The organism is Pseudomonas sp. HUK17 (genome assembly GCF_001566765.1).
The window spans coordinates 395,917-452,993 of record NZ_LSMW01000012.1 but is presented as its reverse complement, the minus strand read 5'-3'; the positions used below and the strand labels follow the sequence as shown (position 1 = coordinate 452,993).

At 65.5% G+C, this 57,077-nt stretch carries 48 protein-coding genes, 1 other RNA gene and 1 pseudogene (1 of these 50 running past the window's edge); 26 read left to right on the top strand and 24 right to left on the bottom strand.

Annotated elements, in window-relative coordinates; all coding sequences use genetic code 11:
• From metK to AX284_RS08965, 4 genes are all read left to right on the top strand, one after another.
• Positions 1-846, top strand: partial view of a methionine adenosyltransferase gene (gene metK, locus AX284_RS08980; protein ID WP_068384733.1) — the 3' portion only. 345 nt of this gene lie to the left of the window's left edge; the window shows 846 of its 1,191 coding nt (coding positions 346-1,191); its start codon lies off the left edge, out of view; it ends in the stop codon at positions 844-846.
• A gap of 170 nt (positions 847-1,016) precedes the next feature.
• Positions 1,017-1,646, top strand: a complete 630-nt coding sequence (locus tag AX284_RS08975) for a phosphatase PAP2 family protein (protein ID WP_068384730.1) — start codon at positions 1,017-1,019, stop codon at positions 1,644-1,646.
• Between the two features lie 153 nt (positions 1,647-1,799).
• On the top strand, positions 1,800-2,846 hold the full coding sequence (locus AX284_RS08970; protein ID WP_068384726.1) for a polyamine ABC transporter substrate-binding protein: 1,047 nt from the start codon (positions 1,800-1,802) through the stop codon (positions 2,844-2,846).
• On the top strand, positions 2,833-5,157 hold the full coding sequence (locus AX284_RS08965) for a putative bifunctional diguanylate cyclase/phosphodiesterase (protein WP_068384723.1): 2,325 nt from the start codon (positions 2,833-2,835) through the stop codon (positions 5,155-5,157). Before AX284_RS08970 ends, AX284_RS08965 begins: the two co-directional genes overlap by 14 nt.
• A 51-nt stretch (positions 5,158-5,208) precedes the next feature.
• On the opposite strand, the gene AX284_RS08960 is transcribed toward AX284_RS08965, so the two are convergent.
• The 4 genes from AX284_RS08960 to thiI form a co-directional block, all read right to left on the bottom strand.
• Positions 5,209-7,146 carry an autotransporter domain-containing SGNH/GDSL hydrolase family protein gene (locus AX284_RS08960; RefSeq protein WP_068384721.1) on the bottom strand — a complete coding sequence of 646 codons (1,938 nt, stop codon included), beginning with the start codon at positions 7,144-7,146 and terminating at the stop codon, positions 5,209-5,211.
• Positions 7,147-7,459: 313 nt separating this feature from the next.
• Positions 7,460-7,849, bottom strand: a complete 390-nt coding sequence (locus tag AX284_RS08955; protein ID WP_064307816.1) for a lysozyme inhibitor LprI family protein — start codon at positions 7,847-7,849, stop codon at positions 7,460-7,462.
• A gap of 146 nt (positions 7,850-7,995) precedes the next feature.
• A complete protein-coding gene (gene typA, locus AX284_RS08950) occupies positions 7,996-9,813 on the bottom strand; it encodes a translational GTPase TypA (protein ID WP_017639451.1) in 1,818 nt (605 codons plus the stop codon).
• Positions 9,814-9,970: 157 nt separating this feature from the next.
• Positions 9,971-11,425, bottom strand: coding sequence for a tRNA uracil 4-sulfurtransferase ThiI (gene thiI, locus AX284_RS08945; protein ID WP_068384718.1), 1,455 nt, complete (start codon positions 11,423-11,425; stop codon positions 9,971-9,973).
• Positions 11,426-11,810: 385 nt separating this feature from the next.
• On the opposite strand from thiI, the gene glnA reads away from it, so the two are divergent.
• The 5 genes from glnA to ntrC all read left to right on the top strand — a co-directional run bounded on the left by glnA (position 11,811) and on the right by ntrC (position 17,227).
• Positions 11,811-13,217: a glutamate--ammonia ligase gene (gene glnA / locus AX284_RS08940; protein ID WP_059316521.1), complete on the top strand. Its 1,407-nt coding sequence runs from the start codon at positions 11,811-11,813 to the stop codon at positions 13,215-13,217.
• A gap of 174 nt (positions 13,218-13,391) precedes the next feature.
• Entirely contained in the window at positions 13,392-13,910 is a 519-nt protein-coding gene (locus AX284_RS08935; RefSeq protein WP_017639448.1) for a DUF4124 domain-containing protein, read from the top strand.
• Positions 13,910-14,548, top strand: coding sequence for a DUF4124 domain-containing protein (locus AX284_RS08930; RefSeq protein WP_017639447.1), 639 nt, complete (start codon positions 13,910-13,912; stop codon positions 14,546-14,548). Before AX284_RS08935 ends, AX284_RS08930 begins: the two co-directional genes overlap by 1 nt.
• A gap of 171 nt (positions 14,549-14,719) precedes the next feature.
• Entirely contained in the window at positions 14,720-15,784 is a 1,065-nt protein-coding gene (gene glnL / locus AX284_RS08925) for a nitrogen regulation protein NR(II) (RefSeq protein ID WP_017639446.1), read from the top strand.
• A gap of 12 nt (positions 15,785-15,796) precedes the next feature.
• A complete protein-coding gene (gene ntrC, locus AX284_RS08920; protein WP_017639445.1) occupies positions 15,797-17,227 on the top strand; it encodes a nitrogen regulation protein NR(I) in 1,431 nt (476 codons plus the stop codon).
• Positions 17,228-18,414: 1,187 nt separating this feature from the next.
• Here the strand turns inward: ntrC and AX284_RS08915 are convergent.
• Complete coding sequence (locus AX284_RS08915) at positions 18,415-18,972, bottom strand: hypothetical protein (protein ID WP_068384714.1); 558 nt, start codon at positions 18,970-18,972, stop codon at positions 18,415-18,417.
• Positions 18,973-19,044: 72 nt separating this feature from the next.
• Here AX284_RS08915 and AX284_RS08910 point away from each other — a divergent pair, with 72 nt between their 5' ends.
• Together AX284_RS08910 and AX284_RS08905 are read left to right on the top strand one after the other, a co-directional pair.
• Complete coding sequence (locus AX284_RS08910) at positions 19,045-19,512, top strand: tRNA (cytidine(34)-2'-O)-methyltransferase (RefSeq protein ID WP_017639443.1); 468 nt, start codon at positions 19,045-19,047, stop codon at positions 19,510-19,512.
• Between the two features lie 76 nt (positions 19,513-19,588).
• Positions 19,589-21,937, top strand: a complete 2,349-nt coding sequence (locus tag AX284_RS08905) for an FdhF/YdeP family oxidoreductase (RefSeq protein ID WP_236712153.1) — start codon at positions 19,589-19,591, stop codon at positions 21,935-21,937.
• A 316-nt stretch (positions 21,938-22,253) separates the two neighbouring features.
• On the opposite strand, the gene putA is transcribed toward AX284_RS08905, so the two are convergent.
• On the bottom strand, positions 22,254-26,222 hold the full coding sequence (gene putA, locus AX284_RS08900; protein ID WP_068384711.1) for a trifunctional transcriptional regulator/proline dehydrogenase/L-glutamate gamma-semialdehyde dehydrogenase: 3,969 nt from the start codon (positions 26,220-26,222) through the stop codon (positions 22,254-22,256).
• Between the two features lie 269 nt (positions 26,223-26,491).
• Positions 26,492-27,481 carry an LLM class oxidoreductase gene (locus AX284_RS08895; protein WP_017639440.1) on the bottom strand — a complete coding sequence of 330 codons (990 nt, stop codon included), beginning with the start codon at positions 27,479-27,481 and terminating at the stop codon, positions 26,492-26,494.
• Between the two features lie 540 nt (positions 27,482-28,021).
• Here AX284_RS08895 and AX284_RS12345 point away from each other — a divergent pair.
• A pseudogene (locus tag AX284_RS12345) lies at positions 28,022-29,056 on the top strand (methyl-accepting chemotaxis protein); the annotation flags it as partial.
• A complete protein-coding gene (locus AX284_RS12340) occupies positions 29,039-29,911 on the top strand; it encodes a methyl-accepting chemotaxis protein (protein WP_371913874.1) in 873 nt (290 codons plus the stop codon). The pseudogene AX284_RS12345 and the gene AX284_RS12340, both read left to right, overlap by 18 nt.
• Before the next feature lie 43 nt (positions 29,912-29,954).
• Here the strand turns inward: AX284_RS12340 and AX284_RS08885 are convergent, their stop codons facing one another.
• The 5 genes from AX284_RS08885 to yrfG all read right to left on the bottom strand — a co-directional run bounded on the left by AX284_RS08885 (position 29,955) and on the right by yrfG (position 35,573).
• On the bottom strand, positions 29,955-30,515 hold the full coding sequence (locus AX284_RS08885) for a nucleotidyltransferase family protein (RefSeq protein ID WP_017639438.1): 561 nt from the start codon (positions 30,513-30,515) through the stop codon (positions 29,955-29,957).
• A 176-nt stretch (positions 30,516-30,691) separates the two neighbouring features.
• Complete coding sequence (locus tag AX284_RS08880; protein ID WP_068384708.1) at positions 30,692-33,016, bottom strand: FdhF/YdeP family oxidoreductase; 2,325 nt, start codon at positions 33,014-33,016, stop codon at positions 30,692-30,694.
• Between the two features lie 16 nt (positions 33,017-33,032).
• Positions 33,033-33,848 carry a formate dehydrogenase accessory sulfurtransferase FdhD gene (gene fdhD, locus AX284_RS08875; RefSeq protein WP_064307807.1) on the bottom strand — a complete coding sequence of 272 codons (816 nt, stop codon included), beginning with the start codon at positions 33,846-33,848 and terminating at the stop codon, positions 33,033-33,035.
• A 94-nt stretch (positions 33,849-33,942) separates the two neighbouring features.
• Positions 33,943-34,836: a LysR family transcriptional regulator gene (locus AX284_RS08870; RefSeq protein WP_017639436.1), complete on the bottom strand. Its 894-nt coding sequence runs from the start codon at positions 34,834-34,836 to the stop codon at positions 33,943-33,945.
• 77 nt (positions 34,837-34,913) lie between these two features.
• Positions 34,914-35,573, bottom strand: coding sequence for a GMP/IMP nucleotidase (yrfG, locus tag AX284_RS08865; RefSeq protein ID WP_068384705.1), 660 nt, complete (start codon positions 35,571-35,573; stop codon positions 34,914-34,916).
• A gap of 63 nt (positions 35,574-35,636) precedes the next feature.
• Here yrfG and nudE point away from each other — a divergent pair, with 63 nt between their 5' ends.
• Positions 35,637-36,203, top strand: coding sequence for an ADP compounds hydrolase NudE (gene nudE / locus AX284_RS08860; protein ID WP_059316538.1), 567 nt, complete (start codon positions 35,637-35,639; stop codon positions 36,201-36,203).
• Entirely contained in the window at positions 36,200-37,042 is an 843-nt protein-coding gene (gene cysQ, locus AX284_RS08855) for a 3'(2'),5'-bisphosphate nucleotidase CysQ (RefSeq protein ID WP_068384701.1), read from the top strand. The genes nudE and cysQ overlap by 4 nt, the downstream gene beginning before the upstream one ends.
• Before the next feature lie 4 nt (positions 37,043-37,046).
• On the opposite strand, the gene AX284_RS08850 is transcribed toward cysQ, so the two are convergent.
• The 4 genes from AX284_RS08850 to AX284_RS08835 are packed head-to-tail and all read right to left on the bottom strand — an operon-like array spanning position 37,047 to position 41,374.
• Positions 37,047-38,276, bottom strand: a complete 1,230-nt coding sequence (locus AX284_RS08850; protein WP_068384698.1) for a 2-octaprenyl-3-methyl-6-methoxy-1,4-benzoquinol hydroxylase — start codon at positions 38,274-38,276, stop codon at positions 37,047-37,049.
• Between the two features lie 19 nt (positions 38,277-38,295).
• Positions 38,296-39,477 carry a 2-octaprenyl-6-methoxyphenyl hydroxylase gene (gene ubiH, locus AX284_RS08845; RefSeq protein WP_068384694.1) on the bottom strand — a complete coding sequence of 394 codons (1,182 nt, stop codon included), beginning with the start codon at positions 39,475-39,477 and terminating at the stop codon, positions 38,296-38,298.
• Positions 39,464-40,813, bottom strand: a complete 1,350-nt coding sequence (gene pepP / locus AX284_RS08840; protein ID WP_068384691.1) for a Xaa-Pro aminopeptidase — start codon at positions 40,811-40,813, stop codon at positions 39,464-39,466. Before pepP ends, ubiH begins: the two co-directional genes overlap by 14 nt.
• Positions 40,814-40,819: 6 nt before the next feature.
• Entirely contained in the window at positions 40,820-41,374 is a 555-nt protein-coding gene (locus tag AX284_RS08835; RefSeq protein WP_068384688.1) for a UPF0149 family protein, read from the bottom strand.
• 98 nt (positions 41,375-41,472) lie between these two features.
• Between AX284_RS08835 and AX284_RS08830 the strand changes: the two genes are divergently transcribed.
• The 4 genes from AX284_RS08830 (at position 41,473) to AX284_RS08815 (ending at position 42,890) form a co-directional block, all read left to right on the top strand.
• Positions 41,473-41,703, top strand: coding sequence for a TIGR02449 family protein (locus AX284_RS08830; RefSeq protein ID WP_017639428.1), 231 nt, complete (start codon positions 41,473-41,475; stop codon positions 41,701-41,703).
• Complete coding sequence (locus tag AX284_RS08825) at positions 41,700-42,008, top strand: cell division protein ZapA (protein WP_017639427.1); 309 nt, start codon at positions 41,700-41,702, stop codon at positions 42,006-42,008. The genes AX284_RS08830 and AX284_RS08825 overlap by 4 nt, the downstream gene beginning before the upstream one ends.
• A gap of 59 nt (positions 42,009-42,067) precedes the next feature.
• A non-coding RNA gene (ssrS, locus tag AX284_RS08820) (6S RNA) lies at positions 42,068-42,245 on the top strand.
• 9 nt (positions 42,246-42,254) lie between these two features.
• Entirely contained in the window at positions 42,255-42,890 is a 636-nt protein-coding gene (locus AX284_RS08815) for a 5-formyltetrahydrofolate cyclo-ligase (protein ID WP_068384686.1), read from the top strand.
• Here the strand turns inward: AX284_RS08815 and AX284_RS11970 are convergent.
• Positions 42,857-43,024: a hypothetical protein gene (locus tag AX284_RS11970; protein WP_017639425.1), complete on the bottom strand. Its 168-nt coding sequence runs from the start codon at positions 43,022-43,024 to the stop codon at positions 42,857-42,859. The genes AX284_RS08815 and AX284_RS11970 overlap by 34 nt on opposite strands.
• Positions 43,025-43,206: 182 nt before the next feature.
• Between AX284_RS11970 and AX284_RS08810 the strand changes: the two genes are divergently transcribed.
• Positions 43,207-43,662 carry an EVE domain-containing protein gene (locus tag AX284_RS08810; RefSeq protein ID WP_068384683.1) on the top strand — a complete coding sequence of 152 codons (456 nt, stop codon included), beginning with the start codon at positions 43,207-43,209 and terminating at the stop codon, positions 43,660-43,662.
• A 6-nt stretch (positions 43,663-43,668) separates the two neighbouring features.
• Here AX284_RS08810 and AX284_RS08805 read toward each other — a convergent pair whose 3' ends face one another.
• A complete protein-coding gene (locus tag AX284_RS08805) occupies positions 43,669-44,076 on the bottom strand; it encodes a flagellar basal body-associated protein FliL (RefSeq protein ID WP_017639423.1) in 408 nt (135 codons plus the stop codon).
• 45 nt (positions 44,077-44,121) lie between these two features.
• Positions 44,122-45,147: a DUF5924 family protein gene (locus tag AX284_RS08800; RefSeq protein ID WP_017639422.1), complete on the bottom strand. Its 1,026-nt coding sequence runs from the start codon at positions 45,145-45,147 to the stop codon at positions 44,122-44,124.
• Positions 45,148-45,337: 190 nt separating this feature from the next.
• Between AX284_RS08800 and glpT the strand changes: the two genes are divergently transcribed.
• On the top strand, positions 45,338-46,678 hold the full coding sequence (gene glpT, locus AX284_RS08795; protein ID WP_068384681.1) for a glycerol-3-phosphate transporter: 1,341 nt from the start codon (positions 45,338-45,340) through the stop codon (positions 46,676-46,678).
• 147 nt (positions 46,679-46,825) lie between these two features.
• On the opposite strand, the gene AX284_RS08790 is transcribed toward glpT, so the two are convergent.
• The 5 genes from AX284_RS08790 to AX284_RS08770 all read right to left on the bottom strand — a co-directional run bounded on the left by AX284_RS08790 (position 46,826) and on the right by AX284_RS08770 (position 52,096).
• A complete protein-coding gene (locus AX284_RS08790; protein WP_068384679.1) occupies positions 46,826-47,794 on the bottom strand; it encodes a CDP-6-deoxy-delta-3,4-glucoseen reductase in 969 nt (322 codons plus the stop codon).
• Positions 47,795-47,805: 11 nt separating this feature from the next.
• Complete coding sequence (ubiD, locus tag AX284_RS08785) at positions 47,806-49,272, bottom strand: 4-hydroxy-3-polyprenylbenzoate decarboxylase (RefSeq protein ID WP_017639419.1); 1,467 nt, start codon at positions 49,270-49,272, stop codon at positions 47,806-47,808.
• A 118-nt stretch (positions 49,273-49,390) separates the two neighbouring features.
• The gene (gene rho, locus AX284_RS08780) at positions 49,391-50,653 is read right to left on the bottom strand and encodes a transcription termination factor Rho (protein ID WP_017639418.1); all 1,263 of its coding nucleotides are present in this window, start codon (positions 50,651-50,653) and stop codon (positions 49,391-49,393) included.
• Positions 50,654-50,880: 227 nt separating this feature from the next.
• Positions 50,881-51,207: a thioredoxin TrxA gene (trxA, locus tag AX284_RS08775; protein WP_017639417.1), complete on the bottom strand. Its 327-nt coding sequence runs from the start codon at positions 51,205-51,207 to the stop codon at positions 50,881-50,883.
• Positions 51,208-51,400: 193 nt separating this feature from the next.
• Positions 51,401-52,096 carry a FadR/GntR family transcriptional regulator gene (locus AX284_RS08770; RefSeq protein ID WP_017639416.1) on the bottom strand — a complete coding sequence of 232 codons (696 nt, stop codon included), beginning with the start codon at positions 52,094-52,096 and terminating at the stop codon, positions 51,401-51,403.
• A gap of 266 nt (positions 52,097-52,362) precedes the next feature.
• Here AX284_RS08770 and AX284_RS08765 point away from each other — a divergent pair, with 266 nt between their 5' ends.
• The 5 genes from AX284_RS08765 (at position 52,363) to ppx (ending at position 56,790) form a co-directional block, all read left to right on the top strand.
• A complete protein-coding gene (locus tag AX284_RS08765) occupies positions 52,363-53,145 on the top strand; it encodes a transporter substrate-binding domain-containing protein (protein ID WP_017639415.1) in 783 nt (260 codons plus the stop codon).
• Between the two features lie 3 nt (positions 53,146-53,148).
• A complete protein-coding gene (locus AX284_RS08760; protein ID WP_064307796.1) occupies positions 53,149-53,814 on the top strand; it encodes an amino acid ABC transporter permease in 666 nt (221 codons plus the stop codon).
• Positions 53,811-54,461, top strand: a complete 651-nt coding sequence (locus AX284_RS08755; protein WP_173148739.1) for an amino acid ABC transporter permease — start codon at positions 53,811-53,813, stop codon at positions 54,459-54,461. The genes AX284_RS08760 and AX284_RS08755 overlap by 4 nt, the downstream gene beginning before the upstream one ends.
• Positions 54,448-55,179, top strand: coding sequence for an amino acid ABC transporter ATP-binding protein (locus AX284_RS08750; protein WP_064307795.1), 732 nt, complete (start codon positions 54,448-54,450; stop codon positions 55,177-55,179). The genes AX284_RS08755 and AX284_RS08750 overlap by 14 nt, the downstream gene beginning before the upstream one ends.
• Before the next feature lie 111 nt (positions 55,180-55,290).
• Positions 55,291-56,790: an exopolyphosphatase gene (gene ppx, locus AX284_RS08745; protein ID WP_026083659.1), complete on the top strand. Its 1,500-nt coding sequence runs from the start codon at positions 55,291-55,293 to the stop codon at positions 56,788-56,790.
• The last annotated feature ends 287 nt before the right edge of the window (positions 56,791-57,077 follow it).

Sequence of the window (57,077 nt, the reverse complement as noted above, 5' to 3'; positions counted from 1 at the left end):
CAGGGCGCCGGTGACCAGGGCCTGATGTTCGGCTACGCCTGCAACGAGACCGATGTGCTGATGCCTGCACCCATCACCTTCTCCCACCGCCTGGTGGAGCGTCAGGCCGAGGCGCGCAAGTCGGGCCTGCTGCCCTGGCTGCGTCCGGACGCCAAGTCCCAGGTGACCTGCCGCTACGAAGGCGGCAAGGTGGTCGGCATCGACGCCATCGTGCTGTCCACCCAGCACAATCCCGAGGTCAAGTACGCCGACCTGCGCGAAGCCGTGATGGAGCTGATCGTCAAGCACGTCATCCCCGCCGAGCTGCTGCACAAGGACACCCAGTTCCACATCAACCCGACCGGCCAGTTCATCATTGGCGGGCCGGTGGGTGACTGCGGTCTGACCGGCCGCAAGATCATCGTCGACAGCTACGGCGGCATGGCCCGTCACGGCGGTGGCGCCTTCTCCGGCAAGGACCCGTCCAAGGTCGACCGCAGCGCCGCCTATGCCGGTCGCTACGTGGCCAAGAACATCGTCGCCGCCGGTCTGGCCGAGCGTTGCGAGATCCAGGTGTCCTACGCCATCGGCGTGGCCCAGCCCACCTCCATCTCGATCAACACCTTCGGCACCGCCAAGATCAGCGACGAGCGGATCGTGCAGCTGGTGCGCGAGCATTTCGACCTGCGCCCCTACGCCATCACCACCATGCTCGACCTGCTCCATCCAATGTACCGGGCCACCGCGGCCTACGGTCACTTCGGTCGCCATCCCCAGGAAATCACCGTGGGCGATGACACCTTCACCACCTTCACCTGGGAACGTACTGATCGCGCCGCCGCCCTGCGCGCCGCTGCCGGTCTGTAAGACGCCTCCCGGCAAACAGCCCCGCCACCGTCGGTGCCGGGGCTTTTTTCTGGGTCTGCAACCGGGATCCCAGCGCTTTCTTGCGCCAGTCCACAGGCTGGCACGCGCGATGCAACCTCTGGGCGTCCGGTGGTCAGAATGCCTCGTCTTCTCCAGGAGTCTGCTTATCCATGTGGCTGTTCATCACCAACTTCGGCGATTCCTCGGTGATGCTTCCCTGCGCCGTACTGATCGCGCTCTGGCTGCTGGCCGGCCTGTCCGCGCGGGCGGCGCTGCTCTGGTTGCTGCTGTTTGGTGCTGCCAGCCTCAGCGTTGCCCTGTCCAAGATCGCCTTCTTCGGCTGGGGCCTGGGCATTCCGCGTCTGGATTTCACCGGATTCAGCGGCCACTCCATGCTGGTGGGCAGCGTGCTGCCAGTGCTGGGCTGGCTGCTGGCCAGTCGGGCGCGACCGTCGCTACGGCTGACCGCGGCCGCCCTGGGCGCACTGTGCGCCCTGCTCATCGCCGTCTCGCGGGTGGTGCTGGGCTATCACTCGATCTCGGAAGTGGTAACCGGCCTGCCCATCGGCTATGCCGCCAGCGGCACTCTGCTCTGGCTGCTGCGTGGCCAGGAGGTCAATCTCAAGCCACGCCAGGCCGCCCTGGGCGCCAGTCTGCTACTCCTGCCGCTGCTGTTGCTGCATGGCACCAACGCGCCGACGCAACGGGTGCTGGAACGCCTGGCGGTGAAATTCGCCGACGAGCAGAAGCCCTGGACCCGCGCCCATCAGCGCGCCGGGGTGGCGCCCTTGCAGAATTGAGGAACATCGCCAAGCGCATGCAATAGACGACGCCGCGACTGGCGAATACGGGCAAGCCTCCTAGACTGGCAGAAGCCCTGAATTTCCTGGGGTGAACGTGCGGGCTCTTCGGCCCCTCCTATAGAAGTCAGCCCTTGCCGCCGAGTCGTCCGCATGCGCTACTGCCTTTTCCTCTGCAGCCTGGTGCTTACCGGTCTGCCCGCGTCACCCGTGGCGGCTGCCGAGCCCTTGCGGCTCTATACCTGGGAAGGCTATTTCAGCGACACCCTGCTGCAGCGCTGGGCCAAGGCCCATCCCCCCGTGCAGGAAATCCACTTCGACAGCAGCGACGTGCGCGACGCCACCCTGGCGCGCGGCGATGCCGATCTCGACCTGGTGGTGATCAACGAGGTCAGCGCCACGCGTCTCGGCCAGGACGGCCTGCTGACGCGCATCGATCCCCGGCGCCTGCCCCATCTGAACGAACTCGATCCGCGCTGGCGCCATAGTTGTGGCGACTACGCGGTGCCCTATGTCTGGGGCACCCTGGGTCTGCTCTATCGCAGCGACCGCCTGGCCCAGGCGCCCACGTCCTGGCTGCCGCTGCTGCAGCCGGCGCCGGCGCTGCACGGCCGCATCGCCATGCTCGAAGACCATGACGACCTGCTGGTCGCGCCGCTGATCATCCTGGGCGCCGCCATCAACAGCGACGATCCCGAGTTGCTCAGACGCAGCTTCGCCCTGCTCAAGGCCCAGGCACCGGCGGTGCTGACCTATCAGTACGTGGTCAGCGCCCTGCGCAATCCGGCCTACAGCGACCGCATCGATCTGGCCCTGGGCTACAGCGGCGACCAGCACCTGCTCAATGCCGCGACGCCCGGGCAGCCCTGGCATTTCACCACGCCCCGCGAAGGCAGCCTGCTGTGGATGGACTGCGTGGCGGTGCTCAGCAGCTCCCCGCACCAGGCCGCCGCCTGGCGCTTCATCGACTTTCTCAACGAGCCGCGCAATGCCGTGCTGGCCACCGAGGAGCTGCACCTGGCGACCCCCAATGCCGGTGCCGTGCGCCTGCTGCCGGCCGACCTGCGCGAGGATCCCAGCCTGTTCCCCCCCGACGACGTCATCGCCCGCAGCCAGGTCTTCCGTGAAGGTCCGCCCGACGCCTTCCAGACCCGGCAGCGCATCGGCAGCGCTTTGGTAGGTCACCATGAATCTCAATAGGCGCGCCCTGCTGCTGATCCTGCCAGTCGCCCTGCTCTGCAGCCTGACCCTGGTCGGACTGGGCTACACGGTGCAGCGCGAGGCGGTGATCGGCCTCGAGCGCTCGCGGGTCAACCACGATCTGGCGGCGTTGGAGACCACCTATCGCGAGTACGATCACTTCAGCCGCAATCTGCTCTATGCCCTGTCCAACAGCGCGGCCCTGGGCAACTTCCTGCGGCAGACCGAGGTGCCCTATCGCAACGAGGCCCTGGGCACCCAGTTGCAACTGGCGGTGCGCCAGCTGGCTGGCGACGACGCTCCCACGCGCATCTCCCTGGCCATCGCCCGCCCCGATCTCAGCCTGGCCTACTATTACGAGCGTAGTGGCGATCCCTTCGCCCAGCTGAGCAGCGTCCAGCGCCAGCTACTCGAGCGCCTGGCGCGGGAAGCGAACGGGCCGCTGGAGCGGCGCGATTATCTGCTAGACGAACAGGGCCACTCGCTGCTGGTGGCGACCACCTCGTTGTTGCCGAGCACGGCCGGACCGCCCCTGCCAGGTCAACGCGGCCTGGCGATGACGCTGCAGCTGGCGGTCAGTCCGGACCGAATGGAGGCCATGCGCCGTACCCTGGAACAGAGCTATGGCGCGCCCCTGGAATTCAGCCGGACGCTGCCCGTACGCACCAGCGATTTCACCGCTGTCGTGCGCCTGTCACCCGATCTCTATGTGCGCCTGACCCCGAACCCAGAACATCTGCATGGGGAACTGCGCCGTCTGGCGATCGCCTATTTCAGTGGTGGCCTGCTGGTGACCCTGGCCTGCATCCTGGTGTTGATCGTGCTGATCCGGCGCTACATCACCCGGCCCATCGCCCGCCTGGACAGCCAGCTCACCGAGGTGCTGGAGGGTCAGCGCCAGGCCCTCGAAACCGGCGACGAGCCCGGCGAGATCGGTCATTTGGGCGCCAACATGAAACGCCTGCACGACAACAACCTGGCCATTCTGGCGCAACTGCGCACGGCCCTGCGCACCGACGTCCTCACCCAGATCGGCAACCGCCGCTACTTCCAGCTCATGGGCGAATCCTGGCTGGCGGGCAAGCCTGATGGCCGCCGCATCGCCCTGCTCTATTTCGGCCTCGACCATTTCAAGTCGGTCAACGACCGCTTCGGCCACGAGGTGGGCGATGAACTGCTGCAGGCCGTGGCGCGCCAGACCCAGCAGTTGCTGGAGGCCTATCAAGCAGGCAACGAACTGGTGTTCACGCGCCTGGCGGGCGATGAATTCGCCGTCCTGCTGCGCGGTCCGGCAGCAGCGACCGAGGCCCTCGCCCTGGGCCAGCAACTGCAGCAGAACTACGCCAACGGCACCCTGGTCGGCGAACGCCGCTATGCCGTGACCCTGAGCATCGGCCTGGCGACCCCCGAGGCGCCGCTGGACCTGGCCGACCTGCTGGCCCAGGCCGATCTGGCCATGGAACGAGCCAAGAACGAAGGCGGCAATCACCTGGTGCACTTCACCCCGGAACTGGCTGCGCGCCAGTGCCGCCAGGATCTCCTGGACGAGCACCTGCGGCGAATGAATCCGGACGAGGAATTCCACCTCGTCTACATGCCGGCGGTCGACAGCAGCGGCCAGGTACGCTCTGCCGAAACCCTGCTGCGCTGGAATTCACCGCGCCTGGGTTCGGTATCGCCGGCGGAATTCATCCCCATCGCCGAACGCCAGGGGCATTTCCGCTGGATCGATCGCTGGGTCGTGGACCAGGCCTGCCGCGAGTACCTGGCACTGCAGGAGGTACTGGGCAGCGACCTGGTGCTGTCCGTCAACCTGTCATCCGCGCAGCTGGATCAGGCCGACATCGTGCCCTATCTGCGCGAGCGGGTGCGCCACCACGGCGTCGATCCGGGCCATCTGGAACTGGAATTCACCGAGACCTTCGCCGCCGAGCTGAACGAGCGCACCCTGGGGCTGCTGCACGAATTGCGCGCCGAGGGATTTCGCGTGGCCATCGACGACTTCGGCGTCGGCTACACCTCCATCCAGCAGGTCACCGACTATCCTGCCGACACCATCAAGTTCGACCGGCTCATCGTCGAGCGCCTCAGCCAGCCCGGTAACCAGGCCAGCCTGAATGCGCTCATCGCCTTCTGCCATGCCCGCGACGCCCAGGTCATCGCCGAGGGCGTGGATACCGAGCTCAAGCAACTGTGCCTGCAGCAGGCCGGTTGCGATCTGCTGCAGGGCTTTCTGGTCTGCCCGCCGCGGCGTCTGGACGAGTTGCGCGACTGGCAGCGCCAACGGCTGGGTGATCCCAGCCGGGTCTAGGGATAACGGGCGCTGACAAGGTCAGCGCCCGTTATCCAGGTCGAGCGACGCTTAGAAATCCAGCGACAGGCCCAGCCCCACGCCCTGCTGCTGGGTATCGCCCGCGCCAGCATAGCTGTAGCCGCCGCGCAGGGTCAGTTCCGGGGTCACCCGCTGGACCACGCCCAGACTCAGGCGGGTACGGTCGCGGTCGGGCTGGTAGCCGTCCAGGGTGTAATCCAGACCCGGCACGCTGTTCAGGCGCATGGTCAGATCGTGAGTGCCGTCGGCGAATTCCCGCTCGCGACCCAGGTCGGCGAACAGCGCCGTAGCCGGTGCCAGTTGCCAGCGGCCCTGCAGGCCCAGCCCCAGCCGTCGCGAGGTGCTCGACTGGTCGTCGAACTCCAGCGCCGTGGCGTCGTTGCCGCGCTCCCGATAACCGTCCACCTGGACGCGGGCATAGTCGGCGCTGAGATAGGGACTCAGGTGCCAGGGGCTGCCAGCCGCCGCCAGGTCATAGCCCAGGCGCGCCGAGAGGGCACGCAGATCACCATCGGTATCGCCCTGCTCGCTGCGCGTGGTCGAGCCGAGGGCGAAGCGCCGGCTCAGATCGTCATAGTCCAGGCGGCCACCGGTGGCGGTGAGATCGCCCCAGAGGCGCTCGCCCTGGTACTGGGCGAAGGCGCTGAGCAGATAGCTGTTGAGGCGATAGCTGGAATCGGCCGCACCGGGTTCCAGGTGTTGCCGCGCGACCCCGGCGGCGACGCCGAAGCGCCATTCCTCGCTGAGCCGATAGCTGCCGCCCAGGTCCAGGCTGTAGCCGTTGCCATCGCCGCCAGCGGTGCTGCGCTGGTCGTCGACGTCCAGGCGTCGCGCGCTGGTATCCACATAGCCCTGCCAGCGCCCCACCGGCTGCCAGGCATGCCAATCGCCCAGCCAGCGCTGGTGCAGGCCATCCTGATGGGCTCTGAGGGTGGACTGGGCCATCTCCGGCAGCAGGGTGACCTCCCAGGGCGCCGCCAGCAGCGAATAGGCGTAGTCGGCGATCAGTCGTTGACCGGTGATGGTCGGGTGGACGCGATCATTGAACAGCAACTGGCTGGGATCGGCCGCCGCCGCGCCCAGGCCGTAGGTAGCGTTGCGGGTGCAGTTGTCGCCGCTGAAGCAGGTGCCGGTGAGATTCTGTCCGCTGGCCAGCCCATAGCGCCCCGCCTCGGCCACCACCTCGGCGAGCAGCTGGGGCACGTTGAGGCCGATGATCTCGGCGTCGATGCCGGCCAGCCGCGCCACCAGGGCCTGGTTGTAGACCCGACTCAGGGCCGAGCTGGCCGCCTGTTGCGGCGAACCGGCCAGGGCCGGGGTCTGGCCGATGTCCGGCAGCAGCCAGACCACCATATAGCGCGCGCCGGCCTGCTGCAGGGCAGCGACACCGTCGCCCAGGCGATTGGCCGCGGCTGCCGCGGTGGCCGGCGAGGTGACCAGTCCTTGGAGGAAGTCGTTACCCCCGCCGCTGATGTAGAACAGGGTATTGGGATCCAGACTCAGGCCCTGGCTGGCAAGTGCCGGCAGGTAGCCGTCGCGGCTGCGCAGGGTCAGCCCACCTACCGCCACCACCGAGCCATTGCGGGCGGTGATGGAGTCGCGGATCTGCGCCGTGGTGTAGCCGCCCGTGGCCCAGTTGTCGCCATCGCTCAGGCCGATCCGCTGATTGATCAGCGAGGTCGAGGCGTCCAGGGTCCGGACGTCGAAGCCCAGTTGCTGGCCGAGCAGGATCGAGGACACCGGTCCGGTCACCGCGCCGCTCGCCGGGCTGTAGCCGGGGCCGACACGATTGGTGAATCTGAGGCTGGCGCCGTTGACCCCGGTGTCGGGAAATTGCCCGGCATCGAGCAGGCTGTCGCCGAACACGGTGAAGCCGCTGTAGGGATTGGGAGCCGCCTGGGCGGTTGCCGCGAGCGCCGTCGCCAGGGCGATGGCCAGCGGCAGGCGTTGCCTGAGGAAAGATGTCATGCCTGCATCCTTGATTGTTGTTATCGGAGCACGCGTCAGGGCGTGTCGCCTCACGCTAGACGGTTTTTGTGTCCTTGTATCCGGATGTGAACAAAAAAGTACGAGACGTTCGTTGCAGTGCTGAAAGGCAGGCGCCAGAGCGGTCGCCCAGGTGATGGGCAGCAGGAGGCTGATGCGGTTGCGCTCGCACCTCAAGCCCTGCCCAGGGCCGCAACACCTTTGGATGATAGGGGTGTTGGGCTGCTTTTCCCCCTCTCCCTCCGGGAGAGGGTTGGGGAGAGGGAACCGCCGGATCACTCTCCCGCGGCTCACCTCACTGCCCCAGCTTGCCCGCCTCGCAGCCGGTACTGGCGCACTCGCGCAGGCGCTCCTTGAGGGTCTCCAGGCGGCTTTCGGTCAGGCTGACGGCGCAGTCCAGATTGACGAAGTAGCCATCGGCTTCCTCGCGGGCGCACTGGCTGTCACGCTGCTTGATCCAGGCCAGCTGGCGCTGCTTGAGCACGGCCTGCTGATCGGCCGGCAGCTGCTTGCGCAGTTCGCCATAGGTCTGGTTCAGCGACTTGTCGCTCTGGGCGAACAGGTTGCTGGCGCAGTAGACGGTATCGAAGGCGTTGCGTGGCGTGCCGCAACCGGCGGCCTGGGCCGTGGCGAGACCGAAGAGACCGGTCAGGGTCAGGGCGGCGGCGAGGGTGTTCTTGAGCATGGCAGCATCCTGCAGAAGGGGCCGTTCCGGGTGGCGCGACCGTGAGACAAACGCTAGCAGAGCCGCCAGTCCCGCGCGCGGCACCTGCTGAAAAACAGCCAACAAAAAAGCGCCCGAAGGCGCTTTCCTGTACTACCCGGGCGGGATCAGACCTTGGAACGCTCGAAGCGCTTGCGGTCGTTCTCGTTCAGGTACTTCTTGCGCAGACGGATGGACTTGGGCGTCACTTCCACCAGCTCGTCGTCGGCGATGAATTCCAGCGCCTGCTCGAGGGTGAACTTGATCGGCGGCACCAGGGCGATGACTTCGTCCTTGCCCGAGGCGCGCATGTTGTCCAGTTTCTTGCCCTTGGTGGGGTTGAGTACCAGGTCGTTGTCACGGCTGTTGATGCCGCACAGCTGGCCTTCGTAGATCTCGTCGCCCGGCGCCAGGAACAGCTTGCCGCGGCTCTGCAGGGTTTCCAGCGAGTAGGTCAGCGCAGTACCGGTGGCCATGGACACCAGCACGCCGTTCTGACGGTTGCTCACTTCGCCGGCCTTGATCGGGCCGTAGTGGCTGAAGGTCGAGGTCAGGATGCCGCTGCCCGAGGTCAGGGTCAGGAAGTTGTTACGGAAGCCGATCAGGCCACGCGCTGGGATGGTGTATTCCAGGCGGATACGGCCCTTGCCGTCGGGGATCATGTTGGTCAGATCGCCCTTGCGCAGACCCATCTGCTCCATCACCGAGCCCTGGTGCTGCTCTTCGATGTCGATGGTGACGTTCTCGTAGGGCTCCTGCTTCTCGCCGTCCTTCTCGATGATCACCACTTCCGGACGGCCCACGGCCATCTCGAAGCCTTCGCGGCGCATGTTCTCGATCAGTACCGACAGGTGCAGCTCGCCACGCCCGGAAACCTTGAACTTCTCGGCCGACTCGCCCGGCTCGACGCGCAGGGCCACGTTGTGCAGCAGTTCCTTCTCCAGACGGTCCTTGATGTTGCGGCTGGTGACGAACTTGCCTTCACGACCGGCGAAGGGCGAGTCGTTGACCTGGAAGGTCATGCTCACGGTGGGCTGGTCGACGGTCAGCGGCGGGCGCGCTTCGACGTTCTGCGGATCGCACAGGGTGTCGGAGATGAACAGCTCGTCCATGCCCGAGACGCAGACGATGTCGCCGGCTTCGGCTTCGGCCACTTCCACGCGCTGCAGGCCGGAGTGGCCCATGATCTTGAGGATACGACCGTTGCGTTTGCTGCCGTCGTCGCTGATGGCGACGACCGGGGTGTTGGCCTTGATGCGGCCACGGGCGATGCGGCCGATACCGATCACGCCGAGGAAGCTGTTGTAGTCCAGCTGGGAGATCTGCATCTGGAACGGGCCGTCCAGATCGACCTGGGGAGCCGGGACGTGGTCGACGATGGCCTGGAACAGGGCATCCATGTTGTCGTCCATCTTCTCGTGGTCCAGACCGGCGATGCCGTTCAGGGCGCTGGCGTAGACGATCGGGAAGTCCAGCTGCTCATCGGTGGCGCCGAGGTTGTCGAACAGGTCGAAGATCTGGTCGATGACCCAGTCCGGACGCGCGCCGGGACGGTCGATCTTGTTGACCACCACGATCGGACGCAGACCAGCCTTGAAGGCCTTCTGGGTCACGAAGCGGGTCTGCGGCATGGGGCCGTCCTGGGCGTCGACCACCAGCAGCACAGAGTCGACCATGGACATCACACGCTCCACCTCGCCACCGAAGTCGGCGTGGCCGGGGGTGTCGACGATGTTGATGTTGTAGTCGCCCCACTTCAGCGCGGTGTTCTTGGCCAGGATGGTGATGCCACGTTCCTTTTCCTGGTCGTTGCTGTCCATCACCCGCTCGTTTTCCGCTTCTTTGCGGTCCAGGGTGCCGGACAGGCGCAGCAGCTTGTCGACGAGGGTGGTCTTGCCATGGTCGACGTGCGCGATGATGGCGATGTTGCGTAGATTCTCGATCACAGTGGTGTTCTCGGTATAGAAATGAAGGAGCTTCAGCCAGCAGGCTGACAGCCGGAGATTGCAAAGGCGCGAAACGCGGCCGACCGGTATGTGGCCGGCAGGCTAGAAGAGGTCGGGAGGGCGGTGGCGGATACTGCCACCCAGCAGGCCCGGCTGCTTAGGCCGGACGATAAACGCGCACATTGGCGTGCCCTTCGGTGAGCAGGTGATGGGCGTGCAGCCGGCTCATCACCCCGCGGTCGCAATAGAGAAGGTACTGGCGATTCTCGTCCAGTTCCTTGAAACGGCTGTTGAGCGCGAAGAACGGCATGGTCTGCACCTCGATGCCAGGCAGCTCCAGCGGCAGGTCTTCCTGGGCGTCGGGATGGCGAATGTCCACCACGATCTGCCCGGGCAGCGGCTGGTCCACCTCTTCCACCTGCACGTCCTTGCCCAGCTCCTCGATCACCTTGTCGACGGTGATGAAGCGTGCGCGTTCCAGGGCGGCGTCGAGCACCGCCATGTCGAACTTGCCTTCCTCGTGCTCCACCCGCAGGGCCTTGGCCTTGGTGGTGGGATTCACCGAGATGATGCCGCAGTACTCGGGCATGTGCTTGGCGAAGTCGGCGGTGCCGATGCGCTGGGCGGTGTCGATGATGTCCTGCTTGTGGCTGGCCAGCAGCGGGCGCAGCACCAGGGTATCGGTGGCCTTGTCGATCACCGCCAGATTGGTCAGGGTCTGGCTGGAAACCTGGGAGACGGCTTCGCCGGTCACCAGCGCCTCGATCTGCAGCTGCTCGGCGATGCGACTGGCCGCGCGCAGCATCATGCGCTTGAGGATGACGCCCATGTGGCTGTCGTCGCACTGGGTGAGGATCTGCCCCACCACTTCCTCGAAGGGCACGCTGATGAACAGCACGCGCTGGGAGCGCCCGTACTTCTCCCAGAGATAGTGGGCCACTTCCATCACGCCCAGTTCGTGGGCCCGCCCGCCGAGATTGAAGAAGCAGAAATGGCTGACCATCCCGCGTCTCATCATCTGGTAGGCGGCCACGGTGGAGTCGAAGCCACCGGACATCAGCACCAGCACCTGCTCCAGGGCGCCCAGCGGATAACCGCCCAGCCCTTCGTGGTGCTCGTCGATGATGAACAGCTGCTGGTCACGGATCTCCAGGCGGACGTTCACCTCGGGATTCTTCAGGGCGATGCCGGCGCCGCCGCAGCGTTCGCGCAGGCCACCGCCGACATGGCGCTCCACGTCCATCGAGGAGAAGTCATGGCGGCCGGCACGCTTGCAGCGCACCGAGAATACCTTGCCGCGCACCCGCTCACCGAAGTGGCGCACGCAGAGTTCCAGGATGGTCTCGAAGTCACCCAGCGGATACTCGTGCACCTCGAGGAACTGGCCGATGCCCGGGGTGCAGGCCAGGCGCTGCTTCATGTCCGCCAGCAGCCGCGGCTCGCTTAGCGCGGTCTCCAGAGTGATGTTGTCCCAGACCCCTTCCACGCGGACATCCGGATCCAGATCGCGCAGCACGACACGAATGTTCTTCACCAGCTGGCGAATGAAATTCTTGCGCACCGGGCGACTCTTGATGGTGATTTCCGGAAAGACCTTGATGATGAGCTTCATGAGCGGGAAACGGGGGGCGGGTAACGCGAAAGAAAAGGGCCAATATCATACCTGAAAACCATCGAGCACTCGAATTCAACCGACAAAATCACCTCTGGCGCCATTTGAGTGCAGGGACGGATTTCGATGCACTATTTTGGTGCACATATACGGCCTCGACTGGCCTGAAAACGGCACGACAGGCGTCAGGAAGGGCCTCCAGCCCATTTGAGGGCACTGGCATACAACTTGCTCTCTTGTGAGGCAGCCGCCCCTGGGCCAGCATAGGGCGCTTTTCGTGGAACGCCGGTCATGGACCAGGCAGTACGGAAGCGCCCCTCAAGGGCACAGCTGATACCGGGAGTACCGCCAACCGCTCCCGGCCGAAATTCCTCTGGAGGAAACCATGTCGAAGGCTGTTCAACTGATCAAAGAAAACGACGTGAAGTGGGTAGACCTGCGCTTCACCGACACCAAAGGCAAGCAGCAACACGTCACCATGCCGGCGCGTGACGCGCTGGACGAAGACTTCTTCGCCCACGGCAAGATGTTCGACGGCTCCTCCATCGCCGGCTGGAAAGGCATCGAAGCCTCCGACATGATCCTGCTGCCCGACGACAGCACCGCCGTTCTGGATCCCTTCACCGAAGAGCCGACCCTGATCCTGGTCTGCGACATCATCGAACCCTCCACCATGCAGCCCTACGAGCGCGACCCCCGTGGTATCGCCCGTGCTGCCGAGGAGTACCTGAAGTCCACCGGCATCGGCGACACCGTGTTCGTCGGCCCGGAGCCCGAGTTCTTCATCTTCGACGAAGTGAAGTTCAAGTCGGACATCTCCGGCTCCATGTTCAAGATCTTCTCCGAGCAGGCCTCCTGGAACACCGACGCCGACTTCGAGTCCGGCAACAAGGGCCACCGCCCGGGCGTCAAGGGCGGCTACTTCCCCCTGCCGCCGGTCGACCATGACCACGAAATCCGTACCGCCATGTGCAACGCCCTGGAAGAGATGGGCCTGGTCGTGGAAGTCCACCACCACGAAGTGGCGACCGCTGGCCAGAACGAGATCGGTGTGCAGTTCAACACCCTGGTCAAGAAGGCCGACGAGACCCAGACCCTGAAGTACGTCGTGCACAACGTGGCCGATGCCTACGGCAAGACCGCCACCTTCATGCCCAAGCCCCTGTACGGCGACAACGGCTCCGGCATGCACGTGCACATGTCCATCTCCAAGGATGGCAAGAACACCTTCGCTGGCGAAGGCTATGCCGGCCTGTCCGACACCGCCCTGTACTTCATCGGCGGCATCATCAAGCACGGCAAGGCGCTGAACGGCTTCACCAACCCGTCCACCAACAGCTACAAGCGTCTGGTGCCCGGCTTCGAAGCACCGGTCATGCTGGCCTACTCGGCCCGTAACCGTTCCGCCTCCATCCGTATCCCCTATGTGTCGAGCCCGAAAGCCCGCCGCATCGAAGCCCGCTTCCCGGATCCGGCTGCCAACCCCTACCTGTGCTTCGCCGCCCTGCTGATGGCCGGCCTGGACGGTATCCAGAACAAGATCCACCCCGGCGATGCCGCCGACAAGAACCTGTACGATCTGCCGCCGGAAGAAGGCAAGAAGATCCCGCAGGTCTGCGGCAGCCTGAAGGAAGCCCTGGAAGCCCTGGACGCCGGTCGTGCGTTCCTGACCAAGGGCGGCGTCTTCACCGACGAGTTCATCGATGCCTACATCGAGCTGAAGTCCGAGGAAGAGATCAAGGTGCGTACCTTCGTGCACCCGCTGGAATACGATCTGTACTACAGCGTCTGATCCCGCTGCAGTAACTGAAAGAGGCCTCCTTCGGGAGGCCTTTTCTTTGCGCGGGTTTTCTTTGCGTAGGAATAGCAGCCGCGACCGGCGCCAGCGCGGAGCGGCCGAGCTGCCTACCTGACCACACGACGCGCCTGCTACCCTTGATCTCCATCGCCCGGCCGAGATTCCGCCATGCCTCGCCTGCTTGCCTGCTGTCTGCTCTGCCTCGCCTGCTCCGCCCAGGCCGCGATCTACAAGTCGGTGGATGCCGAAGGCAACACGGTATTCAGCGATCAGCCCTCGGCCAATGCCAAGCCGGTGCAGGTGGCGCCCACCAACACCGTGGACAATCCACGACCGGCGCCGCCCATCCCCAGTGCGCCTGCGGCGGCGACCCCTGCCGGCCCGGCCTTCAGCCGTCTGGAAGTCAATGTGCCCGACGACGAGGCCATCCGCGCCAACAACGGCACCTTCTCTGTGGGGGTCTCAGTGGAACCGGCCCTGGGCCCGGGGCAGTCGCTGCAACTGCTGGTGGACGGCGCGCCCTATGGCAGCCCAGGTCAGAGCACCCGTTTCGGCGTGGCCAACCTGGAGCGCGGTGAGCACCGCTTCGCCGCCCAGGTGCTGTCCGGCACTGGCGAGGTGATCCAGACCAGTGCCGAGAAGACCGTTACCGTGCAGCGCATCAGCGTCAACAGCCCGGCTCGCTGATGCGCACGCTCCTGGCACTGGTTCTGCTCTGCCTGCTGCTGCCCGCCCAGGCGGCGGTCTACAGCTATGTCGACAAGGACGGCAATCGGGTCTACACCGACCAGCCACCCAAGGGCGTCAAGGCGACCCAGGTGCCGATCACGGTGCCCAACAACCTCAATCAGCAGGGCCAGCCGACCCGCAAGCTGAGTCCGACACCGGCCGCACCGGCGGCCAGGACGCCCAAGGCCGCGCCCTTCCGCTACCAGATGCTGCGCATCCTGGTACCCGAGCCCGATGCTACGGTGATCGATCAGCAAGGGCAGCTCATCGTCAGCCTGGTCAGCGAACCGGAGCTGCAGCCGGGTCACAGCTACCGGCTGCTGCTGGATGACAAGGAAGCCGGCGTCGGTCGCAGTCCAGTGTTTCCCCTGGACAACCTGAATCGTGGCACCCATAGCCTGGTGGCGGAGATCCTCGCCGCCGACGGCAACGTACTGGAGCGTACCCCGGCCCAGCCCTTCCATCTGCGCCGCCCCTCGCTGGAGCAGAAGCGCCGTGCCCATCCCTGCAGTGACAAGGACTGGGGCAAGCGGCCGGAATGCCCATTGGACATGAAACCGCCCGAACCCAGGAAATCCTGGCTACCCTTCCTCTAGCGCACCTATTTGGTGCGCTTTTTCATTGTGCACCATCTTGATACAAATCCAGTTTCGTTCCGCCCGTCGCGCGGCGGCTGTTAGTGCACGTTTCAGCCATCTGCCCTAACTCGGGGCGTCTTGGTTTGCTTCTTGCATTTTCCTATCGTCCCTATAGCGCTGTGGCCTCTCATGCCTACCGACGTCATTCACCGACTCCTGCTCGACAACCTCACCACCGCAGTCATTCTGCTCGATGCGGAGTTGCGCCTGGAGTACATGAACCCGGCGGCCGAGATGCTCCTGGCCATCAGTGGCCAGCGCAGCCATGGCCAGTTCATCAGCGAGCTGTTCACCGAATCGCCCGAGGCCCTGCAGGCGCTGCGGCAGGCGGTCGATCATGCCCATCCCTTCACCAAGCGCGAGGCGCTGCTGATCTCCACCTCGGGCAACAGCCTCACGGTGGACTATGCGGTGACCCCGATCCTGGATCGCCACAACACCCTGCTGCTGCTGGAAGTCCATCCGCGCGACCGGCTGCTGCGCATCACCAAGGAAGAGGCGCAGCTCTCCAAGCAGGAGACCACCAAGCTGCTGGTGCGCGGCCTGGCCCACGAGATCAAGAATCCTCTCGGTGGCATCCGCGGCGCGGCCCAGCTGCTGGCCCGCGAGCTGCCGGAAGAGGCGCTCAAGGACTACACCAACGTCATCATCGAGGAAGCGGATCGGCTGCGGAATCTGGTCGACCGCATGCTCGGCTCCAACAAGCTGCCCAAGCTGGCCGTCACCAATGTGCACGAGGTTCTCGAACGGGTCTGCAGCCTGGTGGAAGCGGAAAGCCAGGGACTGATCAACCTGGTGCGCGACTACGATCCGAGCATTCCCGATCTGATGATTGACCGCGAGCAGATGATCCAGGCGGTGCTTAACATCGTGCGCAACGCCATGCAGGCCATCTCCCAGCAGAACGAATTGCGCCTGGGCCGGGTCACCCTGAGAACCCGCACCCTGCGCCAGTTCACCATCGGCCACCACCGCCATCGTCTGGTGTGCAAGGTGGAGATCACCGACAACGGCCCGGGCATCCCCCCGGACCTGCAGGAAACCATCTTCTATCCCATGGTCAGCGGTCGCCCCGACGGCACCGGCCTCGGGCTCGCCATCACCCAGAACATCATCACCCAGCACCAGGGGCTGATCGAGTGTGAAAGCCATCCTGGCCACACCGCCTTCAGCATCTTCCTGCCGCTGGAATAACGAGGAGTACGCATGAGCCGTCAGGAGACCGTCTGGATCGTCGACGACGACCGTTCCATCCGCTGGGTCCTGGAAAAAGCCCTGCAACAGGAAGGCATGACCACCGTCGCCTTCGACAGCGCCGACAGCGTCATGACCCGCCTCGGTCGCCAGCAACCGGACGTGGTGATCTCGGACATCCGCATGCCGGGGACCAGTGGCCTGGACCTGCTGTCACGCATCCGCGAGATGCACCCGCGCCTGCCGGTCATCATCATGACCGCCCATTCCGACCTGGACAGCGCCGTGGCCTCCTACCAGGGCGGCGCCTTCGAGTACCTGCCCAAGCCCTTCGATGTCGACGAGGCCGTGGCCCTGGTCAAGCGCGCCGGGCAGCATGCCCAGGAGCAGCAGGGTTTCGCCGAGCCGGCGCACCTGACCCGCACCCCCGAGATCATCGGCGAGGCGCCGGCGATGCAGGAGGTGTTCCGCGCCATCGGCCGCCTCTCGCACTCCAACATCACGGTGCTGATCAACGGCGAATCCGGCACCGGCAAGGAGCTGGTCGCCCACGCCCTGCACCGCCACAGCCCGCGCGCCGCCGCGCCCTTCATCGCCCTGAACATGGCCGCCATCCCCAAGGACCTGATGGAGTCCGAGCTGTTCGGCCACGAGAAAGGCGCCTTCACCGGCGCCGCCGCCCAGCGCCGCGGCCGCTTCGAGCAGGCCGATGGCGGCACCCTGTTCCTCGACGAGATCGGCGACATGCCGGCCGACACCCAGACCCGCCTGCTGCGCGTGCTGGCCGATGGCGAGTTCTATCGCGTCGGTGGCCATACCCCGGTCAAGGTGGACGTGCGCATCATCGCCGCCACCCACCAGAACCTTGAAGGCCTGGTGCGCGAGGGCAAGTTCCGCGAAGACCTCTTCCACCGCCTCAATGTCATCCGCATCCACATTCCACGCCTGGCCGACCGCCGCGAGGACATCCCCGCCCTCGCCCGCCACTTCCTCGCCCGCGCCGCCCAGGAGCTGGCCGTGGAGCCCAAGACCCTGCGCAGCGAGACCGAGGAGTACATGAAAGGCCTGCCCTGGCAGGGCAACGTGCGCCAGCTGGAGAACACCTGCCGCTGGATCACGGTAATGGCCTCCAGCCGCGAGGTGCTGATCGACGACCTGCCGCCGGAGCTGCTCAACCAGCCCCAGGACGCCGCCCCCGCCGCGAACTGGGAACAGGCGCTGCGCCAATGGGCCGACCAGGCCCTTACCCGCGGCCAGTCCAGCCTGCTGGACAACGCCGTGCCGGCCTTCGAGCGCATCATGATCGAGACCGCCCTCAAGCACACCGCCGGCCGGCGCCGCGACGCCGCCGTCCTGCTGGGCTGGGGCCGCAACACCCTGACCCGCAAGATCAAGGAGCTGGGCATGAAGGTGGACGGGCCGGATGAGGAGGGGGAGGACTGAGGGTTCTCTACGGTGCCGTAGGTTGGGCTGAGCGTAAGCGAAGTCCAACATTGCCAGGCTTGAACTTCATATCGGTGCCTTAGCTGCTTATCGTGTTTTGCTGGTAGCTCTTTTTTCGCCCACTCGGGCGACTCACTTTTTTCAGTCGCGAAAAAAGTAAGCAAAAACGCTTGCCCCGACCATCCGGCCCTCCGCTGCGCTCCGGGTTCGCTCACACCAACGCCGTTCCGGGGTCGGTCCAGATGGGCCGTCCGTGGCCCACTGGACCTCTCGCCGCATCCCTGCGGCTCGACCCACTCCACGACACTGGCGTTCGCCCTTCTGAACGGGGCGATTCGCTAGCCTGAAAGTATTGGTTGAAGAACACGTCACCAGTAGCCCGTAGCGTGGACAACGGCGAAGCCTTGTCCACAGGGATCGGCGTTACGCGCCAGTGGAAAACGCTGCGCGGTTTTCCATGCTACGAATCCTATGAACAGCGAAGTCTCAGGCCTGCGCCCCGCCCCGTCAGTGAGGCCGAGTGCAGGTGTCGTGGAGGGGGATGTGAGGCAGGACGCCGAGCAAGGCGCGAGGGGCAGGAAGCCCCTTCGTGCCGTGCCCCTGGAGCGGCGCCGGAGCGAGGGGACCCGGAGCGCAGCGAAGGGCTGAACTGTCGGGGTGTGCTTTCTTTTGCTTACTTTTCTTTGCACCGGGCGGCGATCCGCAAGCAAAGAAAAGTAAGTCGCCGGCTAGGCGAAACCAGAGCCGTCCGCAACCGCGATAAGCAGCAAGGGCAACAAGGGCAGCTAGGGCAGCTAGGGCAGCTAGGGCAGCTAGGGCAGCAATAAGACTAGGCACCGCTAATAACGTTGGGCTTCGCTAGCGCTCAACCCAACCTACGACGCTCCCAAAAACCACCCAACTCAAAACTTGGCACACCTTCTGCAATAACCTAGGTAACTACCCTTTTGGGGACCTCGGTACAGGCAGGCTGGGGAATCCCCTCTTTTCTTCTCGAGGCCATCACTCACTGTGATGGCCTCTTTTTTCGTCCGTGAAAAGTCGCAAACCCCAGGCTAGAGCGCTTTTCACCCCACGGCCTAGCTCATGGGATTGGCAATGGCAGCCGAAGCACCAAGGCAACCCGGCACCCCACCCCGTTCCGCTCTGGTGCAAACAGCCAGCCTCTTGCCTGATAACGGGGCATTTCAGGGGGTCAGTGGGACCTCGACGTAGAGCACCCAGTTCTCGCCTTCCTCGACGATACGATCACTGGCCTGCAGGGCGCCGCCGACGCCCACCAGCAAAATCTTCAAGTCCTGTCCGTCCTGGCGTACCGCCCAGGAAAAGCTGCCGCCCGGCCGTACCACTCGTCCCTGGCGTTCGCCACCGTCCCAGCGGGCCCGGGGCAGACGCAGGCTAAGGGCGCCTTCGGGGCGATAGCGTTCGTAGAACAGTGAGCGGTCGGCGGTGATCAGCAATTCGAAGCGGCCGGCCTCCTGGCGACTGTCCACCCCGAGGATGACCGGGCGGCGGGCCTCGGCCGACCAGGGATCGGGATGGGTGCGCTGGTACATCAGCTGGCCGACGATCATGCCGAACAGGCCGGCGCCCAGGGCCGCCGAGGCCAGCCAAAGGGTCAGGCGCTGGCGCTGGCCGCGCCATTCGGCCTTGAGCAGCTCGGGATCCTCCACCCGCGCCAATTCCTCCCGGCGGGCACGCTGTTCGCGCAACAGCCAGTCGACCAGCCGGCGCCAGAGGTTCATCGCCCTACCCCGCTCGCGACGGCGCGACGGCGGCGCAGTACCATAGGCGCTTTGCCAGGCGCCCTGCCCTTCATGTTCGACATCATCCTCTACCAACCGGAAATTCCGCCTAATACCGGCAACGTCATTCGCCTGTGCGCCATCACCGGCTGCCGCCTGCATCTGATCGAGCCGCTGGGCTTCGCGCTGGACGACAAGAAATTGCGCCGCGCCGGCTTGGACTACCACGAGTGGTCCAGCGTGCGGACCCATGCCAGCCTCGCGGCCTGTATAGCAGATTTGCAGCCACCCCGACTGCTGGCCTTCACCACCAAGGCCAGCCGTCCCTTCACCGAGATCGCCTACGCGCCGGGCGATGCCCTGCTGTTCGGCCCGGAAAGTCGCGGTCTGCCGGCCGAGGTGCTGGAGTCCCTGCCACCCGAACAGCGGCTGCGCCTGCCCATGCTGCCCAATCGCCGCAGCCTCAATCTGTCCAACACCGTGGCCGTGGCCGTCTACGAAGGCTGGCGTCAGCTGGGCTTCGCCGCACCGCCTGGCTGACCGCCAGAACCTTACTGCCAGACGCGCCGTCCCATGACCTACAGGCACATCGCCAGACCGTCACACGAGGCGCACCATGAGCAAGATCGGCAAACCCAAGGTTGAACGCTACGACGCGCCCTCCGGTGGTTGGGGCTCGGCGCGCTCGGTGACCGAGATCGTCTTGCGCGAGCGGGTGCCGCTCAAATCCGGTGCCCTGCTGACCCGGCAGAACAAGCATGGTGGCTTCGCCTGCGTGAGTTGCGCCTGGGCCAAGCCGGGCAAGCCTCACCCACTGGAATTCTGCGAGAACGGCGCCAAGGCCACCGCCTGGGAGGTCACCAGCAAGAGGTGCGGACCGGAGTTCTTTGCCGGTCATTCCCTCACCGAACTGCGCGGCTGGCGCGACTACGATCTGGAAGAAGTCGGACGCCTCACCCACCCCCTTCGCTACGACGCCGCCAGTGATCGCTATCGCCCGGTAAGCTGGGCGGAAGCCTTCGCCGACATCGGCGCCGAGCTCAAGGCCCTGGATCCGGATTCGGTAATCTTCTACGCCTCGGGTCGCGCGGCGCTGGAGACCTCCTACCTCTATCAGCTCTATGCCCGCCTGTACGGCACCAACAATCTGCCGGACAGTTCCAACATGTGCCACGAGAGCACTTCGGTGGCTCTGCCCAAGAGCATCGGCGTGACCGTGGGCACCGTGACCCTCAACGATTTCGATCAGGCCGACTGCCTGCTGTTCTTTGGCCAGAATCCCGGCAGCAACAGCCCGCGGATGCTGCATGACCTGCAGGAAGCACGCAAACGCGGCGCGCCCATCATCACCTTCAATCCCCTGCGCGAGCGTGGCCTGGAGACCTTCGTCAATCCGCAGTCGCCAGTGGAGATGCTGACCGATCACCCCACGCAGATCAGCACCCAGTACCATCAGCTCAAGCCGGGTGGCGACATCGCCGCCCTCGCCGGCATGTGCAAGGCGCTGCTGACCGCCGATGACCTGGCTCGCGAGCAGGGCCACCCCGCCGTGCTCGACCATGCCTTCATCGCCGAGCACTGCCATGGCTTCGCCGAGTTCTGCGAGTGGCTGCAGCGTCAGGAATGGCCGCAACTGGAGCGCCAGTCGGGTCTGACCCGCAGCGCGCTGGAAGCGGCTGCCGCCGTCTATGGCCGTCGCCAGAAGGTCATCGGCATCTATGGCATGGGGCTGACCCAGCATCGCCATGGTGTGGAAACCATCCAGATGCTGACCAACCTGCTGCTCATGCGCGGCAACATCGGCAAACCCGGTGCCGGCATCTGCCCGGTGCGCGGCCATTCCAATGTCCAGGGTCAGCGCACCGTGGGCATCACCGAGAAACCGGAACTGGCGCCGCTGGAGCAGCTCGGCGAGCGCTTCGGCTTCACCCCGCCGCAGGACAAGGGCCGCAACACCGTGGAGGCCTGCGAAGGCATCCTCGATGGTTCGGTAAAGGCCTTCATCGGCCTGGGTGGCAACTTCCTGCGCGCCATTCCCGAGACCAGTCTGATGGAACCGGCCTGGCGCACCCTGCGCCTGTCGGTACAGATCGCCACCAAGCTCAATCGCAATCACCTCGTCCCGGCGGACAAGGCCTATCTGCTGCCCTGCCTGGGTCGTACCGAAATCGATCGCCAGAATGGCGTGGAGCAGGCTCACAGCACCGAGGACAGCACCGGCTGCATTCACGGCTGGCGCGGCGTGGCCGAGCCGCCTGAAGGTGACCTGCTGTCCGAGTCGGCCATCGTCGCTGGCCTGGCCAAGGCCACCCTGCCAGACAACCCCAAGGTCACCTGGGATGCCTGGGTGGCCGACTATGCGCTGATCCGCGACGAGATCGCCCTCTCCTTCCCGGAGATCTTCCACGACTTCAATGCCAGGATGTGGGAGGTGGGTGGCTTCCATCGACCGCTGCCGGCGGCCAAGCGCGAGTGGAAGACCGAGACCGGCAAGGCCAATCTCATCGTGCCGCGCAGCCTGGATGCAGACCCGGACATGCCCGCCAGCGGGCGTGACGTCCTCACCCTGATGACGTTGCGCAGCAACGATCAGTTCAACACCACCATCTATGGCTATCACGATCGTTTCCGCGGCGTGAAGGGCACCCGCGCGGTGCTCCTGATGAATCGCAACGACATCGAACGTCTGGGCCTGGCCGAGGGCGACAAGGTGCAGGTGTCGACGGTGGCCGACGACGGCGTGCGTCGTGAAGTCGGGCCGCTGCGGGTCACGCCCTACAACATCCCGGAAGGCGCTTGCGGCGGCTATTACCCGGAATGCAATGCTCTGATTCCGCTCTGGCACCACGCCGAAGGCAGCAAGGTACCGGCGGCCAAGGCCATTCCGGTGCGCCTGAACAAGCTGATCGCCGCCAACGACGGCGGCTTTCCGGTGGAGCCGGAGGGGTACGGGGCGCAGTACTGAAAGTGGATCAAACCAAGCGTAGAAAACGCTGAAGCCTGGTCCATACCACTGCCTTCCGGAAAACGAAAAGCCCAGCATTGAAGTGCTGGGCTTTTTTGCAACGCTCGATCCAATCTACGGGTAACCGAGCTGAGACAGCTTCACCGTCGAAGCCCAACGGCAAGGCTGACTGTTGGGCATCGCTGCGCTCAACCCAACCTACGAGCTGTCCGTGCTACGGACAAGGCTGCGACCGCCCGGAAGGTAAAAAGCCCAGCATTCACGTGCTGGGCTTTTCGTTGCGCTCAGGCTACGCGCTTTCGCAGCCCGATACTTCTTAGCCGATCGTCATCAGACTGGCATTGCCGCCGGCCGCTGCCGTATTCACGCTCAGGGCGCGCTCGATGAGCAGGCGCTCCAGCGGGATGGCGGTCTCGCCGCGGGCCAGGCCCTGGACGCCGACGATGGGGCCGTTGCGCTTGGCTACCAACTGGCAGACCTGGCGCAGCTGGTCGGAGTCACCGTGGTGCAGGACCGCCTCGAAGGCGACTTCATCCTTGCGCCAGTCGGCGGCTACCTGCACCCGCGACCGCACCGTTTGCGGCAAACGATTCAGGGTGACCTTGTGCGCCTCCTCGACCAGCGCGGTGCTGCCCACCGCCATGACCGCCGCCAGCTGTAGCAGCAGATCGCTTTCGTCTGCTGCCAGGCACAGTACTCGGCTGCGCGGCAGCAGGCTGTAGCTGTTGCGCTCGCCCGTCGGGCCGGGCAGCAGGCGGGTCAGGCCGCTCAGGGACTCCTCGGCGAATCTCAGGCAGGCCTGCTCCAACTCGCCCAAGCCCTGCTGCTTGGCCCAGTCATGCAGAGCGCCCAGCGGATTGCCGGCCTGTTGACGCAGGGCATCACGCACCTGCCATTCGGTCTCGCCAGTACTACCCTTGGCCAGGGCCACGGCCGGATCGCCATCCGGACGGGTGCTGAGCAGGCGATAGAGGTATAGCGGACCACCGGCCTTGGGACCGGTGCCCGAAAGGCCTTCGCCGCCAAAGGGCTGCACTCCGACCACCGCGCCGACCATGTTGCGGTTGACGTAGAGGTTGCCGGCATGGGCGCGCTCCACCACCTTGGCGATGGTCTCGTCGATGCGGGTGTGGACGCCAAAGGTCAGGCCGTAGCCGGTGGCGTTGATCTGGTCGATGACCTTGTCCAGGTCCTTGCGGCCATAGCGCACCACGTGCAGCACCGGCCCGAAGACCTCGCGACCCAGCTCGGCCAGGCTCTCCAGCTCGATCAGGGTGGGCATGACGAAGGTGCCGCGGTGGATGGCATCGCCTTCCACCCGTCCACCTTGGTGCACCCGGCGGCCTTTGCCGCGCAGGGCCTGGATGTGCTTGTCGATGGTGGCCTTGGCCTCGCCGTCGATCACCGGGCCGATGTCGATGGCCAGGTTCTCCGGGTTGCCCAGGCGGCATTCGGCCATGGCGCCCTTGAGCATTTCCAGTACGCGATCGGCCACGTCCTCCTGTACGCAGAGCACGCGCAGGGCCGAGCAGCGCTGACCGGCGCTGTCGAAGGCGGAGGCGACCACGTCGGCCACCACCTGCTCGGCCAGCGCCGAGGAATCGACGATCATGGCGTTCTGGCCACCGGTCTCGGCGATCAGCGGGATCGGCCGGCCCTGGGCGTCCAGGCGTCCGGCGATGTTGCGCGCCAGGATCTGGGCCACCTCGGTGGAGCCGGTGAACATCACGCCCTTGACCCGCACATCGTTGACCAGGGCGGCGCCGATGGTGGAGCCCTCGCCCGGCAGCAGCTGCAGCACGCCTTCGGGGATGCCGGCTTCCAGCAGGAGGCGCACGGCCTGGGCGGCGATCAGCGGGGTCTGCTCGGCCGGCTTGGCCAGCACGGTGTTGCCAGCGGCCAGGGCCGCGGCGATCTGGCCGCTGAAGATGGCCAAGGGGAAGTTCCAGGGACTGATGCAGACCACCGGACCCAGCGGGCGGTGGCTGTCGTTGGCGAAGTCGCGACGCACCAGGGCAGCGTAGTAGCGCAGGAAGTCCACCGCCTCGCGTACCTCGGCGATGGCGTTGGCGTAGGTCTTGCCGGCTTCGCGCACCAGCAGGCCCATCAGCGGCTGGATCTGCGCCTCCATCAGTTCGGCGGCACGGTCCAGGGCGGCGGCGCGCTGCTCGGGCGGCGTGGATTGCCAGATGGGCGCGGCGGCCAGGGCTTCTTCCAAGGCGATGTCGACATCGGCGCGGGTGGCGTTGCTGACCTGACCGACGCGGTCGCGGCGATCGGCCGGGTTGAGCACCGGCTGCGGAATCGACGGCTCACTGGCGCGACCCAGCAGCGGACGCGCCTCCCAGGCGGTGTTGCCACTGGCCAGCAGCGCAGCGGACAGCGAACCCAGGCGGTGTTCGCTGGACAGGTCCAGACCGCTGGAATTGCAGCGCTCGGCGCCGTACAGGGCACTCGGATGGGGAATGCGCGGATGCGGCAGGCCGATGCCGCCTTCGTTGGTGGACTGCTGCTCGATCTGCACCACCGGATCGGCCACCAGCTCGTCCAGGGAGATGGAGTGGTCGGCGATGCGGTTGACGAAGGAGGTGTTGGCGCCGTTTTCCAGCAGGCGGCGGACCAGGTAAGCCAGCAGCGTCTCGTGGGTACCCACCGGGGCATAGATGCGGCACGGGCGTGCCAGCTTGCCGTCCTTGACGCTGCCCACCACCTGCTCGTACAGCGGCTCGCCCATGCCGTGCAGGCACTGGAATTCGTACTGACCGGGGTAGTAGTTCTGCCCGCCGAGCTGATAGATGGCGGCCAGGGTGTGGGCGTTGTGGGTGGCGAATTGCGGGTAGATGGCTTCCGGCGCGGCCAGCAGCTTGCGCGCACAGGCCAGGTAGGCCACGTCGGTGTAGACCTTGCGGGTATAGACCGGATAGCCCTCCAGGCCTTCCACCTGGGCGCGCTTGATCTCGCTGTCCCAGTAGGCGCCCTTGACCAGGCGGATCATCAGGCGGCGACGGCTGCGGCGGGCCAGGTCGATCAAATAGTCGATCACCAGCGGGCAGCGCTTCTGGTAGGCCTGGATGACGAAGCCGATGCCGTTCCAGCCGGCCAGCTGCGGCTCGAAGGACAGGCGCTCCAGCAGATCCAGGGAGATCTCCAGGCGATCGGCTTCCTCGGCGTCGATGTTCAGGCCGATGTCGTAGCGCTTGGCCAGCAGAGTCAGCTCCAGCAGGCGCGGATAGAGCTCGCTCATCACCCGGTCGTACTGGGCGCGGCTGTAGCGCGGATGCAGCGCCGACAGCTTGATGGAGATGCCCGGGCCTTCGTAGATGCCACGGCCGTGGGAGGCCTTGCCGATGGAGTGGATGGCCTGCTCGTAGGAGGCCAGGTAGCGACGGGCGTCGGCCTCGGTCAGGGCCGCTTCGCCCAGCATGTCGTAGCTGTAGCGGAAGCCCTTCGCCTCGAACTTGCTGGCGTTGGCCAGGGCCTCGGCGATGGTCTCGCCGGTGACGAACTGCTCGCCCATCAGGCGCATGGCCATGTCCACGCCCTTGCGGATCACCGGCTCGCCGCTCTTGCCGATGAGGCGATTGAGCGAACTGGTGAGGCCGGCTTCGTTATGGGTCGAGACCAGGCGGCCGGTCAGCAGCAGGCCCCAGGTGGCAGCGTTGACGAACAACGAGGGGCTGTTGCCCAGGTGCGGCTGCCAGTTGCCGGTGCTGATCTTGTCGCGGATCAAGGCATCGCGGGTGCCCTTGTCGGGGATGCGCAGCAGGGCTTCGGCCAGGCACATCAGGGCCACGCCTTCCTGGGACGACAGTGAGAACTCACGGAGCAGACTCTGCACCATCCCGGAGCGCCCGGTTGCACCCTTGGCGTTGCGAAGCTTCTCGGCGATGCGGTGGGCCAGCTCGTGGGTGGCCTTGGCCTGGGCAGCGGGCAGGCGCGCCTGCTCCAGCAGCAGCGGCAGCAGCTCTTCTTCTGGGCGGCGATAGGCGGCGGTGATGGCCGAGCGCAGGACCGATTGCGGCAGGATGCTTTCAGCGAATTCCAGGAAGGGCTGATAGACCGGATCGGCCAGGGCTTCCACCGCCTCGTTGTCCCCCTCGGCCAGCCGCTGGGCGATACCCTGCAGATCGGCCAGGGTCGCACCGCTTTCCAGGGTTTCCAGATAGGTGAAGATAGCCTGCTTGATCAGCCAATGGGGCGTCCGATCGATACGGCGAGCCGCTTCCTTGAGGCGATCGCGAGTGGCTTCGTCGAGCTTTACGCCCAGGGTGGTAGTGGTGGCCATGCGCAGGTCCTCAAGCAAGAAGGCATCGAAATTCGGCGCAGCTTAGCGCCGCTCGAAAGAAAAGTGCAACCAAGTGCAACCCGGCAGGTTCTACCGTCGATCTGGTTGCACCAATGGCAAGGTAACAGATCGCAAAACTATGCAGAGATCAGGCCAAGGGTTGCGACCTGGTCGAACCCCCGCCACAGAGGAATCGCGCATTCGAATGACGACTTGGGAAAGTCGTTAGCCAGGCAAGTGTTACCTGGCTTCACACGGGGCCGGGCCTTTCACTGCAGGGACGGAAAGTACGGCAGCACGAACTCGCCCAGCTCCTGGACGACTTCGCTGGCCGGACGGCGCGAGGGACGCAGATTGAGCGCCAGGTGATTGACGCCCGCCTCCTGCAATTGGGTGAGATAGTCCACCAGCGCTCGCCGCCCACAGGACAGGCCGGCATGGATGGGCCGTGGGGGTTGGTCCGGATCACTGGCCAGCTCGAAGAACAGGCCCTGAGCGAAGGGCTTGAACAATTCGCGCCCGCCGATCTCGTTCAGCGCCTCGCGCCAGACCCGCGTCAGCGCCGGGACATGCTCGGCAGGCACGAAGTAATAGAACCAGCCATCGGCCTTGGCGGCGATCCAGTCCACCGTTTGCCGACTGCGCCCGGTCACCAACGCCGGGATGCGACCGTGCACCGGTTTGGGCACCAGATCGGCCAGCCCCTGCAGATCGCCGAAACGGCGGAATTCAGCCAGGGGAAAATTGGTTTCGCCGGCCAGCCGGAACATCTCGAAGGCATCGCGAAAGCGCTCGCCCCGTCGCTCGAACTCGCCTTCCAGGCCAAACGCCGGGTATTCCACCGGGCGATCGCCGGAGGCTACTCCCAACACCAGGCGACCATCGCTCAACTGATCGACCGAGGCCGCCATCTTGGCCAAGTGCAGGGGATGCCGCAGGGTGATGACGGCGCTGCCAGTGGCCAGGGTCAGGTGCTGGGTGATGCCGGCCAGATAGCCGAGATAGGTGAAGGGTTCGAATACCTGGCCGGCGTCGTTGAAACCAGGATCATAGAAGGGCACGTCGCGTGCCCAGAGCGCAGCGAAGCCCAATTGGTCGGCCAGCCGCGCCAGACGCGCATGGTCGCGCAGGGTCGGCATGGGATCATCGGGATAGCCCTCCAGCGGTAGCAGGAAGCCCAGGGTCAGGCGACCGGGTGCGAACAGCCGCGAAAAACCCGGATGCTGAAGGAAGGCGCGGCGACGCTCCGTGGTGGACATGGGGATTCCTTGCCAGAGAGGGAAAGCGAATGACCTTTCTATGGAGTCTAGCGGCATTCCAGGGTTCGCCGAGTGCCGGCTCGCTCATCCTCGAGCCACCCCCTTGCGACCCAGCGCGCCACGGACTGCGCATTCTCCGCCGCCCCGGCAGCCTGCATCGACCTTGGCACTCTCCTTATGCGGTCTTTTTACACCCCACCCTGCAAGCCATTTTTTCAGAAAATTATTTAACCTACTTTCTTCATATAAAGACAGACTAATAGCAAGGATAAACTTTTAGCTTTTTACTTTTATCAACTTCGCCAAATAGTGCTCGAGTCTCGCTATAGCTGAAACAAAAAGGCTTTTCTTGCAAACGGTGGTCGGCCAAGCCTCCAGGCAGAGCTTGAAGGGACACTCCATAAATAGATTTACCAATTTGGCGCATCTTCTTCGAAGCGGAAAATGCTCATCCCAGAGCCTTTCCAGCTGGTTTAAGATCTTTCCCTTTTTCTTTCCCTTGGCTCCGGAACATTTTTCCGAACATCAGGAATAGCATCCATGCAGTTGCACAATATGAGTGTTCGTACAAAGCTTTTTTCCGGTTTCACCGCCTTGATCATCCTCACACTGGCCATTGCCTACGCAGGCTGGTCTGGCATCCAGGCCTTGGGCCGGCGCGGCAATCTCATCGAGCAGTTCACCCAGATCGGCCTGCTCACTCGCGACATGCGCAATGCCCGCGGGGCCTTCGCCCTACTGCCGGAAACGGAGCAGGCCAATCGCTGGAAGCTCTCCATCGACGCCCTCGAAAAGCAACTGCAGGAAGCTCGCCCGCTGTTTCGACGCCCCCAGAGCCAGGCGCTGCTCGCCCGCACCGAGCAAACCCTCCAGGAATATCGTGACCTCTATCAGCAGACGCTGAAGGTGACCCAGGACCGCGATGCCACCATCCAGAGCATAAGAGAGACTGGCGATACGCTAGACAAGCAGCTTCAAGACGCCTCCAGCGCGCTGGATAGCCAGATCGACCATGGCGGCGTGCAATTCTCGTCCCTGCTGGCGGCCCTGCAAAAACTGCGAATCGACTTCCGCGTCTATGTGCTTAAATCCGCCGGCCCGCAGCAGGAAGCCCTGCAGACCTCACTGGGCAAGGTCGGTGCCGTACTCAAGACTCTGCCGGCCAGCAGCGCCTCGACCACGAGCCTGCAGCGACTGCCAGAACTCTTCGACCAGTATCAGCGCCAGATACAGCAGCTGTTCACCATTCAGAAGCAGTTCGAACAAGCCGACGACGGCCTGGACCAGCGCATCCTGGCGCTGCTCAAGACCGCCGACGAGATGAAGCAGGTGCAGAACCAGTTCCGTCTCGGCGATATCCGCGATGCCAAGCTGATGCTCTTTGGTGGCCTGCTTCTGGCGGTGCTGCTGAGCCTGGTCGCCGCCTGGATCATCACCCGCTCCATCGTGACGCCACTGCGCCAGACCCTCGGCACCGTGGAACGGATCGCCGCGGGCGACCTGACCGTCGAGACCCAGGCCGACCGCAAGGACGAACTCGGCCTCCTGCAGGCGGCCATGCAACGCATGATCGTCAATCTGCGCGAGCTTATCCGCGAGCAGAAAGACGGCGTCGTCCAGGTCGCCAGCGCCGCTGAAGAGCTCTCCGCCATCACCCAGCAGACGCGGGCGGGCGCCACGGCGCAAAAGGTGGAGACCGAGCAGATCGCCACCGCCATGCAGCAGATGACCGCCACCATTGGCGAGGTGGCCCGCAATGCCGAGCAGGCCTCCATGACCGCCCGCGAGGCCACGCTCAAGACTCGCGAAGGCGATGAGATGGTCAACCAGGTCGCCACCCAGATCGAAACCCTGGCGCAGGAAGTGGACAGTACCCAGGTGACCATGGAGCTGCTCAAGCAGGACGCCGACCGCATCGGCGGCGTGCTGGACGTGATCAAGGCTGTCGCCGAACAGACCAATCTGCTGGCGCTCAATGCGGCCATCGAGGCGGCCCGTGCCGGCGAGGCAGGTCGTGGCTTTGCCGTGGTGGCCGACGAGGTACGCGGGCTGGCGCAGCGCACCCGCTCTTCCACTGATGAAATCGCCAGCCTGATCACCAGCCTGCATGGCAGCACCGACAAGATGAGCGAGGCGCTGGAGCGCAACATCCAGTTGACCGGCGACAGTGTCGGCCTGACCCGCCAAGCCGGCGTGGTACTGGCCAGTGTCAGTAGCGCGGTGGGCGAAATCGAGGCCATGAACGAGCAGATCGCGGCTGCCGTCGAGCAGCAGAGCGCGGCGGGTGAGAACATCAGTCGCAGCGTGGTCAAGGTTCATGAGGTCGCCGACCAGACCGCCGCCGCCACCGAGGAAACCGCCGGCTCCAGTACCGAGCTGGCCCGCCTGAGCCTGCAACTGCAGGAGCTAACCGCACGCTTCAAGGTCTGACGCCAGCGCCGAAGCAGTTCGCCACCCGCTTCGGCGTTTGCCATCAATCCCGCTCGGCAAACCCAGGCTTCTGCACGTGCAAGCGCGGCCAGCGCGTCAGCCAGCCTTTGCTCGACAGGCGCTGGCGAAAGGCGTCGAGCCGGGGCCGCCAGGGATTCGGCGTCAAGTGCAAGGCGAAGAGCCCATCCTGGACGAAGGGGCTGACCACCTCGAGTTCGCCCGTCTCGGTGAGGCGCGCGGCCAGCGCGGACTCCACCTCGACCCAGAAACGCATGGCATCCAGGCTATCGGCATAGGGTGCATCGTCGTTGCGTAGATGCATGGCAGCCTGGTTGCGCACCGACCAGGGCCACCCCGGCGCCCGCTCCGCCAGGGCCATCTCGATGGCCCTGTCCCGTTCGGGCCGGCAGTCGGTCACATCGAAATAGATGACATCCAGATCTACCAGCGGTGTCGGCACGGTATAGCCGTGCAGCCGATCCCAGACCAGATTGCGCACGAAGCCGGCCGCCAGCCAGGCATCGGGCAGTTGTAATCCCGCAAGAACGGCAAGCAGCTGGCAGCGGACCGGATCCTCGCCGAGCCAGGTGGCGATGCGTTGCATCGCTGTCCTTTCCTCGGAGCCTGTTGAAAAGCTGCTATGCGTTGGCCAAACGGCGTTGGAAAGGCTTCGGATCTCATTTACCAGTTGTAAACTCCGCTTCCTCAGCCCTTTTCGTCTCGTTCGGCTCTAGCTCGCGAGACTTTGTACAGACTTTCCCATAGGACAGCCTACCCCGGTCAGGCCACCGAGGCGATGCGGTTGCCGGCGCTGGCCTTCTCGACCTTGATGGCGACGAACTTGGAGGTGGGCGTGAAACTGCCCTCGCCATAGCTCTCCAGAGGCACCAGCGGGTTGGTTTCCGGGTAGTAGCCGGCAGCCTGGCCGACCGGGATGTCGAACGGCAGCGCGGTGAAGCCGCGGACCCGGCGCTCGATGCCGTCGTCCCACAGGGCGATCAGATCCACCTTCTCGCCGGCCGCCACGCCTAGGCGATCCAGATCGGCCTGGTTGACGAAGACCACGTCGCGCTGGCCCTTCACGCCGCGATAGCGGTCATCCAGGCTGTAGATGGTGGTGTTGTACTGGTCATGGGATCTCATGGTCTGCAGGATCAGGTCCGGCTTCACGCCCTGGCGGCGGACCGCGTCCGGCAACAGGTCATGCAGCAGCGCATTGGCGGCGAAGTTGGCCTTGCCAGTGGCGGTGTTCCACTCCCGGCGACCGGCCTTGTTGCCCAGGTAGAAGCCACCGGGGGCGGCCATGCGGGCATTGAAGTCCTGGAAGCCGGGGATGACGTCGGCGATCAGGTCGCGGATGCGGTCGTAGTCCTCGATCAGCCAATCCCAATCCACCGGATGGTTGCCCAGCACGGCCTTGGCCAGACCGGCGACGATGGCCGGCTCGGACTTCATCTGCGCCGACAGTGGCCGCAGGATGCCGGCGGAGGCATGCACCATGCTGAAGCTGTCTTCCACGGTGATGGCCTGCTTGCCGCCCTTCTGCACATCCATCTCGGTGCGACCCAGGCAGGGCAGGATCAGCGCCTGCTGACCGGTCACCAGGTGGCTGCGGTTGAGCTTGGTGGCGATGTGCACGGTCAGCCGGCACTTGCGCAGCGCCTTGTGGGTGCGTGGGGTGTCCGGGGTGGCCTGGGCGAAGTTGCCGCCCAGGGCGATGAAGACCTTGGCCTGGCCCTGTTCCATGGCGGCGATGGCCTCCACGGTGTTGTGACCGCGATTGCGCGGCGGCTCGAAGGCGAAGCGCTTGGCCAGGGCGTCGCTGAGCCAGGCCGGGGCCTTCTCGTCGATGCCCATGGTGCGGTCGCCCTGGACGTTGCTGTGGCCGCGCACCGGGCAGAGACCGGCACCAGGCTTGCCGATCTGGCCGCAGAGCAGCTGCAGGTTGGCGATTTCCTGCACCGTGGCCACCGAATGGCGGTGCTGGGTGATGCCCATGGCCCAGCAGATGATGACCTTCTCAGCGCGGGCATACATGCGCGCGGCCTGCTCGATCTCGTGCAGCGACAGCCCCGACTGGCGCTCGATCAGCTCCCAGGAGGTGGCGTCGACCTGAGCCAGGTAGTCGTCCATGCCCAGGGTATGGGCAGCGATGAACTCATGGTCGAAGATACGCTTGGCGCCCTTGGCAGCGGCCTCGCGCTCCCACTGCAGGAGGTACTTGGCGATGCCGCGCAGCGCCGCCATGTCACCGCCCAGAGCCGGACGGAAATAGGCGGTGTTGGTCGGCCGCGAGTCGTTGGTGAGCATCTCCAGCGGACTTTGCGGATGCTGGAAACGCTCCAGACCCCGCTCCTTGAGCGGGTTGAAGCAGATCACCTGGGCACCGCGCTTCACCGCGTTGCGCAGGGTCTCGATCATCCGCGGGTGGTTGGTGCCGGGGTTCTGGCCGATGACGAAGATGGCATCCGCCTCGTCCAGGTCGTGATAGGTCACGGTGCCCTTGCCGACGCCGATGCTGCGGCCCAGGCCGACGCCGCTGGCCTCGTGGCACATGTTCGAGCAGTCGGGGAAGTTGTTGGTGCCATAGGCGCGCACGAACAGCTGATAGAGGAAGGCCGCCTCGTTGCTGGCGCGCCCCGAGGTGTAGAACTCGGCTTCGTCGGGGCTGGCCAGGGTCTTGAGCTCCTTGGCGATCAGCGCGAAGGCGGCATCCCAGGCGATGGGCACATAGCGATCGGTGGCCGCGTCATAGCGCAGCGGCTCGGTCAGCCGGCCCTGGTATTCGAGCCAGTAGTCGCTCTGCTCCAGCAGCGAGGTCACGCTGTGGCGAGCGAAGAAGGCGGCATCGACGCGGCGCTTGGTGGCCTCCCAGTTGACCGCCTTGGCGCCGTTCTCGCAGAACTTCACCAGGCCGTTTTCCGGCGCCTCGCCCCAGGCGCAGCCGGGGCAGTCGAAGCCATGGTCCTGGTTGGTCTTGAGCAGGGTGCGCAGATTCTTGAAGGCGTTGCCGCTGTCGAGCCAGAAGTGCACCACGCTCTTCAGGGCGCCCCAGCCGGCGGCGGGGCCTTGATAGGGTTTGAAGGACTGCTGAGGTTTGTTCATGGCGATACCTGTGGGATCAAGGGGCAACGGGCGCCGGGGCATAGACCCGCGGTGGCGACCGGTGCGGCAGGTGGATCAGATTGAGACGATGGCGGCGCGCCCATTCCACGGCGAGCCCGGTGGGGGCCGACAGGGTGATGAGGGTAGCGAGTCCGGCACGCACCGCCTTGTGGATGAGTTCGAGGCTGCAGCGACTGGTGACTACCACGCAGCCCTCGCGCACCGGCTGGCGCTGGCGCAGCAGGGCACCGATGAGCTTGTCCAGGGCGTTGTGGCGGCCGATGTCTTCGCGGCACAGGGTCAGCTCGCCCTGAGCGTCGATGAACAGCGCGGCATGTACCGCCCCGCTGCGTTGCCCAAGATCCTGGGCGGCGTCGATACGCTGGCGCAGGTCATGCAGATGGGCGGCCGGGGGCAGCCGCACCTTGCGCAGTCGATCCAGCTGCGGCAGCGCCTGCTCCAGGGCCTCGACCCCGCACAGGCCGCAACCGCTGGTGCCGGCCAGTTGCCGACGCTGCTGCTTGAGCGCCCAGAAGGTGCGGCTGCTGATCTCGACGTCGACATTGAGCGCCTCGCCCACACGCCGCACCTGGATGCCATAGATGTCGTCGATGGCATCGACGATGCCGGCGCTGAGGCTGAAACCGACCACGTAGTCTTCCACGTCGGCCGGCGTCGCCATCATCACCGCATGGCTGATGCCGTTGTAGGCGATGGCCAACGCCACCTCTTCGGCCAGCGGCTGTTCGCCCCGCACGGTAGGCTGCTCCAGCTCGGCGAAGGCATAGCCGGCAGGAGGCGCGGCAACGAGGTCTGGCGATTGCTGAGACATGGGCGAAAACGACCTGCGGCGGTTTGACACAGATCAAAGATTAACCAGCACATCCCGGGGCGTCTAATCGCTATGACCGATGCCTTGATAAACGCTATCTATCACTCTCGGCGTAGAGCGCCTTGACCGCCTGGAAACAGGCATCGGCGACCGCCAGTCGGGGCTCGGTCCGACGAATGAGCAGGCCCAGGGGCGTCAGGGTGCGGGCCGTGTCGATGGGAATCAGCCGCGCATGGGGCGTAAGGCGATCGAAGCCGCCGGCCAGGGGTACCACGGCGCAGCAGAGTCCGGCATTGACCGCCTGCAAGAGCAGATAGACCGCATCGGTCTCCAGCACCGGCTGCGGCGTCAGGCCCAGGCTGCGAAAGCCGTGATCCACCGACTGGCGAAAATGCATGGCGCCGGTCAGCAGACCGAGCGGCAACCCGGCCACCGCCTGCCAGTCCAGCGCGGCCTGGTCGAAGCTGAAATGGCGCTCGTCATAGAGCAGGCCCATGCGCGTCTCGGTCAGGGTCAGGCTGTCGAAGCGCGTCGGATCCAGGTGTTCCAGGTAGGAGATGCCCAGCTCCAGGCGATTGCTGGCCACGGCTTCGAGGATGCGCTCAGTGCTCAGCACCTGCAGCTGGAAATGCAGCTTGGGGTGCAACAGGCGCAGGTGCTGCAGCAGCGGCATGGGATCGAAGCTGGCTAGGGGCACCAGGCCGACCCGCAGCGTACCCACCAGTTGCCCCTGGAAGGCCTGGGCTTCGGCATAGAGACCGTCGTGGGCGGCCATCAGGGTACGCGCCCAGGCAAGGATACGCTGACCGGCCTCGGTGAAACCCTCGAAACGCTGCCCGCGGCGCACCAGCTCCACGCCCAGTTCGTCTTCCAGACCGCGCAGGCGCATGGACAGGGTCGGCTGGGTGACGTGACAGCGCGCCGCCGCCTGGCCGAAGTGGCGCGTCTCGTCCAGGGCGATGAGAAAACGCAGTTGCTTGATATCCACAGATTACCTCCAGGCGCTCTGCCCCCTCTCCCACTGGGAGAGGGCCGGGGTGAGGGTCGCCAGGACTGCGGCAGTCGTCACTGCGGCAGCAACTCCCGATAGTCCCGCACCGCCTCGAACTCCTCGCTGTCCTTGGGCCCGCGGCGGCTGTCCGGCTCGTGGATCGCCAACAGGTGGGCGACCCCGTAGTCACGAGCGCTGCGCAGGATCGGCAAGTTGTCGTCGATGAACAGGGTACGCGCCGGATCGAAGGCGAAGTCGGCCTGCAGGGCGTGCCAGAACTGCTGTTCTTCCTTGGGGAAGCCGTAGTCGTGGGAACTGATCAACCGGTCGAAATAGGGCGCCAGTTCGATGCGCTCCAGCTTCAGCGACAGGGAATCGCGATGGGCGTTGGTGATCAGCGCCACGCGCTTGCCGGCGCGCTGCAGGGCGGCGAGAAAGGTGTCGGCGTCGGGTCTCAGGGCGATCAGGTGAGCGATCTCCTCCTTGAGTTCGCGCATGGAAAAGCCCAGCTCGGCGCTCCAGAAGTCCAGGCAATACCAGGTCAGCTTGCCCTGGTGGCTGAAAAACAGCGGCTCCAGCTCGGCCTTGGCCAGCGCCAGGGACTGGCCGTGGCGCTCGGCATAGCGCTGCGGCAGGTACTCCAGCCAGAAATGGTTGTCGAAATGCAGATCGAGCAGGGTGCCGTCCATGTCCAGCAACACGGTATCGATACGGCTCCAGTCGAGAGGGGTCATGGTGACTCCGGATCATGTAACAGGCGGGTTATCATACCCGTCCGCCCAGCCCAGGAGCCGTCCATGCGCCAGAAACCCACTGTTCTCGCCCGACAGATCGTGGCCAAGAGCCGTCTGTTCACCGTCGAGGAGATGCAGTTGCGCTTCGCCAACGGCGAGGAGCGCACCTACGAGCGCCTGGCCAACAAGGGCACCGGTCACGGCGCGGTGATGGTGGTGGCCCTGCAGGACGCCACCCGCGCCCTGCTCATCGAGGAATACTGCGGCGGCGTGGAAGACTACGAACTGTCGCTGCCTAAGGGTCTGGTGGAACCGGGCGAAGAGATCCTCGACGCCGCCAATCGCGAACTCAAGGAAGAGGCGGGTTTCGGTGCCCACCAGCTGGAATACCTCACCGCGCTGTCGCTGAGCCCCGGCTACATGAGTCAGCGCATCCATGTGGTGCTGGCCCGCGACCTCTATCCGGAGCGCCTGCCGGGCGATGAACCCGAGCCTCTCGAAGTCAGCAGCGTCGACCTGCGCGAACTGTCGCAGCTGGTGCAGAATCCGCGCTTTTCCGAAGGCCGCGCCCTGGCCGCCCTCTACCTGGTGCGCGACCTGCTCACCCAACGCGGAGAACTGCCGGCATGATGGCGCCCGTTTCCATTACCGCTCCGCTGGTGCTCAACGTCGTCGACCTGGTGCGCCAGGCTGGCGCGGCCATCCTGCCCCATTGGCGCCAGGGCGTGGCGGTGCGGCAGAAGAGCGACGACTCGCCGGTGACCGCCGCCGACCTCGCCGCCCACCGGGTGCTGGCCGAAGGCCTGGCGCGGCTGACCCCGGACGTGCCGGTGCTGTCGGAAGAAGCCTGTGACATCCCCTTCGCGGCGCGTAGCGCCTGGGACGTCTGGTGGGTGGTCGACCCCCTGGACGGCACCAAGGAATTTATCGACGGCAGCGAGGAATTCACCGTCAACGTGGCCCTGGTCGAGCGCGGCCAGGTGATCTTCGGCGTGGTCGGCATCCCCACCCGGGACGTCTGCTTCAGCGGCGGCCGCGAACTGGGCGCCTTCCGCATCCAGGGCGAGGACGGCGTCGAGATCGGCGTGCGCACCCAACCGGAAGAAGCCTTCACCGTGGTCGCCAGTCGCCGTCACGGCAGTCCGGCGCAGCAGCGCCTGCTGGAAGAACTGGGCACCACCCTGGGCGAACCCAAGCTGGTCAGCGTCGGCAGCTCGCTCAAGTTCTGCCTCCTGGCCGAAGGCCTGGCCGACTTCTATCCCCGGCTCGCCCCCACCTCCCAGTGGGACACCGCCGCCGCCCAAGGGGTGCTGGAAGGCGCTGGCGGCGAGGTCCTGACCCTGGACGGCCAGCCCCTCACCTACGAGATGCGCGAGTCCTTTCTCAATCCGCACTTCCTCGCCCTGCCCCGCGAGGCCGCCTGGAGGCAGCAGGTGCTGGAGCTGGCCGGCTCCTTGGGCGACGCCTGAGCCGTCAGACCACGACCCTGGCCAGCTCCGGCACATCACCCGACAGGCCCAGGGCGCGGCGCACGAACAGCGCCTTGGCCTCGAAATGGCGATCGACCTGCTTGAGCGCGGCGTTGCGCAGCCAGCGCAGCGGCAGGCGGTCGTCCTGGAACAGCCGCTGGAAGCCTTCCATCGCCGCCATCATCGCCAGGTTGTGCGGCATGCGGCGGCGCTCGTAACGTTCCAGCACCCGCTGTTCGGCGATGGATTCACCGCGGGCCTGGGCATGGCGCAGTTCCTCGGCCAGCACCGCGGCATCGAGAAAGCCCAGGTTGACGCCCTGCCCGGCCAGCGGGTGGATGACGTGGGCGGCATCGCCGATCAGCGCCAGGCCAGGCTCCACATAGCGCTTGGCATGGCGCTGGCGCAGCGGGATGCACAGCCGCGTGTCGCTGCATTCCACCTTGCCCAGGCGATGCTCGAAGGCCTCGCCCAAGGCCTGGCAGAAGGCCGCGTCGTCCAGGGCCATCAGCCGCTCGCCCTGCTTGGGCGTGCAGGACCAGACGATGGAGCACCAATTCGTGTCGCCGCCGCGATCCAGCGGCAGGAAGGCCAGCGGGCCGTCGTCGGTGAATCTCTGCCAGGCGGTGCGCTGGTGCGATTCGGCGCAGCGCACGCTGGTGACGATGGCATGGTGCAGATAGTCCCACTCGCGGGTTTCCAGCCCGGCCAGGCGACGCACGGCGGAGGTGGCGCCATCGGCGGCCACCACCAACGGCGCGCGGATCTGACGATCGCCGGCCAATTGCACCAGCCACTGGTCGCCGGAGCGACGCAGCAACTCCAGGCGCGCCTCCGGCAGGAGCAGGACGTTGGCCTCGGCCAGGCGTTCGAGCAGGGCCTCCTGCACCACGCGATTCTCGACGATGTGGCCGAGCACCTCGGCGTGCACGCTGGCGGCATCGAAATGCACGGCGCCGGTACCGGAGCCGTCCCAGACGTGCATCGCCTGGTAGGGACTGACGCGGCGCGCCAGGATGCCGTCCCAGGCGCCCAGGCGCTGCAGGATGCGCTGGCTGGCCAGCGACAGGGCGCTGACCCGGGGCTCGAAGGGCAGGTCGCTTTCGACCGCGCCCGGGGTGAGCGGGCCGCGGTCGAGCAGCACCACCGACAGGCCGCTGTCGGCCAGCGCCAGGGCCAGGGCGCTGCCGACCATGCCGGCACCGACGATCACCAGATCCGCATGGGTCAGCATGCTCGTTTCTCCTCGCAGGTCAGGGACGGGTACCCAGGCCCATGGCCTGGCGGGCGAAGGCACTCTTGGCCGGTGGGCACAGCTCCAGGCCGACCAGGCCCAGGTTGCGTCCGGCACTGAGCCAGGGCCGGCTGTTGGAAAACAGCCGGGTGATGCGATCGGAAAAGCCGATGGTCAGCTGCTGATCCAGACGCTGACGCTGCAGATAGTCCTGCAAGGTGGCGAAATCACCGGGCGCCGCGCCGCTTTCCAGCAGGCACTCGGCCAGGCTGTCCACGTCGCGCAGAGACAGATTGAAGCCCTGACCGGCGATGGGATGCAGGCTGTGGGCGGCGTTGCCCAGCACCACCAGATGCGGGCGGACCTGTTCGTTAGCCTCCAGTAAGGTCAGCGGATAGGCGTGACGGGTGCCGACCTGGGTGAAGCTGCCCAGGCGATAGCCCACCGCCTGCTGCAATTCGGCGAGAAAGACGGCATCGGGCGCCTGTTGCAGCCGCAATGCTTCGGCATCCGGCTGGGTCCAGACCAGGGCGCTGCGCTGGCCCGGCAGGGGCAGCAGCGCCAGGGGACCATGGGGCGTGAAACGCTCGAAGGCGCGGCCGCCATGCCCCAGATTGGTCGAGACGTTGGCGATCAGCGCGGTCTGCTCGTAGACCGTGCGGCGCACCTCGATGCCGAGGGATTCGCGCAGCGCCGATCGCCCACCGTCGGCCAGCACCGCCAGGCCGCATTCGAGGATGTCGCCATCCTCCAGCTCTAGGCGATAGCCGTCGGCAACGGCGGTGAGCGTGCGTACCTCGGCCGGGCAGCGCCATTCCACCACCTCGCGATCCAGTGCCTGCCAGAGCACCTGGCCGATCCAGGCGTTCTCCACCACATAGCCCAGCGCCGGCAGATTTTCGTCGCGGGCGAGCAGCTGGGTCACGCCGAAGCGACCCTGGTCGGAAACCTGGATCTCGCGGATCGCCTCGGCATGCTCGGCCAGGGCGTCCCAGACACCGAGGCGCTGGTAGATCAGCCGCGAGCCATAGGAGAGCGCCGAGGAGCGGGCATCGTAGCTGGGCTGATAGGTGTCGCCGGGGGCGAAGGGCTCCACCAGCAGGATGCGCCAGCCGCGCGCCTTGGCGCCGGCCTGCAGGGCCAGGGCCAGACTGGCGCCCACCAGGCCGCCACCGATGATGGCGATATCAGGACGTTGCATGAGCGTTCTCCCGGCGGTCGCGCGCGGCCGCCATCAAGCCTTCGATCTCCGCGGCCGCCTTGGGCAGGCCGGCGGTCAGCACCTCGCAACCACTGCGCGTCACCAGCACCTCATCTTCGATGCGGATGCCCAGGCCGCGCCATTTGCGCGGCACCTCGGCCTCCACCGGGATGTACAGTCCAGGCTCCACGGTCAGCACCATGCCGGGCTCCAGCATCCGCCACTGATCGCCGATGCGGTATTCGCCGACATCGTGGACATCCAGCCCCAGCCAGTGTCCGGCGCGGTGCATGTAGAACTCACGACAGGCGCCCGCCTCGATCAGGTCGTCCAGTTCGCCCTGCAGCAGACCCAGGGCGAGCAGCCCCTCGGTGATCACCCTGACCGTGGCTTCGTGGGGTTCGTTCCAGTGCCGTCCGGGCGCCACGCAGGCGATGGCGGCCTGGTTGGCGGCCAGCACGATGTCGTACAGCTGCCGCTGCTCCGGCGAGAAGCGGCCATTGACCGGAAAGGTGCGGGTTACGTCGCTGGCATAGCACTCCAGTTCGCAGCCGGCGTCGATCAGCACCAGGTCGCCGTCGCGCAGGGGCGCGTCGTTGGCCTGGTAATGCATCACGCAGGCGTTGGCCCCCGCGGCGACGATGGAGCCATAGGCCGCCAGCCGTGCGCCCCCCTGGCGAAAGCAGTAGTCCAGCTCCGCCTCCAGGTGATACTCGCGCAGCCCCGGCCGGCAGGCCTGCATGGCACGCAGGTGGGCGGCGCAGGTCAGCTCGGCGGCGGCCTTGAGCAGGCGCACCTCGGCGGCCGACTTGTACAGTCGGCTGTCGTGCAGCAGGGTATCCAGCGCCAGCAGCTCTCGTGGCGGCGAGGCGCCCTGATCGGCCTTGGCGCGGATCAGTTCGATCCAGTTGAGCAGTTGCCGCTCGAATTCCGGATGGGCACCCATGGCGTAGTAGACCCGCTCGCGGCCTTCCAGCAGGCCGGGCAGGATGTCGTCCAGATCGCCGATGGGAAAGGCGTCGTCCGCGCCATAGTCGGCCAGCGCCCCTTCCTGACCCGCGCGCCGGCCCTCCCAGCGCTCCATCTCCAGGTCCCGCTCGCGGCAGAACAGCAGGTATTCACCATGGGCACGGCCGGGAATCAGCACGGCCAGGGCCTCGGGTTCGGGAAAGCCAGTGAGGTACTGGAAATCGCTGTCCTGGCGATAGGGCTGCTCGATGTCGCGGTTGCGCAGGCACACCGGCGCAGCGGGCAGCAGGGCAATGCCGCCGTGGCCGATCTCGGCCATCAGGGCGCGGCGGCGGCGGGCGAATTCGGCCTTGTGGATTCGCGGCATGGCCGCTCAGTGCACCACGGGCGCAGGTTCGGGGAGAGGACCGCGGCCGTACTCGCCATAGAGCAGCAGCGGAGCCACGCGCAGGTATTCGGTGACTTCCATGAAGTCGGTCTCACCCTCTTCGCCTTCCTCGGCGGGCTCCTGGATCTGCGCGATAGCCGCCAGGTCTTCGAGCACCTCGCGTGCCTCGCCGGAGACTTCGCCCGTGCGCCCGGACAGGCCGAAACCGGCCAGAAAGCCCTGGCACCACTCGCCCAGGGCGGCGGTGCGCTCGACCAGGGGGAATTCGTCCGGTGGCAGCATCAGCACCAGGGCCACCTGCTGACCGGCGAATTCCTGCTGCACCATGCCCAGCAGCCCCGAGAGCGCCGCCTGCAGACGTTCGCCCGGCGCGCCACCGAGCAGCTCGCTGGCCGCGGCCAGCCAGTCGTTCTCGTCGAAGCCCGCGCCCCCACAGACCCGACCGAGCAGGTGACCGTGGAGTTCGGCGGGCGAGACCGGCAGAGCGGCCTCGGCAAGCAGGGTGGAGAAGGCGGCGTAGGCGGATGCTGAGCTGGACATGGCGTCGAGGTGAGGCGCTGGCTAGAATGAAGCCTTATCCTACGCGCTGACCCCGCCGGCGGCCAATCTCGTTGCACCCTTCTGGAGCTGTAGCCCTCATGAGCGAGTCTCGCGACACGCCCCTCGACGCCGATCTGGAAGCCCTCGGTGACCGTGTGGAGCGCCTGCTCCTGCGGCTTGAGGAATTGCAGCGGCAGAATCGACAACTGCGCCAGGGCGAGCGCAACTGGCGCCAGGAGCGCGCCGAGTTGATCGAAAAGAACGAATTGGCCAGATCGAAGGTCGAAGCGATGATTTTACGCCTGAAAGCTTTGGAGCAGGACTCATGAGCATCGAGACCGTGACCGTCCAGATAATGGAAAAGGAATATCGCATCAGCTGCCCGGCTGACGAGCGCGCCAACCTGGAGAGCACCGCTCGCTACCTGGACGGCAAGATGCGCGAGATCCGCGCCAGCGGCAAGGTCATCGGCGCCGACCGCGTGGCCGTGATGGCCGCCCTCAACATCACCCACGAATTGCTGCACCGCCAGGACGACGTCAGCCTGGAAGTCAGCAGCACCCGCGAGCGGGTCCGCGACCTGCTGGATCGCGTCGACCGCGCCCTGATCACCGAACACGACACCACTGCCTGACCGCCGACCCGGGGATCGGCGGGGGTTTGCATCCTGGCTCAGGGGCGTATACTGGAGGTCACTCTCTGGTGTGTGCGCCAGTCGGTCATGTCCCCGAGCCGATAAGCAACACCCCGGGGGTTGCTCGTAAGACTGGTGTGCATGTCCGCTACGGCGGAAAGCCTAAAGGTCTACGACTTCTCCCACCTTGAACCAAGGGTTCAAGGGCTACACCGGCAGCGGCATTCCGGAGAGCTCATTTCTTCCATGACCACCCCGCCTTCTACCGATCTCAGCAGGCCCGCGCTGCGCAAGCTTCTCCGCCAGCGACGTCGCGCCCTCACCCCCGTACAGCAACGCCAGGCCGCCCGCGAACTGTATCGCCAGCTTGCCCAGCATCCGCTGTTTCGTCGCGCCCGCCATATCGCCTTCTACCTGCCCAGCGATGGCGAGATCGATCCGCGTCCATTGCTCGAAGAAGCCCAGCGCCGCGGCAAGGCCACCTATCTGCCGGTACTCTCCCGCTGGCCACGCACCGCCATGATCTTTCAGCGCGTCGGCCGCGGTGAATCCTGGGTGCGCAATCGCTTCGGCATCGCCGAGCCACGCCCGGATCGGCGCCTGGGTCGGCCGACCTGGGCTCTCGGGCTGATCCTGATGCCGCTGGTGGGCTTCGATCCCCAGGGCGGACGCCTGGGCATGGGCAAGGGCTTCTATGATCGCAACCTGGCCTATCTGGCACGCCGACGGCAATGGCGCAGCCCGCAGCTGATCGGCTGTGCCCATGAATGTCAGAAGGTGGAGCGACTGGCACTGGCGGCCTGGGACGTGCCCATGGCGGCCGTGGTGAGCGATGGCGGCTGGTACGGTCAGCGTACCGGAGAGACTTCCCGCGCCGGCTGAGCGTCGCTGGTGTAGCGAGCGTATTGCTGCTGGTTCTGGCGCTGCTCCCAGAAGCTCTGGGTATACCCGGTGGTGACCACGCCCAGGGTAAAGATCAGGACCAGCACCCACAACAGATCAGGTTTGCGTTTCATCGAACTGGGCCACCCCCTTGCTGGCACCTTTGGGCAGGACAGGACGTCGCCCTGTTATGCTCAGCGCGTACGATCAGACTACATCCGGAATGCGCGGCATTCTGCGACAAGCGGTCGCCCCTTGCAATCGACCAGACCCCTTCCTGGAAGCTCCCGAGCATCCATTCGTCAGGAGACGAACCGTGGCCTGCTGGCTGTTGAAATCCGAGCCCGATGAGTTCTCACTGGACGACTTGCAACGCCTGGGCCAGGCGCGTTGGGACGGCGTGCGCAATTACCAGGCACGCAACTTCCTGCGCGCCATGAAACCCGACGAGCTGTTCTTCTTTCATCATTCGAGTTGCGCCGAACCGGGCATCGCCGGCATCGGTCGGATCGTGGGCGAAGCCTTCGCCGACCCCACCGCCCTAGACCCGGAAAGCCCCTACCATGCGCCCAAGGCCAGCGCCGCAGACAATCCCTGGACGGCGCGCCAGGTGGCCTTCGTCGAGGCCTTTCCGCGGCTGCTGACCCTGCCGCGCCTGCGCCAGTTGCCGGCACTCGCCGACTTCGCCCTGCTGCGCAAGGGCAATCGCCTGTCGGTGATGCCGGTCAGCGCCGAGGAGTGGGCGGCGATCGTCGCCGCGGCCCGCGCCTGACCGCGCTCAGGGCTGGATGATCAGGTTGTTGAACAGCAGGTCTTCCACCAGCGGCTTGCCTTCCTCCTGGGTGAGCACGTTCTGCACCTGCTTGAGCGCTTCCTGGCGCAGTTTCTCGCGGGCTTCCACGCCGGCCAGGGTCTCGTCGGTCTGCTGGGCGAACAGCATCACCAGCTGATTGCGAATCAGCGGCTCGTGGAACTCGACCTTATCCTTGGCTTCCTTGCCGGTCATCATCAGGGCGATGTCGGCCTTGTAGTACTTGAGCTTGGGCCCGCTGCCATAGTTGCCGACCAGGGCCGGGGTCAGGTTGTAGAATTCGGTCTTGGGGGCCTCCCCTTCCTTTTTCTCTTCGTTAGCCCAGGCAGTGAAGGCCAGGCAGAAGGACAACAAAACGGCGGCGACGGCTTTCACGGCGAATCCTCTAGAGATGGATGGCTGCAGCATAGCCAGCGGAATTCAAGGGGTCACCTCGAACCTGAGGGTTCCGATCACCTGGCCGACGTCCGTCACCACTTGCACCTGCCAACGGCCGGTCACGTCGCCGGGAAAGTTCTGCTTGTGGGTCCAGGCGCGATAACCGGCCTCGCGACCGCCGCTGATATCCAGGGGAATCCGATCCACCTCCCGACCGGCATGACGCCAGACATGGTAGATACGCTCGTTCAGGCCACGCGGTGCGTTGATGGCGGTGAAGGCATAGAGCCCCTGGGCGCGCAGCTGGGCGCTGCTCAGGCTCTTCACCGCATCGCCGGGCTGGCGCTTGAGGCTGTCGAAGTTGGTGCTCATGCCCATGTCGGTCAGCCACAGGGTGGCCGGCGGCACCCAGGCGCGCCCCAGCCAGCCAAAGGCGCCGATGGCCAGGCACAGGCCCAGCAGCCCCAGCCAGCGCCAGCCCAGGCGTACCCGGAAGGCCACCGCCAGACTGGGAAAGGACAGCAGCACGGCGACGCCCAGAGCCAGTTCGTAGCTCTGGGTAGTGGTCAGGTGCAGGATGATCGGTAGCGCCGTGAGCAGTACCGCGAACAGCGTCAGGGTGTGATAGCTGAGAAATACCCAGCGCCGCGGCGCCAGGGTCTTGTAGTAGAGCGGATCGATGATGGACACCAGGGCGGCCGCGCCAAGCAGTCCGGTGAACAGCGCCTGGCCGCTGTTCCAGGCCGTGGTGATGGCAAAGAACGGCAGGCAGAAGAACAGACTTTCCTGGTGGATCAACTGGGTGGCGTAGCGTAGCAGCGGTGGTGGCAATTCCCAGCCGAAACGGCGGCTGACCCAGCCCCGCAGCACGTTTTCCAGCATCAGCCAGACCCAGCTCGCCAGCATGATCACCGCCATCACCGGGGCGAAACCCTTCTGCCGGTCCACCAGCAGGAAGCTGCAGATCCCCGAGATGAAGCCGGCCAGGGCGATCAATCGCGGATAGCGCTCGAACAGGGTGGTGATCAGGGTCAGGGCGCGGGAGGACAGGACTTTCCAGGCAGGCATGATGACTCGTGAAAACGGCAGCAAAGACGCGCCACCCTAGGCGCGCAACCCGTACAGATCAAGAGGGAATCCGGGCACCCACTGCCACAGGGCGGAAAAGCCTATGCAGGCTGTAATATCATTGTAATATTCGAAAACGAACCTGGAATGTTCGCTTTCGATTAATACCTATAACAATACCGAGGCTCCCATGCTTGGAATCTTCGCCCCTGCGGCCCATCGCGCGCCGCTGCCCGCCGATCGTATCGATCCCGTCTACCGTCGCCTCCGCTGGCAGATCTTCGCCGGGATCTTTATCGGCTACGCGGGCTACTACCTGCTGCGCAAGAACTTCTCGCTGGCCATGCCCTACTTGGTCGAGCAAGGCTACAGCCGCGGGGAACTGGGCGTGGCGCTCTCCGCGGTGGCCATCGCCTACGGCCTGTCCAAGTTCCTCATGGGCCTGGTCTCGGACCGCTCCAACCCGCGCTATTTCCTGCCCTTCGGGCTGGTCATGTCGGCGCTGGTGATGCTGCTGTTCGGATTCGCGCCCTGGGCGACCTCCAGTGTCAGCATCATGTTCGTCCTGCTGTTCCTCAACGGCTGGTTCCAGGGCATGGGCTGGCCGCCCAGCGGTCGCACCATGGTGCACTGGTGGTCACAGAAGGAGCGTGGCGGCGTGGTCTCGGTATGGAACGTCGCCCACAATGTCGGCGGCGGCCTGATCGGCCCGCTGTTCCTACTCGGCCTGGCCTGGTTCAACGACTGGCACGCGGCCTTCTATGTCCCGGCGGTCGTGGCCCTGGCGGTCGCGGTGTTCGCCTTCATCGCCATGCGCGATACCCCGCAATCCTGCGGCCTGCCGTCGGTGGAACACTGGAAACAGGATTTCCCCGAAGGCTACAGCGAAGGTCATGAACGCGAATTCTCCACCAAGGAGATCTTCGTCGAATACGTACTGAAGAATCGCCTGCTTTGGTACATCGCCTTCGCCAACGTCTTCGTCTACCTGCTGCGCTATGGCGTGCTGGACTGGGCCCCCACCTACCTCAAGGAGGCCAAGCACTTCTCGGTGGACAAGACCTCCTGGGCCTACTTCTTCTACGAATGGGCCGGCATCCCCGGCACCCTGCTCTGTGGCTGGCTCTCGGACAAACTGTTCCGCGGCAACCGTGGCGCCACCGGCGTGGTGTTCATGCTCGGCGTACTGGTCGCCACCCTGGTCTATTGGCTCAACCCGGAAGGCAATCCCGGCATCGACCTGGCGGCCCTGGTATCCATCGGCTTCCTGATCTACGGCCCGGTGATGCTGATCGGCCTGCAGGCGCTGGAACTGGTGCCCAAGAAGGCCGCCGGCACCGCCGCGGGCTTCACCGGCCTGTTCGGCTATCTGGGCGGTTCGGTGGCGGCCAACGCCCTGGTGGGCTACACCGTGGACCACTTCGGCTGGGATGGTGGCTTCATGCTGCTGGTCGGCTCCTGCGTCCTGGCCATCGTCTTCCTGGCGATGACTCTGAGACACACCGGCATGGTGGCCAAGTCGGCGCAGTAGCGCCGATTGCCCAGGATGGATGACGGCACAGCCTCATCCACTCTGGGTCCTGGTCGAAAACGCTTTGTGCTTTTCGATCAATCGCGGCCATGGGCCGCTCCTACAGGTAGAGCTTACCCGTAGGAGCGGCCCATGGCCGCGATAGGCTCACCCCCGCGGCGCGTAGGCGAAGACGTCGGCGCGCATCTGGTGCGCGTCCATGCCGGCGTCCACCAGGGCGTCTAGGGTGGCATAGACCATCGCCGGTGAGCCGCTGGCATAGACGTGCAGCCCGCCCAGGTCAGCGAAATCCGCGCGCACCACCTCGTGCAACAGACCGCAGCGCCCTTCCCAGCCACAGGCCTCGCTCACCACCCGGTTCAGGGTGAGATTGGGCAGCGCCGTCCAGTTGTCCCAGGCCTCGATGGCATAGAAGTCGTCTGGCGTCCGCACACCCCAATAGAGGTGCACCGGATGGGCGAAGCCCCGGGTGCGGGCATCTTCGATCAGGCTGTGCATCTGCGCCATGCCGGTCCCGGCGGCGATCAGCACCAGGGGGCCAGCCGGCAATTCGGCCAGATGGGCGTCGCCATAGGGCAACTCGACCTGGGCCATGCCCCTGCTTTCCAGTTGCGCCAGCAGCGCCTGGCTGCTCGCCTCGCGGGCCAGCACGTGCAATTCCAGCTCACGCCCCTGGTGGGGCGCCGAGGCCAGGGAAAAGGCCGATTGCTTGCCGTCATCGCGCTGGATCAATAGGTACTGACCGGCGTGATAGCGCGGCGCCCGGCCGGCCGGCGCGCGCAGGCGCACCCGGCGGACATCGCCCCCCACGTCATCCAGGGCAACCACCTGACAGGCCAGCTGGCGCACCGGCAACTCACCGGGCGCCAGGACGCCATCCCACTGCAGCAAGCAATCGCCGAGCGGTACCGCCACGCAGACATAGACCTCGCCGTGATCGACGGTCTTTCCGTGCTGGGTGACCTGCCCCTCCACCAGCAGCGCGGCGCAGAGCTGGCAGTTGCCGTTGCGGCAGCTGTGCGGTCCGCTGTAGCCGAGACGCTGCGCGGCGGCCAGGATGGCTTCGCCGGGCTGGGTTTCCAATACCGCACCCGAAGGCTGCAGGGTGACCTTCATCGTCGTCTCCGTTAATCGATCCCGAGACTGGACCACATCTCGTCCACCCGTTTGACCACCGCTTCGTCCTTGACGATCGCCCGCCCCCACTCACGCGTGGTTTCGCCCGGCCACTTGTGGGTGGCATCCAGGCCCATCTTCGAGCCCAGGCCGGAGATCGGCGAGGCGAAGTCCAGGTAGTCGATGGGGGTGTTGTCGATCATCACGGTGTCGCGCTTGGGATCCATGCGCGTGGTGACCGCCCAGATGACATCGTTCCAGTCGCGGGCATTGATGTCGTCGTCGGTGACGATCACGAACTTGGTGTACATGAACTGCCGCAAGAACGACCAGACGCCCAGCATCACCCGCTTGGCATGGCCCGGGTACTGCTTCTTGATGGTCACCACCGCCATGCGGTAGGAGCAGCCTTCCGGCGGCAGGTAGAAGTCGACGATTTCCGGAAACTGCTTTTGCAGGATGGGCACGAAGACTTCGTTGAGCGCCACGCCGAGGATGGCCGGCTCGTCCGGCGGCCGTCCGGTGTAGGTGCTGTGGTAGATGGGGTCGCGGCGGCGGGTGATGCGTTCCACGGTGAACACCGGGAAGGTATCGACCTCGTTGTAGTAGCCGGTATGGTCGCCATAGGGGCCTTCCGGCGCCGTCTCACCCGGATGGATGACCCCTTCCAGCACGATCTCGGCACTGGCCGGCACCTGCAGGTCGTTGCCCACGCACTTGATCAGCTCGCTGCGACTGCCGCGCAACAGGCCGGCGAAGGCGTATTCGGACAGGGTATCGGGCACCGGAGTGACTGCGCCCAGGATGGTGGCCGGATCGGCGCCCAGGGCCACGGCCACCGGGTAGGGCTGGCCGGGATGCTTCTGGCACCACTCGCGGAAATCCAGGGCACCGCCTCTATGGCTCAGCCAGCGCATGATCAGCTTGTTGCGGCCGATGACCTGCTGGCGATAGATGCCGAGGTTCTGGCGCTCCTTGTTGGGTCCGCGGGTGACGGTCAGGCCCCAGGTGATCAGCGGCGCCACGTCGCCCGGCCAGCAGTGCTGGATCGGCAGCTTGCCGAGATCGACCGCCTCGCCCTCTTCGATCACCTCCTGGCAGGGCGCGTCCTTGAGAACCTTGGGCGCCATACTGATGACCTTCTTGTAGATCGGCAGCTTCGACCAGGCGTCCTTGAGGCCCTTGGGCGGCTCGGGCTCCTTGAGAAAGGCCAGCAGCTTGCCGATCTCGCGCAGAGCGCCGACGTCTTCGGCGCCCATGCCCAGGGCCACGCGCTGGGGCGTACCGAACAGGTTGCCCAGCACGGGCATGGAGAAGCCCACGGGATTCTCGAACAGCAGCGCCGGGCCCTGCTTGCGCAGGGTCCGGTCGCAGATTTCGGTCATCTCGAGGATCGGCGAGACCGGGGCGGTCACGCGCTTCAGTTCACCACGCTGCTCCAGGCTGCGGATGAAGTCACGCAGATCTCGGTATTGCATGCGGCCTCTTGGCGCTGGGGAAAGTCTGGCAGTCTACCGCCTGAGTCGCGCATCGAGAAAGCATTGGCCCAGAAACGCCAAAGGCCGGGATTTCCCGGCCTTTGCTTGCGACTGCGCCTTACTTGCTGCGCTTCATCGAATCGAAGAACTCGTTGTTGGTCTTGGTCTGACGCAACTTGTCGAGGAGGAATTCGATCCCGGCGATCTCGTCCATCGGATGCAGGATCTTGCGCAGGATCCACATGCGCGACAGCTCTTCCTCGTCGGTGAGCAGCTCTTCGCGGCGGGTGCCGGACTTGTTGATGTTGATGGCCGGGAAGACGCGCTTCTCGGCGATCCGACGCTCCAGGGGCAGTTCCATGTTGCCGGTGCCCTTGAATTCCTCGTAGATCACCTCGTCCATCTTCGAGCCGGTTTCCACCAGCGCGGTGGCGATGATGGTCAGGCTGCCGCCTTCTTCGATGTTACGGGCGGCGCCGAAGAAGCGCTTGGGCTTCTCCAGGGCATGGGCGTCGACACCACCGGTGAGCACCTTGCCGGAGCTGGGGATCACGGTGTTGAAAGCCCGCGCCAGACGGGTGATGGAATCCAGCAGGATGACCACGTCCTTCTTGTGCTCGACCAGGCGCTTGGCCTTCTCGATCACCATGTCGGCGACCTGCACGTGGCGGGTCGGCGGCTCGTCGAAGGTGGAGGCCACCACTTCACCGCGCACGGTGCGCTGCATCTCGGTCACTTCCTCGGGACGCTCGTCGATGAGCAGCACGATGAGGTAGCACTCGGGATTGTTGCGGGTGATGTTGGCCGCGATGTTCTGCAGCATGATGGTCTTGCCGGCCTTGGGCGGCGCGACGATCAGACCGCGCTGACCCTTGCCGATGGGAGCGCAGAGGTCGATGACCCGACCGGTGAGGTCTTCGGTGGAGCCGTTGCCGGCTTCCATGGTCAGGCGCTTGTTGGGGAACAGGGGCGTGAGGTTCTCGAACAGCACCTTGTTCTTGGCGTTTTCCGGCCGGTCGAAGTTGATGGTGTCGACCTTGAGCAACGCGAAGTAGCGCTCGCCCTCTTTCGGCGGACGAATCTTGCCGATGATGGTATCGCCGGTGCGCAGGTTGAAGCGGCGGATCTGGCTGGGGGAGACATAGATGTCGTCGGGACCGGCCAGGTAGGAGGAGTCGGCGCTACGCAGGAAGCCGAAGCCGTCCTGCAGGATCTCCAGCACGCCATCTCCGGAAATCTCGTCGCCACCTTTCGCATGCTTCTTGAGCAGCGCGAAGATGATGTCCTGCTTGCGGGACCGGGCCATGTTTTCCAAGCCCGCGGCATCCGCCATTTCCAACAGTTCCGTGATGGGCTTTTGCTTGAGTTCGGTCAGATTCATAGACGTATGTTGACGTGAGAAGAGGCGAAGGAGGGAATCGAGCTGAGCGGTCGGATGCGAGATTAGCTTCGCGGGATGCGTTCTGAAGAGGAGAACTGACGGCTGCAGCAGATGAGAAGACGACCCGCTGATGGGGTCGTGGGCTGGAATCTAGCACCTGCATGGGTGCTCGTCCAGCCGTCCAGGCATAAAAAAGCCCCGCATGGCGGGGCTTTCGACTGGATTCCTCAGACGTTGGCGTCGAGGAAGGCGGCCAGTTGCGACTTGGACAGGGCACCGACCTTGGTGGCCTCGACCGCGCCGTTCTTGAACAGCATCAGGGTCGGGATGCCACGCACGCCGTACTTGGGCGGGGTGTCCTGGTTTTCATCGATGTTCAGTTTGCAGACCTTGAGCTTGCCCTGGTAATCCTTGGCGATCTCATCCAGGACCGGGGCGATCATCTTGCACGGACCGCACCATTCGGCCCAATAGTCGACCAGCACGGGGCTGTCGGACTTCAGCACGTCCTGCTCGAAGCTGGCGTCGCTGACGTTGGTGATGTATTCGCTCATTGACTCTCTCCGAATTCGGGTGCGACTTGAAGTATGGCCATGATAGCCCTGCTGCCGTCACTTCGAAAGCATTCGAACATTGATGGTGACTATGACGGGCATTGATGGCAGAGGCAGCTCACGATCCGGCGAGCCGGCGATAGGGTCTTTTTAGCACCGTTTGACCACCGCGCCGCCGATCATGGACAGCTGGTTAGACAGCGGGCACCGGGAAAGGGGTTCCACTGCGCAGCGCCGCATTGCGGATATGTTCGCGCATGGCCTTTTGCGCCGCTGCCGGCGAGCGGCGACTCAGGGCCCGAAGGATACGCCGGTGTTCCTGCCAGGTTTCCAGTGCCCGCTCGGGCCGGACGAAGGGCAGCTTCTGACTTTCGTGAAAGCGCTCGGGGCTGGTGGTGATCACTGCCAGCATGGCCGGATTGTCCGCGGCCAGCAGCAGCTGGCGATGGAAATCGAAGTCCAGCGCGGCCGCTTCTTCCAGCTCATTGGCCCGCAGCGCCCGGTGCAGGGCGGCGAGATTGACCTCCAGGCGATCCAGGTCGGCGGGGCCCAGGGTAACGGCGGCCAGACCGGCCGCGAAGCCTTCGAGGGCAAAGCGCAGCTGGAAGACATGGGCGGCGGCGACCTCGCCAGCGAAGGGCCAGTGTCCGTCCGCCGTGCTCGCCGTCTCCTGGACATAGACCCCACGTCCAGGCTGCACGCTGACCAGGCCCAGGGCACTGAGGGTGGACAGCGCCTCGCGCAGGGAGGCGCGACTCACTCCCAGCCGCTCGGCCAGCTCACGCTGCGCCGGGAGCGCCGCGCCGGGGGCATAGCCTTCGGTCTCGATCAGCCGGCGAATGGCGTCGACGGCATATTGGGGTACGGCGCGGGTGGCAGCGAAGGGCATGGGGTGGTCAGGCCAGTCAGTCCGGAAGTTCGCCTTTTATGCCGATTTTCCCGCCAGTTCAAGCCTGGCCCCATGGCGGAGCACAGGGCGGTAAGCGCGCACCAAAGCGGCCCACACCCAAAGCAGAGGTCTGCTTAGCCACCAGCGAACTGTTCAGACCAGTAAGACCAATCCTCAGGTCTGACGGCCCTCGCGCCCGTCTGGCCAGGGACTGGCACATGAAATGCACTGGGCACAGCCACCCATCCTGCTTCCGGAGTCTCGTCATGCTCAAGCGCTGGACCGCCCTCTCCCTGCTCGCCTTGGGCCTGACCGCCCTGCACACCCCCGTCCAGGCCGACCAGCTGGCCGATATCCAGCAGCGCGGCACGGTGCGCATCGCCGTGCCCCAGGACTTTCCGCCCTTCGGCACCGTGGGCCCCGACCTCAAGCCCCGCGGCCTGGACATCGACACCGCCCAGTTGGTCGCCGACAAGCTGGGCGTCAAGCTGGCGCTGACCCCGGTCACCAGCACCAACCGCATCCCCTTCCTGACCACCGGCAAGGTGGACATGGTCATCTCCAGCCTGGGCAAGAATCCCGAGCGCGAACAGGTCATCGACTTCACCAAGCCGTATGCGCCCTTCTTTCTCGGCGTCTTCGGCGCCAAGGGCAGCGGCCTGAGCACGCCCGAGGAGCTGGCTGGCAAGACCATCGCCGTGACCCGCGGTGGCATCGAGGACATGGAGCTGAGCAAGGTGGCGCCCAAGGAGGCGGTGATCAAGAGATTCGAGGACAACAACGCCACCATCGCTGCCTATCTCGCCGGCCAGACCGAATTCATCGCCAGCGGCAGCTCGGTGATGGCCTCCATCGCCGAGAAGAAGCCCGAGCGCGCGCCGGAAATGAAGCTCACCCTGAAGAATTCGCCCAACTACATCGGCCTGGCCAAGCACGAACCGGCACTCAAGGCCAAGCTGGACAGCATCATCGACGCCGCTCGCGCCGACGGCAGCCTGGATCGCCAGGCCGAGAAATGGCTGGGCCAGCCGCTGCCCAAGGACATGTAAGGCATGGCCTATCAGTTCGACTTCCAGCCGGTCCTGCAGCAGGGTGACCTGCTGCTCAAGGGCGCCCTCTTCACCCTGGAGCTGACCGCCATCGGCGCGGCGCTGGGCATCGCCCTGGGCATCCTGGGCGCGGTCTGCCGCGCCTGGCAGCTCAAGCCCTTCGACCGGGTGTTCGGCGTCTATGTCGAGCTGATCCGCAACACGCCCTTTCTGATCCAGCTGTTCTTCATCTTTTTCGGCCTGCCCTCGCTGGGGGTGCACATCAGCGAATGGCAGGCGGCGGTACTGGCCATGGTGATCAATCTGGGCGCCTATTCCACGGAGATCATCCGTGCCGGCATCCAGGCGGTACCCAAGGGCCAGCTGGAAGCCGCCGCGGCCCTGGCCATGACCCGCGCCGAGACCTTTCGCCACGTGATCCTCAGGCCCGCCCTGGCCAAGGTCTGGCCGGCGCTGTCGAGCCAGGTGGTGATCGTGATGCTGGGTTCGGCGGTCTGCTCGCAGATCTCCACCGAGGAGCTGACCTTTGCCGCCAACTTCATCCAGTCGCGCAACTTCCGCGCCTTCGAAACCTATCTGCTGACCACCCTGCTCTATCTAGTCATGGCCATCGGCGTACGCCAGCTGCTGCACTGGATCGGTCGGCGCTTCATCCAGGGAGGCCGCTGATGGACTTCACCCTCTGGGACATCGTCCGCAACCTGGGCACCGGGCTGTACTGGACCTTTGTCCTCTCGCTGGCGGCCTTTGCCGGCGGCGGTCTGGCCGGCCTGCTGGTGCTCTGGGCACGACTGTCGCCGCTGCGGACGCCACGCACGCTGGCGCGCCTGCACATCGAGCTGTTCCAGGGCACGCCACTATTGATGCAGCTGTTCCTGGTGTTCTTCGGCGTCTCGCTGCTGGGGCTGGAGATTCCCGCCTGGCTGGCCGCCGGGGTGGCCCTGACCCTGTTCACCAGCGCCTACCTCGCCGAGATCTGGCGCGGCTGCGTCGAGGCCATTCCCCATGGCCAGTGGGAAGCCTCGGAAAGCCTGGCCCTGACCCGCTTCGAGCAGTTGCGCCACGTCATCCTGCCGCAGGCCCTGCGCATCGCCGTGGCGCCCACCGTGGGCTTCTCGGTACAGGTGGTCAAGGGCACCGCGGTGACCTCCATCATCGGCTTCACCGAGCTGACCAAGATCGGCGGCATGCTCGCCAATGCCACCTACCAGCCCTTCACCGTCTACGGCCTCGCCGCCCTGGGCTACTTCCTCCTCTGCTACCCCCTGTCGCTGGCCGCGCGCTGGCTGGAAAGGAGACTGCATGCCGCTGCTTAGAGTGACCGCCCTGCACAAACACTATGGCAATCACCATGTGCTCAAGGGCATCGACCTGACCGTCGAGGAAGGCCAGGTGGTGGCCATCATCGGCAAGAGCGGCTCGGGCAAGAGCACCCTGCTGCGCACCCTGAACGGTCTGGAGTCGATCAACGACGGCGTCATCGAGGTGGATGGCGAGTACCTGGACGCCGCGCGGGTCAATCTGCGTTCCCTGCGGCAAAAGGTCGGCATGGTCTTCCAGCAGTTCAACCTCTTCCCGCATCTCACGGTGGGCGAGAACGTGATGCTGGCGCCCCAGGTGGTCAAGAAGACGAGCAAGGACGAGGCCCGCGCCCTGGCCCAACAGATGCTCGACCGGGTCGGCCTGGCGGAAAAATTCGACAGCTATCCGGATCGGCTGTCCGGCGGCCAGCAGCAGCGGGTGGCCATCGCCCGCGCCCTGGCCATGTCGCCCAAGGTGCTGCTGTGCGACGAGATCACCTCGGCACTGGACCCTGAGCTGGTCAACGAGGTGCTGGCGGTGGTCAAGCAACTGGCCAGCGAAGGCATGACCTTGATCATGGTCACCCACGAGATGAGATTCGCCCGCGAGGTGGGCGACAAGCTGGTGTTCATGCATCAGGGCAAGGTGCATGAAAGCGGCCATCCCCAGGCGTTGTTCGCCCAGCCGCAGACCCCGGAACTGGCCCAATTCATCGGTCAAGTGGCCTCCTGAGCCGAAAAACCCCATTTTTTCTGCCACTTTGCGCAACCGTCACCGCTGTGCGCTTGAAGCCGTCACCGGCTAGCTGGCACGATGGCGCGGTTTATCGCCGAGAGCCTCCAGATGCAGCCTTCGCCAGCCGAACCCCACGAACTGATCGCCGCCATCGATTTGGGCTCGAACAGCTTTCATATCGTCCGGGCACGCAATTTCCACGGGGAGATCCGCATCCTTGAGCGGCTGGGCGAAAAGATCCAGCTGGCTGCCGGCCTGGACGACTCGCGTCTGCTCAGCGAAGAGGCCATCCAGCGTGGCCTAGACTGCCTGCGCCGCTTCGCCCAGCTGATCGCCGGCATGCCGCGCGGCGCCGTGCGGGTGGTGGGCACCAACGCCTTGCGCGAGGCACGCAATCGCGCCGAATTCATCCAGCGCGCCGAAGCCGTGCTCGGCCATGCGGTCGAGGTCATCTCCGGTCGCGAAGAGGCGCGTCTCATCTACCTGGGCGTGTCCCACTCCATGCCCGATGTGCCCGGGCGTCGCCTGGTCACCGATATCGGTGGCGGCAGCACCGAATTCATCATCGGCCAGCGCTTCGAAACCCTGCAGCGCGAGAGTCTGCAGATGGGCTGCGTCAGCTTCACCAAGCGTTTCTTCGCCGACGGCAAGATCACCGCCGCCCAGTACGCCCGTGCCTATACCGCCGCGCGTCTGGAATTGATGAACATCGACCAGGGTCTGCGCGAGATGGGCTGGCACCAGGCCCTTGGCGCCTCCGGCACCATTCGCGCCGTGGCTCTGGCGATCCAGGCCGCCGGTCGCGGCACTGGCGAGATCACCCCGGACGGCATCGAGTGGCTCAAGCGCAAGCTGCTCAAGCAGGGCGACATCAACCTGCTCAACATCGACGGCGTGAAGCCGGATCGGCGCGCCATCCTGCCCGGCGGCCTGGCCATCCTCGAAGCCCTGTTCAAGGCCCTGGAACTGCAGGAGATGCACCTCTCCGAAGGCGCCCTGCGCGAAGGGGTCCTTTACGACATGATCGGCCGGCACAGCCACGAGGACGTGCGCGAACGCACCCTCAAGGGCCTGGCCGAGCGCTACCACGTCGATCAGCGCCACGCTGAGCGGGTGGAAAAGCGCGCCCTGAAGTCCCTGGCACAGGTCGCCGAGGCCTGGGCCCTGACCGACGAGAACCATGCCGAACTGCTGCGCTGGGCGGCGCGCCTGCATGGCGTGGGGCTGGACATCGCCCACTACCAGTACCACAAGCACGGTGCCTACCTGATCGAGCACTCGGACCTGCCCGGCTTCTCCCGCCGCGATCAACAGGCCCTGGCCCTGCTGGTACGCGGCCATCGCCGCAACATCCCCTTGGAGCGCCTGCAGGAGCTCGGCCCGGAAGGCGAGCCGCTGCTGCGCCTGACCCTGCTGCTGCGCTTCGCCATCCTCTTCCACCACATCCGCCACAAGAGCATCCCGGACGTCCAGCTCAGCGCCGGCGAGCGCAGCCTGGACGTGCAGTTCCCCGACGGCTGGCTGGAGGAAAATCCCCTGACCCAAGCCGACTTCGAACTGGAAGCCCAGTGGCTGGAGCGGGTGGGGTATCGGTTGAGCGTGCGCTGAGGGGATTTTTCGTAGGTTGGGCTGAGCGCCAGCGAAGCCCAACTGTTGGCTTTTCACCGCCCTAACTGATTATCGTGTTTTGTTGATGGCTCTTGTTTCGCCTGGCCGGCGACTTACTTTTCTTTGCTTGTGCAAAGAAAAGTAAGCAAAAGAAAGCACACCCCAACAGTTCGGCCCTACGCTGCGCTCCGGGTCCCCTCGTCCCGGCGCCGTGGCGGGGGCACGGCACGAAGGGGCCTCCTGCCCCTCGCGCCTTGCTCGGCGTCCTGCCTCGCAACCCCCGCCAC

Bases quoted from the DNA above. Each gene is read 5' to 3' on its own strand.
- pepP (WP_068384691.1), bottom strand. From the start codon at position 40,813: ATGCCGCGAATCCACAAGGCCGAATTCGCCCGCCGCCGCCGCGCCCTG.
- AX284_RS08965 (WP_068384723.1), top strand. From the start codon at position 2,833: ATGAATCTCAATAGGCGCGCCCTGCTGCTGATCCTGCCAGTCGCCCTG.
- AX284_RS08955 (WP_064307816.1), bottom strand. From the start codon at position 7,849: ATGCTCAAGAACACCCTCGCCGCCGCCCTGACCCTGACCGGTCTCTTC.
- ppx (WP_026083659.1), top strand. From the start codon at position 55,291: ATGCAGCCTTCGCCAGCCGAACCCCACGAACTGATCGCCGCCATCGAT.
- AX284_RS08910 (WP_017639443.1), top strand. From the start codon at position 19,045: ATGTTCGACATCATCCTCTACCAACCGGAAATTCCGCCTAATACCGGC.
- AX284_RS08885 (WP_017639438.1), bottom strand. From the start codon at position 30,515: ATGCAACGCATCGCCACCTGGCTCGGCGAGGATCCGGTCCGCTGCCAG.
- AX284_RS08750 (WP_064307795.1), top strand. From the start codon at position 54,448: ATGCCGCTGCTTAGAGTGACCGCCCTGCACAAACACTATGGCAATCAC.
- ubiH (WP_068384694.1), bottom strand. From the start codon at position 39,477: ATGCAACGTCCTGATATCGCCATCATCGGTGGCGGCCTGGTGGGCGCC.
- cysQ (WP_068384701.1), top strand. From the start codon at position 36,200: ATGATGGCGCCCGTTTCCATTACCGCTCCGCTGGTGCTCAACGTCGTC.
- AX284_RS08765 (WP_017639415.1), top strand. From the start codon at position 52,363: ATGCTCAAGCGCTGGACCGCCCTCTCCCTGCTCGCCTTGGGCCTGACC.
- rho (WP_017639418.1), bottom strand. From the start codon at position 50,653: ATGAATCTGACCGAACTCAAGCAAAAGCCCATCACGGAACTGTTGGAA.
- AX284_RS08960 (WP_068384721.1), bottom strand. From the start codon at position 7,146: ATGACATCTTTCCTCAGGCAACGCCTGCCGCTGGCCATCGCCCTGGCG.
- thiI (WP_068384718.1), bottom strand. From the start codon at position 11,425: ATGAAGCTCATCATCAAGGTCTTTCCGGAAATCACCATCAAGAGTCGC.
- AX284_RS08930 (WP_017639447.1), top strand. From the start codon at position 13,910: ATGCGCACGCTCCTGGCACTGGTTCTGCTCTGCCTGCTGCTGCCCGCC.
- AX284_RS08970 (WP_068384726.1), top strand. From the start codon at position 1,800: ATGCGCTACTGCCTTTTCCTCTGCAGCCTGGTGCTTACCGGTCTGCCC.
- nudE (WP_059316538.1), top strand. From the start codon at position 35,637: ATGCGCCAGAAACCCACTGTTCTCGCCCGACAGATCGTGGCCAAGAGC.
- glnL (WP_017639446.1), top strand. From the start codon at position 14,720: ATGCCTACCGACGTCATTCACCGACTCCTGCTCGACAACCTCACCACC.
- AX284_RS08770 (WP_017639416.1), bottom strand. From the start codon at position 52,096: ATGCCCTTCGCTGCCACCCGCGCCGTACCCCAATATGCCGTCGACGCC.
- glnA (WP_059316521.1), top strand. From the start codon at position 11,811: ATGTCGAAGGCTGTTCAACTGATCAAAGAAAACGACGTGAAGTGGGTA.
- fdhD (WP_064307807.1), bottom strand. From the start codon at position 33,848: ATGTCTCAGCAATCGCCAGACCTCGTTGCCGCGCCTCCTGCCGGCTAT.
- AX284_RS08850 (WP_068384698.1), bottom strand. From the start codon at position 38,276: ATGCTGACCCATGCGGATCTGGTGATCGTCGGTGCCGGCATGGTCGGC.
- AX284_RS08975 (WP_068384730.1), top strand. From the start codon at position 1,017: ATGTGGCTGTTCATCACCAACTTCGGCGATTCCTCGGTGATGCTTCCC.
- ubiD (WP_017639419.1), bottom strand. From the start codon at position 49,272: ATGCAATACCGAGATCTGCGTGACTTCATCCGCAGCCTGGAGCAGCGT.
- yrfG (WP_068384705.1), bottom strand. From the start codon at position 35,573: ATGACCCCTCTCGACTGGAGCCGTATCGATACCGTGTTGCTGGACATG.
- AX284_RS08800 (WP_017639422.1), bottom strand. From the start codon at position 45,147: ATGCCTGCCTGGAAAGTCCTGTCCTCCCGCGCCCTGACCCTGATCACC.
- AX284_RS08815 (WP_068384686.1), top strand. From the start codon at position 42,255: ATGACCACCCCGCCTTCTACCGATCTCAGCAGGCCCGCGCTGCGCAAG.
- AX284_RS08835 (WP_068384688.1), bottom strand. From the start codon at position 41,374: ATGTCCAGCTCAGCATCCGCCTACGCCGCCTTCTCCACCCTGCTTGCC.
- AX284_RS08935 (WP_017639448.1), top strand. From the start codon at position 13,392: ATGCCTCGCCTGCTTGCCTGCTGTCTGCTCTGCCTCGCCTGCTCCGCC.
- glpT (WP_068384681.1), top strand. From the start codon at position 45,338: ATGCTTGGAATCTTCGCCCCTGCGGCCCATCGCGCGCCGCTGCCCGCC.
- ntrC (WP_017639445.1), top strand. From the start codon at position 15,797: ATGAGCCGTCAGGAGACCGTCTGGATCGTCGACGACGACCGTTCCATC.
- AX284_RS08895 (WP_017639440.1), bottom strand. From the start codon at position 27,481: ATGTCCACCACGGAGCGTCGCCGCGCCTTCCTTCAGCATCCGGGTTTT.
- putA (WP_068384711.1), bottom strand. From the start codon at position 26,222: ATGGCCACCACTACCACCCTGGGCGTAAAGCTCGACGAAGCCACTCGC.
- trxA (WP_017639417.1), bottom strand. From the start codon at position 51,207: ATGAGCGAATACATCACCAACGTCAGCGACGCCAGCTTCGAGCAGGAC.
- AX284_RS08790 (WP_068384679.1), bottom strand. From the start codon at position 47,794: ATGAAGGTCACCCTGCAGCCTTCGGGTGCGGTATTGGAAACCCAGCCC.
- AX284_RS08915 (WP_068384714.1), bottom strand. From the start codon at position 18,972: ATGAACCTCTGGCGCCGGCTGGTCGACTGGCTGTTGCGCGAACAGCGT.
- AX284_RS08830 (WP_017639428.1), top strand. From the start codon at position 41,473: ATGAGCGAGTCTCGCGACACGCCCCTCGACGCCGATCTGGAAGCCCTC.
- AX284_RS08905 (WP_236712153.1), top strand. From the start codon at position 19,589: ATGAGCAAGATCGGCAAACCCAAGGTTGAACGCTACGACGCGCCCTCC.
- AX284_RS12340 (WP_371913874.1), top strand. From the start codon at position 29,039: ATGCAACGCATGATCGTCAATCTGCGCGAGCTTATCCGCGAGCAGAAA.
- AX284_RS08880 (WP_068384708.1), bottom strand. From the start codon at position 33,016: ATGAACAAACCTCAGCAGTCCTTCAAACCCTATCAAGGCCCCGCCGCC.
- AX284_RS08825 (WP_017639427.1), top strand. From the start codon at position 41,700: ATGAGCATCGAGACCGTGACCGTCCAGATAATGGAAAAGGAATATCGC.
- AX284_RS08760 (WP_064307796.1), top strand. From the start codon at position 53,149: ATGGCCTATCAGTTCGACTTCCAGCCGGTCCTGCAGCAGGGTGACCTG.
- AX284_RS11970 (WP_017639425.1), bottom strand. From the start codon at position 43,024: ATGAAACGCAAACCTGATCTGTTGTGGGTGCTGGTCCTGATCTTTACC.